Origin of the sequence: Facklamia hominis CCUG 36813 (assembly GCF_000301035.1) — a bacterium.
Lineage (GTDB): Bacteria > Bacillota > Bacilli > Lactobacillales > Aerococcaceae > Facklamia > Facklamia hominis.
This window is the reverse complement of the sequence record NZ_JH932292.1, coordinates 904,353-962,023: the sequence shown is the minus strand read 5'-3', so window position 1 is coordinate 962,023 and position 57,671 is coordinate 904,353. Positions and strand designations below refer to the sequence as shown.

General features: G+C 40.3%; 52 protein-coding genes (2 of these 52 cut by a window edge). 40 read left to right on the top strand and 12 right to left on the bottom strand.

Annotated features, from left to right (window positions below; genetic code table 11):
• The 12 genes from HMPREF9706_RS04390 to HMPREF9706_RS04335 form a co-directional block, all read left to right on the top strand.
• A protein-coding gene (locus HMPREF9706_RS04390) for a hypothetical protein (protein WP_006908182.1) crosses the window boundary here: on the top strand, positions 1-86 show its 3' portion. 430 nt of this gene lie to the left of the window's left edge; 86 of the gene's 516 nt are visible here — the last part of the coding sequence; its start codon lies beyond the left edge, outside the window; it ends in the stop codon at positions 84-86.
• A 17-nt stretch (positions 87-103) separates the two neighbouring features.
• Positions 104-820 carry a glycoside hydrolase family 73 protein gene (locus HMPREF9706_RS04385; RefSeq protein WP_006908181.1) on the top strand — a complete coding sequence of 239 codons (717 nt, stop codon included), beginning with the start codon at positions 104-106 and terminating at the stop codon, positions 818-820.
• Between the two features lie 105 nt (positions 821-925).
• The gene (locus HMPREF9706_RS04380) at positions 926-2,059 is read left to right on the top strand and encodes an ATP-grasp domain-containing protein (RefSeq protein ID WP_006908180.1); all 1,134 of its coding nucleotides are present in this window, start codon (positions 926-928) and stop codon (positions 2,057-2,059) included.
• A gap of 162 nt (positions 2,060-2,221) precedes the next feature.
• Entirely contained in the window at positions 2,222-4,519 is a 2,298-nt protein-coding gene (gene pcrA, locus HMPREF9706_RS04375; RefSeq protein ID WP_006908179.1) for a DNA helicase PcrA, read from the top strand.
• Between the two features lie 2 nt (positions 4,520-4,521).
• Entirely contained in the window at positions 4,522-6,549 is a 2,028-nt protein-coding gene (gene ligA / locus HMPREF9706_RS04370) for an NAD-dependent DNA ligase LigA (protein WP_006908178.1), read from the top strand.
• Positions 6,530-7,807, top strand: coding sequence for a CamS family sex pheromone protein (locus tag HMPREF9706_RS04365; protein ID WP_006908177.1), 1,278 nt, complete (start codon positions 6,530-6,532; stop codon positions 7,805-7,807). Before ligA ends, HMPREF9706_RS04365 begins: the two co-directional genes overlap by 20 nt.
• Before the next feature lie 15 nt (positions 7,808-7,822).
• On the top strand, positions 7,823-8,122 hold the full coding sequence (gene gatC, locus HMPREF9706_RS04360) for an Asp-tRNA(Asn)/Glu-tRNA(Gln) amidotransferase subunit GatC (protein WP_006908176.1): 300 nt from the start codon (positions 7,823-7,825) through the stop codon (positions 8,120-8,122).
• A 1-nt stretch (position 8,123) separates the two neighbouring features.
• Positions 8,124-9,587, top strand: a complete 1,464-nt coding sequence (gene gatA / locus HMPREF9706_RS04355) for an Asp-tRNA(Asn)/Glu-tRNA(Gln) amidotransferase subunit GatA (protein WP_006908175.1) — start codon at positions 8,124-8,126, stop codon at positions 9,585-9,587.
• Between the two features lie 10 nt (positions 9,588-9,597).
• The gene (gene gatB / locus HMPREF9706_RS04350) at positions 9,598-11,028 is read left to right on the top strand and encodes an Asp-tRNA(Asn)/Glu-tRNA(Gln) amidotransferase subunit GatB (protein ID WP_006908174.1); all 1,431 of its coding nucleotides are present in this window, start codon (positions 9,598-9,600) and stop codon (positions 11,026-11,028) included.
• Between the two features lie 315 nt (positions 11,029-11,343).
• Positions 11,344-12,417 carry an LPXTG cell wall anchor domain-containing protein gene (locus tag HMPREF9706_RS04345; RefSeq protein ID WP_006908173.1) on the top strand — a complete coding sequence of 358 codons (1,074 nt, stop codon included), beginning with the start codon at positions 11,344-11,346 and terminating at the stop codon, positions 12,415-12,417.
• Between the two features lie 197 nt (positions 12,418-12,614).
• Positions 12,615-13,637 (top strand): glycosyltransferase family 4 protein, encoded by a 1,023-nt coding sequence (locus HMPREF9706_RS04340; protein ID WP_006908172.1) that lies wholly within the window; start codon positions 12,615-12,617, stop codon positions 13,635-13,637.
• 153 nt (positions 13,638-13,790) lie between these two features.
• Entirely contained in the window at positions 13,791-14,669 is an 879-nt protein-coding gene (locus HMPREF9706_RS04335; protein WP_006908171.1) for a YitT family protein, read from the top strand.
• A 67-nt stretch (positions 14,670-14,736) separates the two neighbouring features.
• On the opposite strand, the gene recQ is transcribed toward HMPREF9706_RS04335, so the two are convergent.
• Entirely contained in the window at positions 14,737-16,905 is a 2,169-nt protein-coding gene (gene recQ, locus HMPREF9706_RS04330; protein ID WP_006908170.1) for a DNA helicase RecQ, read from the bottom strand.
• A 138-nt stretch (positions 16,906-17,043) separates the two neighbouring features.
• Between recQ and gpmA the strand changes: the two genes are divergently transcribed.
• Entirely contained in the window at positions 17,044-17,733 is a 690-nt protein-coding gene (gpmA, locus tag HMPREF9706_RS04325; protein WP_006908169.1) for a 2,3-diphosphoglycerate-dependent phosphoglycerate mutase, read from the top strand.
• 186 nt (positions 17,734-17,919) lie between these two features.
• On the opposite strand, the gene HMPREF9706_RS04320 is transcribed toward gpmA, so the two are convergent.
• The 4 genes from HMPREF9706_RS04320 to HMPREF9706_RS04305 all read right to left on the bottom strand — a co-directional run bounded on the left by HMPREF9706_RS04320 (position 17,920) and on the right by HMPREF9706_RS04305 (position 21,431).
• Positions 17,920-18,642: an LrgB family protein gene (locus HMPREF9706_RS04320; RefSeq protein WP_006908168.1), complete on the bottom strand. Its 723-nt coding sequence runs from the start codon at positions 18,640-18,642 to the stop codon at positions 17,920-17,922.
• Positions 18,620-19,009: a CidA/LrgA family protein gene (locus HMPREF9706_RS04315; RefSeq protein ID WP_006908167.1), complete on the bottom strand. Its 390-nt coding sequence runs from the start codon at positions 19,007-19,009 to the stop codon at positions 18,620-18,622. The genes HMPREF9706_RS04320 and HMPREF9706_RS04315 overlap by 23 nt, the downstream gene beginning before the upstream one ends.
• A gap of 260 nt (positions 19,010-19,269) precedes the next feature.
• A complete protein-coding gene (gene uvrC, locus HMPREF9706_RS04310) occupies positions 19,270-21,081 on the bottom strand; it encodes an excinuclease ABC subunit UvrC (protein ID WP_006908166.1) in 1,812 nt (603 codons plus the stop codon).
• Positions 21,082-21,101: 20 nt separating this feature from the next.
• Positions 21,102-21,431: a hypothetical protein gene (locus tag HMPREF9706_RS04305; protein ID WP_006908165.1), complete on the bottom strand. Its 330-nt coding sequence runs from the start codon at positions 21,429-21,431 to the stop codon at positions 21,102-21,104.
• A gap of 154 nt (positions 21,432-21,585) precedes the next feature.
• Here HMPREF9706_RS04305 and HMPREF9706_RS04300 point away from each other — a divergent pair, with 154 nt between their 5' ends.
• The 6 genes from HMPREF9706_RS04300 (at position 21,586) to map (ending at position 27,740) form a co-directional block, all read left to right on the top strand.
• Positions 21,586-23,292, top strand: coding sequence for a M3 family oligoendopeptidase (locus HMPREF9706_RS04300; RefSeq protein ID WP_006908164.1), 1,707 nt, complete (start codon positions 21,586-21,588; stop codon positions 23,290-23,292).
• 31 nt (positions 23,293-23,323) lie between these two features.
• Positions 23,324-24,328: a Gfo/Idh/MocA family oxidoreductase gene (locus HMPREF9706_RS04295; protein ID WP_006908163.1), complete on the top strand. Its 1,005-nt coding sequence runs from the start codon at positions 23,324-23,326 to the stop codon at positions 24,326-24,328.
• A 63-nt stretch (positions 24,329-24,391) separates the two neighbouring features.
• Entirely contained in the window at positions 24,392-25,681 is a 1,290-nt protein-coding gene (locus HMPREF9706_RS04290) for a DEAD/DEAH box helicase (protein ID WP_006908162.1), read from the top strand.
• A 100-nt stretch (positions 25,682-25,781) separates the two neighbouring features.
• Positions 25,782-26,021 (top strand): GlsB/YeaQ/YmgE family stress response membrane protein, encoded by a 240-nt coding sequence (locus HMPREF9706_RS04285; protein ID WP_006908161.1) that lies wholly within the window; start codon positions 25,782-25,784, stop codon positions 26,019-26,021.
• Between the two features lie 165 nt (positions 26,022-26,186).
• The gene (locus HMPREF9706_RS04280) at positions 26,187-26,972 is read left to right on the top strand and encodes an acyl-ACP thioesterase domain-containing protein (protein ID WP_006908160.1); all 786 of its coding nucleotides are present in this window, start codon (positions 26,187-26,189) and stop codon (positions 26,970-26,972) included.
• A 15-nt stretch (positions 26,973-26,987) separates the two neighbouring features.
• Positions 26,988-27,740, top strand: coding sequence for a type I methionyl aminopeptidase (map, locus tag HMPREF9706_RS04275; protein ID WP_006908159.1), 753 nt, complete (start codon positions 26,988-26,990; stop codon positions 27,738-27,740).
• 105 nt (positions 27,741-27,845) lie between these two features.
• Here the strand turns inward: map and HMPREF9706_RS04270 are convergent, their stop codons facing one another.
• The 3 genes from HMPREF9706_RS04270 to HMPREF9706_RS04260 are packed head-to-tail and all read right to left on the bottom strand — an operon-like array spanning position 27,846 to position 29,738.
• Positions 27,846-28,967: a glycosyltransferase family 4 protein gene (locus tag HMPREF9706_RS04270; RefSeq protein WP_006908158.1), complete on the bottom strand. Its 1,122-nt coding sequence runs from the start codon at positions 28,965-28,967 to the stop codon at positions 27,846-27,848.
• 1 nt (position 28,968) lies between these two features.
• A complete protein-coding gene (locus HMPREF9706_RS04265) occupies positions 28,969-29,241 on the bottom strand; it encodes a DUF5320 domain-containing protein (protein WP_006908157.1) in 273 nt (90 codons plus the stop codon).
• Positions 29,242-29,282: 41 nt separating this feature from the next.
• Positions 29,283-29,738, bottom strand: a complete 456-nt coding sequence (locus HMPREF9706_RS04260) for a flavodoxin (protein WP_006908156.1) — start codon at positions 29,736-29,738, stop codon at positions 29,283-29,285.
• A gap of 158 nt (positions 29,739-29,896) precedes the next feature.
• Between HMPREF9706_RS04260 and galE the strand changes: the two genes are divergently transcribed.
• From galE to HMPREF9706_RS04220, 8 genes are all read left to right on the top strand, one after another.
• Positions 29,897-30,919 (top strand): UDP-glucose 4-epimerase GalE, encoded by a 1,023-nt coding sequence (gene galE, locus HMPREF9706_RS04255; RefSeq protein WP_006908155.1) that lies wholly within the window; start codon positions 29,897-29,899, stop codon positions 30,917-30,919.
• 32 nt (positions 30,920-30,951) lie between these two features.
• Positions 30,952-32,121, top strand: a complete 1,170-nt coding sequence (locus HMPREF9706_RS04250; RefSeq protein ID WP_040444588.1) for a glycosyltransferase — start codon at positions 30,952-30,954, stop codon at positions 32,119-32,121.
• A 6-nt stretch (positions 32,122-32,127) separates the two neighbouring features.
• Positions 32,128-33,543, top strand: a complete 1,416-nt coding sequence (locus tag HMPREF9706_RS04245) for a lipopolysaccharide biosynthesis protein (protein ID WP_006908153.1) — start codon at positions 32,128-32,130, stop codon at positions 33,541-33,543.
• 11 nt (positions 33,544-33,554) lie between these two features.
• Positions 33,555-34,880: an O-antigen ligase family protein gene (locus tag HMPREF9706_RS04240; RefSeq protein ID WP_006908152.1), complete on the top strand. Its 1,326-nt coding sequence runs from the start codon at positions 33,555-33,557 to the stop codon at positions 34,878-34,880.
• Positions 34,881-34,891: 11 nt separating this feature from the next.
• Entirely contained in the window at positions 34,892-35,956 is a 1,065-nt protein-coding gene (locus HMPREF9706_RS04235; protein WP_006908151.1) for a YveK family protein, read from the top strand.
• 16 nt (positions 35,957-35,972) lie between these two features.
• Positions 35,973-36,728 (top strand): glycosyltransferase family 2 protein, encoded by a 756-nt coding sequence (locus HMPREF9706_RS04230; protein ID WP_006908150.1) that lies wholly within the window; start codon positions 35,973-35,975, stop codon positions 36,726-36,728.
• Between the two features lie 57 nt (positions 36,729-36,785).
• Positions 36,786-38,108 carry a nucleotide sugar dehydrogenase gene (locus HMPREF9706_RS04225; RefSeq protein ID WP_006908149.1) on the top strand — a complete coding sequence of 441 codons (1,323 nt, stop codon included), beginning with the start codon at positions 36,786-36,788 and terminating at the stop codon, positions 38,106-38,108.
• 116 nt (positions 38,109-38,224) lie between these two features.
• Positions 38,225-38,944, top strand: a complete 720-nt coding sequence (locus HMPREF9706_RS04220) for a M15 family metallopeptidase (protein ID WP_231285836.1) — start codon at positions 38,225-38,227, stop codon at positions 38,942-38,944.
• Between the two features lie 179 nt (positions 38,945-39,123).
• Here HMPREF9706_RS04220 and HMPREF9706_RS04215 read toward each other — a convergent pair whose 3' ends face one another.
• Together HMPREF9706_RS04215 and HMPREF9706_RS04210 are read right to left on the bottom strand one after the other, a co-directional pair.
• Complete coding sequence (locus HMPREF9706_RS04215; RefSeq protein ID WP_006908147.1) at positions 39,124-39,693, bottom strand: chromate transporter; 570 nt, start codon at positions 39,691-39,693, stop codon at positions 39,124-39,126.
• Positions 39,690-40,250, bottom strand: a complete 561-nt coding sequence (locus HMPREF9706_RS04210) for a chromate transporter (RefSeq protein WP_006908146.1) — start codon at positions 40,248-40,250, stop codon at positions 39,690-39,692. Before HMPREF9706_RS04210 ends, HMPREF9706_RS04215 begins: the two co-directional genes overlap by 4 nt.
• 354 nt (positions 40,251-40,604) lie before the next feature.
• Between HMPREF9706_RS04210 and HMPREF9706_RS04205 the strand changes: the two genes are divergently transcribed.
• The 8 genes from HMPREF9706_RS04205 to HMPREF9706_RS04170 all read left to right on the top strand — a co-directional run bounded on the left by HMPREF9706_RS04205 (position 40,605) and on the right by HMPREF9706_RS04170 (position 48,990).
• Positions 40,605-42,278, top strand: coding sequence for a formate--tetrahydrofolate ligase (locus HMPREF9706_RS04205; RefSeq protein ID WP_006908145.1), 1,674 nt, complete (start codon positions 40,605-40,607; stop codon positions 42,276-42,278).
• A gap of 94 nt (positions 42,279-42,372) precedes the next feature.
• Complete coding sequence (locus HMPREF9706_RS04200; RefSeq protein ID WP_006908144.1) at positions 42,373-43,227, top strand: bifunctional 5,10-methylenetetrahydrofolate dehydrogenase/5,10-methenyltetrahydrofolate cyclohydrolase; 855 nt, start codon at positions 42,373-42,375, stop codon at positions 43,225-43,227.
• An 11-nt stretch (positions 43,228-43,238) separates the two neighbouring features.
• Positions 43,239-43,862, top strand: a complete 624-nt coding sequence (locus tag HMPREF9706_RS04195) for a cyclodeaminase/cyclohydrolase family protein (RefSeq protein WP_006908143.1) — start codon at positions 43,239-43,241, stop codon at positions 43,860-43,862.
• Positions 43,863-43,880: 18 nt separating this feature from the next.
• The gene (gene gcvT / locus HMPREF9706_RS04190; protein WP_006908142.1) at positions 43,881-45,023 is read left to right on the top strand and encodes a glycine cleavage system aminomethyltransferase GcvT; all 1,143 of its coding nucleotides are present in this window, start codon (positions 43,881-43,883) and stop codon (positions 45,021-45,023) included.
• A gap of 78 nt (positions 45,024-45,101) precedes the next feature.
• Positions 45,102-45,461 carry a glycine cleavage system protein GcvH gene (gene gcvH, locus HMPREF9706_RS04185; protein ID WP_006908141.1) on the top strand — a complete coding sequence of 120 codons (360 nt, stop codon included), beginning with the start codon at positions 45,102-45,104 and terminating at the stop codon, positions 45,459-45,461.
• Between the two features lie 102 nt (positions 45,462-45,563).
• On the top strand, positions 45,564-46,913 hold the full coding sequence (gene gcvPA / locus HMPREF9706_RS04180; protein ID WP_006908140.1) for an aminomethyl-transferring glycine dehydrogenase subunit GcvPA: 1,350 nt from the start codon (positions 45,564-45,566) through the stop codon (positions 46,911-46,913).
• Entirely contained in the window at positions 46,913-48,418 is a 1,506-nt protein-coding gene (gcvPB, locus tag HMPREF9706_RS04175; RefSeq protein WP_006908139.1) for an aminomethyl-transferring glycine dehydrogenase subunit GcvPB, read from the top strand. The genes gcvPA and gcvPB overlap by 1 nt, the downstream gene beginning before the upstream one ends.
• A gap of 131 nt (positions 48,419-48,549) precedes the next feature.
• Positions 48,550-48,990 (top strand): Fur family transcriptional regulator, encoded by a 441-nt coding sequence (locus HMPREF9706_RS04170; protein WP_006908138.1) that lies wholly within the window; start codon positions 48,550-48,552, stop codon positions 48,988-48,990.
• Between the two features lie 129 nt (positions 48,991-49,119).
• Here HMPREF9706_RS04170 and trpS read toward each other — a convergent pair whose 3' ends face one another.
• Positions 49,120-50,109, bottom strand: coding sequence for a tryptophan--tRNA ligase (trpS, locus tag HMPREF9706_RS04165; protein WP_006908137.1), 990 nt, complete (start codon positions 50,107-50,109; stop codon positions 49,120-49,122).
• A gap of 297 nt (positions 50,110-50,406) precedes the next feature.
• Between trpS and spxA the strand changes: the two genes are divergently transcribed.
• The 5 genes from spxA to HMPREF9706_RS04140 all read left to right on the top strand — a co-directional run bounded on the left by spxA (position 50,407) and on the right by HMPREF9706_RS04140 (position 56,197).
• Positions 50,407-50,805 carry a transcriptional regulator SpxA gene (gene spxA / locus HMPREF9706_RS04160; protein WP_006908136.1) on the top strand — a complete coding sequence of 133 codons (399 nt, stop codon included), beginning with the start codon at positions 50,407-50,409 and terminating at the stop codon, positions 50,803-50,805.
• A gap of 180 nt (positions 50,806-50,985) precedes the next feature.
• Positions 50,986-51,714, top strand: coding sequence for an adaptor protein MecA (locus HMPREF9706_RS04155; RefSeq protein WP_231285890.1), 729 nt, complete (start codon positions 50,986-50,988; stop codon positions 51,712-51,714).
• Positions 51,715-51,915: 201 nt separating this feature from the next.
• On the top strand, positions 51,916-53,010 hold the full coding sequence (locus HMPREF9706_RS04150) for an IS30 family transposase (RefSeq protein WP_006908134.1): 1,095 nt from the start codon (positions 51,916-51,918) through the stop codon (positions 53,008-53,010).
• A gap of 693 nt (positions 53,011-53,703) precedes the next feature.
• Positions 53,704-54,273, top strand: coding sequence for a sugar O-acetyltransferase (locus HMPREF9706_RS04145; protein WP_040444585.1), 570 nt, complete (start codon positions 53,704-53,706; stop codon positions 54,271-54,273).
• Positions 54,274-54,745: 472 nt separating this feature from the next.
• On the top strand, positions 54,746-56,197 hold the full coding sequence (locus HMPREF9706_RS04140; RefSeq protein ID WP_006908131.1) for an alanine/glycine:cation symporter family protein: 1,452 nt from the start codon (positions 54,746-54,748) through the stop codon (positions 56,195-56,197).
• A gap of 242 nt (positions 56,198-56,439) precedes the next feature.
• Here HMPREF9706_RS04140 and nhaC read toward each other — a convergent pair whose 3' ends face one another.
• Positions 56,440-57,671: the 3' portion of a Na+/H+ antiporter NhaC gene (nhaC, locus tag HMPREF9706_RS04135; RefSeq protein WP_006908130.1), read on the bottom strand. 202 nt of this gene lie beyond the right edge of the window; only the last 1,232 of its 1,434 coding nucleotides appear in the window; its start codon lies off the right edge, out of view; the stop codon is at positions 56,440-56,442.

The window sequence follows — 57,671 nt, the reverse complement described above, 5'->3', positions numbered from 1 at the left end:
TTGTCCGATCACAAATTGAAACGGATGAGGTAAAATTACTACAATGGTTTGATGATCAGACTGGCCAATTGAAGGATGGAAAATAAGAGAGCGTGGTGAAAGCTTGGCCAAGAAAAAGAGTCAGCGACCTAAAAAAACAAAAAAGAGCGTTCGCCGTTCTCCAAAATGGCGGCGAATTAAAAGACAATGGAAACACTTTTCAGCTAATTTTTTCCAAAAAATGGGATGTATAGTTGTTTTCCTATTTATTCTATTTGCCTTGTTATTTGCTCTGGTTTTTCGCTATTTGAATCATTCGATAGAATTAAATGAAGAAGAGACGGCTAGGCAAGAAGAGTTAGCTCAGAAGAAAGACTTTGTAAAACGTTTGGTTCCAACTGCTCAATCTTTGCAGCGGGAATATGGGGTCTTGGCATCGGTCTCATTAGCTCAAGCGATGCTAGAGTCCGATTTTGGCCGGAGTCAATTAGCAAGTCAGGATTATAATTTATATGGTGTTAAAACGGACCCATCTGATCCTAATAAGGCACTCTATCCGACGCTAGAGTTTCAGAATGGGGAATGGGTTGAGATTATGGATGCTTTCAAGCACTATAATTCTTGGGAAGAGTCGATGCGTGAGCATGCTCGCTTGATCGTGAATGGAACTTCCTGGAATCCTCAACAATATGCATCGGTTTTAGCAGGACAGAATTATCAAGAACAAGCACGGGGCCTCCAATCATCTGGTTATGCGACGGATCCGGATTATGCTGATAAGATTATCCGAATGATTGAAGACTGGCAGCTGAATCAATATGACCAACCTATGACCCATTAATAGATTATTTGTCAATTCATGACTGTTTAAGCATGTGGTAAGAAAGATTACAAAGGATGAAAGTCTTCCGATGATAATATGGGGACTTGAAGTGAGGAGAGTTTTATGGTGCATCGATTTTATCCAGGGACTTGCATTGGAATTATTGGATCTGGGCATTCATCGGCCTTGTTAGCTCAAGAGGCAGGCCGACTTGGCTATCATGTGGGATCTTTGGTGACCCAAGCTTGGAATGGTGTGAGACAATTTGCTTCTTGGCAAAAGGTGGTTGATTCCTATTCGACGGAAGAACTTTTAGCCTTTGGTGAACAGGTGGATCTTGTCTATATCGAGCCGGGTCTATTGTCCAATCGGGATTTTCGCCTTTTATCTCAGGTGACTTATCTACCTTTAAAGGATGATTTAATTGCTATATCGACTGATCGATTAATTGAGAAGGCTTATCTGGATTCCAATAAACATCTCGTGCCACCTTTTTCGATGGTGACCAACTTGGAAGACATTCTAGAAGCGGTTGAATATATTGGTTATCCCTGTGTGTTAAAATCTGCCCAACGTAATCTTGGGATCAAAAGTGATCAAGTTATTTTATTTAATGAAGAGGATTTGACGCAAGTTACTAAGTTGTTAGATCAAGGAACTTGTATCCTAGAAGCTTGGATTCCTGTCGAAAAGAAGGTCACACTGACGATTGTTCAGAATGAAGCTGGACAACAGATGGTTTATCCTGGTTTTGAAGTAGTGGATAAAGGGGATTTGATTGGACGGCAAGTTCGCTATCCGGCCACGGTGAGTGAATCGGTTCAAGATGAGATCGAACGCATTGGCCGATCGATTGCACAATCATTAGCAGTTGTTGGAGCGATCAACATTGAATATTTTATGACATCCGCAGGGGTGATTTATGTTAATCATGCCTCTCTAGGTCTTAAAGCAGCAGGCATGTTTACTCATAAAGTCATGTCAATGCCAATGGACGAGGCTACTTGCAGGGCTTTGGTGGGCTTGCCGCTTTGTAAGTTAGAGTCTCAAGTACCAGCAGCTATCGCTTTGCCGATCGCCGCCTTAAATATCGAAAAGGTCATGATTCAGTATATGACCCGAACGGATTGGGACTTTGTATTTTTGAATCAGCCCCAAAAGTCCGTTAACTTACTCGAAGGATTAGTGGTCGTGACTGGGGAAGATTTATCTGACTGTGACCAACAGATTACAATTACGAATCTTTATCATGCATAGCTTTGATTTAAAGTGAGACTCATTATAACCTGGTCTTGTCAAAGGGACCAGGTTTTTTAATGGTTATGGATAAGGTCGGAGGACTTTTTCTTTAACATATCCGGAGGGGAACATTTTTGTTATAATAGAACCGATGCCGTATGAATAGAAGGGAGTGGTTAAGTGACATTAAAGGAAGCATTACAAGGATTGAACGATAAACAACGTGAGGCCGTATTAACCACACAAGGGCCAGTGCTTATTGCTGCTGGAGCAGGATCTGGGAAGACCAGAGTTTTGACGCATCGAATCGCGTACTTAATTGAAGAGTTAGGGGTGAAGCCCTGGCATATTTTGGCTATTACCTTTACGAATAAAGCCGCTAATGAGATGAAGGAGCGACTTCATCAATTAGTGGGTGAGGCTAGCACTTCAATTTGGGTATCTACCTTCCACGCTTTATGTGTTCGGATATTACGTCAACAAGCTCATTTACTAGGATATACGAATAATTTTTCGATTGTGGATCAATCGGAACAAAAGACCTTAATGAAACGGGTCTTAAAAGAGTTAAACCTTAGCAGTCAGTTCTTCCCAGAAAAAGAAATGCTGTACCTGATTGATCAAGCTAAGAATCAAGGGTTGACTCCGGAACAAGTTAAAGCGGATGCCAAGTATCCACAAGCCATTAAGCAAGCTGAGATCTATCATTGTTATCAAAAGAATTTGAAAGCAGCCAATGCGATGGACTTTAATGACTTAATCTTGAATACGGTGCAGTTATTCGAAGAGCAACCTTATGTGCGGCAATTCTATCAGAATAAATTTGATTATATACATGTTGATGAGTATCAAGATACCAATCAGACGCAATATCAATTGGTCCAGCTTTTAGTGAATGAAGCTCAAAATATTTGTGTCGTAGGTGATGCCGACCAATCCATTTATGGCTGGCGTGGAGCAGATATGACCAATATTTTGAATTTTGAACAGGATTTCCCTCGGGCAAAATCAATTTTGTTGGAGCAAAATTATCGTTCGACGCCCACCATTCTTAAGGCAGCTAACAGTGTGATTAAGAATAATGTGAATCGTAAAGCCAAGGAATTGTGGTCGAATAAGGAAGCTGGAGATAAGATTGTCTATTATGAAGCAGATTCAGATTTGGAAGAGGCAGGCTTTGTGATTCAAGAGATCCTGACCGAGAAGGACTTGCACCGACGCCAGAATTCAGATTTTGCGGTTCTTTACCGTACGCAGGCTCAATCCCGATCTTTGGAAGATCAGTTTTTGAAGGCTAACATCCCCTACCAGGTGGTAGGAGGGGTACGCTTCTATGCTCGAAAAGAAATTCAAGATGTTTTGGCTTACCTGCGGTTAGTAGATAATCCTAAGGACGATTTAAGTTTTAATCGAATTATTAATGAACCTAAGCGAGGAATTGGGGCCAGCAGTGTTAGTAAATTGCAAGATTTTGCGGCGAGCTTGAATTTATCGAATTTCCAAGCGGCTCAACAAGTCAACGCGTCGAATCTATCTGCTTCGGTTAAGAAAAAATTTCAGGATTTCAGTGTGATGATCGACCGTCTACATGAACAGGCAAAGTATCTTTCAATGACTGAATTATTAGAAGAAGTTTTAGAAGTGACGGGATATCGTCAAGCTCTTCTGGATCAGAATGACCTAGAAAGCCAGGCAAGACTTGAAAATATTGATGAACTAAAATCGGTCACGCAAGAATTTGACCAAAGCGACCTCAAGGATTTGGGAGAAACAGACCCGGATTTAGTTCAAGCAGGCAGTGAAGAGGACTTGTCGGGCTTAACGCTGTTCCTAGGGCAGGTCTCTTTATCTACAGACCAAGAAAGCCAAAGGGATTCGGATGAATCGGTTGTAACTTTGATGACGCTCCATGCCGCCAAGGGACTCGAATTTCCAGTGGTTTTTGTGGTTGGAATGGAAGAAGGAATCTTTCCAAGTTATCGAGCCTTTGAGAATCTCGACGAGATGGAAGAAGAGCGTCGCCTCGCCTATGTTGGTATGACTCGAGCCGAGGAGAAGCTTTACTTGAGTGCTTGCAGGCGCCGGATGCTCTATGGCCGTCTTCAACAAAACAAGTTGTCACGCTTCGTGGACGAAGTGGATGCGGATCTTGTGGAATCGAAAACTAGGAATTTTGTAAGTAGCCGGATTCATCATTCCGCTAATGATGGCCAAAAAGCGAGCCAACGGGTGAAATTGAGTGCAAGACGACCGGTTGCCAAAACTCAAAAAAGGTCAAGACTAGCCCAAAATCCGATTATCGATTGGCAAGTGGGTGATAAGGTAGATCACCGAGTCTGGGGTGTAGGAACGGTCATCCAGGTTAGTCCTAGTAAGTCAGATACGACCTTACATATTGCCTTTCCTGATCAGGGGATTAAGCAACTACTTGCCAGTTTGGCACCTATTGAAAAGCATCAAGATGAAGGTGAAAAATAGCTATGACTTTAGAACAACGATTAAATCAACTCAAAGAAGATCTGAATCGCTATGCCTACCATTATTATGTGTTGGATGAGTCACTAATTTCTGATGCGGAATATGATCAGCTTTATCAAGAACTATTAGCCATCGAAAAAGACCATCCCGAGTGGGTGACCATGGATTCGCCCAGTCAACGAGTAGGAGATCAACTACTGGATGGTTTTCAAAAAGTTGAGCATGCGACTCCCTTATACTCCCTGACGAATGCTTTTAATCGGGAAGATCTAGCATCCTTTATTCAACGGGTGGAAAATCAGACGACAGACTCGGTGACCTATTTATGTGAATGTAAGATTGACGGATTAGCCGTGGCCTTGACTTATGAAAACGGACAATTTGTCCGTGGTGCCAGCCGGGGAGATGGCCAAGTGGGTGAAGATATCACCCAAAACCTGCGCACCATCTCGGCGATTCCTCTCAAATTAAGAAAAGCTGTTTCTGGAGAGTTTCGCGGCGAAGCCTATCTACCTAAAGAACGCTTCCTAGCCTTGAATAAGGAGCGCGAAGAAGCAGGGAAGATTCCCCTAGCTAATCCGCGCAATGCAGCAGCGGGCGCCTTGAGACAGTTGGATCCTAAGGTGGCTAGACACCGTCAGCTTTCGGTTTTTATGTATGGGGTAGCAGATCCTGAAAGTCTGGCTATTCAAACCCAGGCGGGTTTATTTGAGACTTTGGAAGAGTTAGGGCTGCGTAATAACCATTTGCGCCGTGAATGTCATAATTTGGACCAAGTCTGGTCCTATATTCAAGAAATTGGACAAAAGCGCCATGATTTACCCTATGAGATTGATGGGGTGGTAGTCAAAGTGAATCAAATGGCCACCCAGTCTAAATTGGGCTATACGGTAAAAGCACCTCGTTGGGCGATTGCTTATAAGTTTCCAGCAGAAGTGGCTCAAACAACGATCCTAGCGGTTGAATGGACGGTTGGACGAACAGGGGTGGTCACACCTACTGCAGTCATGGAGCCAGTTCAATTAGCAGGGACAACTGTTCAACGTGCCAGCCTTCATAACATCGATTTGATCCAAGCGCTTGATATTCGCTTGAAGGATCAAGTATTGATTCATAAGGCAGGGGATATCATCCCAGAAATATCAAAAGTGCTATTGGATCAGCGACCGAGCGACTCAAAACCTTTAGAGATTCCAAATCACTGTCCAGATTGTCAAAGCTCCTTAGAGCGTCCGGATGGTGAAGTTGCACTAAGATGCATGAATCCGAACTGTCCCGCTCAAGTCTTGGCCTTAGCAACGCATTTTGTTTCCAGACAAGCGATGAATATTGAGGGCCTGGGTGAAAAGGTAGTTGCTGTCCTATTGGAAAAGGGATTGATACATAATGTGGCCGACCTATACTATTTAGATGAAGCTGATTTCTTAACATTGGATAAAGTCAAAGAAAAATCTGCTCAAAATTATACTCGAGCGATTCAAGCTTCTAAGTCAAACTCTTTGGAACGCTTAATCTTTGCTTTAGGTATTCGGCATGTTGGAGCCAAAGTCGCACAAGTATTGGCGCGATCCTTCAAGACAATGGAAGCCTTTATGGCGGCTAGCTTGGAAGAATTAACTAGCATTGAGGGGGTTGGACCAATGATCGCTTCCTCAATCCATCATTATTTTGGACAAGAAGATTCCCAAAAATTACTAGCATCTTTGAAGCAGGCGGGGGTCAATATGACCTATCTAGACCAATCGGCTGAGTTTGCTCAAGTGGACAAAGAATTTTGGCAAGGGAAACGCATTGTCTTAACGGGTTCTTTGAGTTACTATAGTCGAAAGGAAGCCAAAGACTTGATCGAACACTTAGGCGGTCAAGTCACTAGTTCTGTCTCTAAGCAGACAGACTGCGTTATCTATGGGGATTCTCCTGGGTCTAAGTATGATAAGGCCTTGCAATTGGGAGTGGATACTATGGATGAAGCGCACTTTATCGCAAAATTAGCAGAAAGTGGAGTAAACTATGAAGAAGAAAGCCAATAAATATTTGACCTTGTTGGTCCTGGTCTCGCTTTTATCAGGATGTTTGAATAATCTTGATCAGGAAGAAAAAACGAGTGCCAATCAACCCGCTAATAAAGTAACAGCTCAAGTGACTTCCAGTCGTTTGAGCCCGGATCATTACCGCGCTGTCATTACAGATGGCCAGTATCATTTAGGAACGGCCGCTTCAGTGGACTATAATCTCTCTTCAACGGGTAATGCCTTTGCCTTTGAGGATGGGCTCTTAAGATTGTCACAAGAAGTCTTTCCGACGGACCAGTACTATCTTCAAGAGGGGCAGTTAATTGATGCGGACACCCTAACTTCATGGGTTAGTCGTGAATCAGATGAAAATCCGGACGGACTTAATCCTGCAGCTGTTGGACCAGATAAGGAAGAAACCACTACTACTCAAGAATCTCAGGAATCGACCGAGGTTTCGGTTAATGAAGCTGGAGAGGAAGTTATTGTTGATCAGAATGGTAATCCGGTAGAAGCTGGGGAAAAAGAAGCAGGAGCCGTTGATGAAGGATCTCCTCAAGTGGAATCGACGCCCATTTATCTTTCGCAAATTATGGAAAAAAACATTCTGGTTGAGGGAGAGGATGGTTATCAATTGGCCGGTATTGTGCTAGGCCTGTCGATGAATTCAACCTATGAATATACGGATCCAGCCGGTGTAGTCTACAAACAAGAGATCTCCGTAGGAGAAATGCGAGAACGCGGTCGTGCCTATGCTAATATTATTGTGGGTCGTTTGCGGGCAACTGAAGAATTGCGATCGATTCCGATTGTCGTCGGTATTTATCGACAGGCTCCTGCAGACGAGATTGTTGGGGGTACTTATATCTCAGACGGTATATCCCGTGAGGGTAATGCGGTATCCGATTGGAGTGACCGCAATGAGTATCGTCTTTCCCTTCCTTTATTGGACGGTGGGGTTGAAGGAGAGCAGTATGCATACTTTGACAACTTCTCCAAGGGGGTTCGAGATCTTTTCCCTAATTTGAATGGTGTCTCAGCCAAGGTTCTTTATGTTGATGATCAATTAAAAACTTTGGATATCGAGATTGTGACCCAATTCTATCAACAGACCGAGATTGCAGCTTTAACACAGCATGTCTATGACATGGCCCGAAGGTATCTACCGACCGATGTTGAAACTGAGATTAAGATCTCATCCAATGTGGGAACAGAAGCTTATGTTGGCAAAAAGGCCCAGCAGGCAGATTATCAGTCTTATATCTTTAGACAATAATAAGGGAGGAAACGCATGATAACACGTGAAGAATTAGAACATGTGGCTCAATTAGCTAAGTTGAGCTTTGATGAACAAGAACTTGATGAATTGACACCAAGAATGCAAAGTTTGGTGGATATGGTAGAGCACTTGGTTGAAGTAGATACGGAAGCTGTCGAATCGACCTATCATGGCAATCAACGGATGAATGTCTACCGTGAAGATCAGCCGGTCGAAAATGATCATTATCAAGCCTTACTGGATAATGCCCCTACTAGCAAAGACGGGTATATTCAAGTGCCAGCGATTTTAGATGATGGGGAGGGAGCTTAGAATGACGACTTATCCAACAACGATTACAGGATTGAAGGCTGGATTGAAGGCCGGCGATTTTACAGCGGTGGAGCTAATCCAACATACTTATCAAGCGATCGAAGCTAAAGAAGACCAAGTTCAATCCTTTATTAATTATCAAAATCATAAAGAAGCTGCCTTAGAAGCTGCTAAAGCAGCGGATGAGCGTGGTTATGGAGAAGATAGTCCTATCTTAAATGGGATTCCCTTAGCGATTAAGGATAATATTGTAACCCAAGGATTTGCAACGACTGCTGCTTCAAAAATGCTCGAAGATTTTATTCCAACTTACGATGCGCATGTAATTACCAAGCTTAAGGAAGCCGGAGCAATTATTGTGGGTAAGGTGAACCTAGATGAATTTGCGATGGGAGGATCCACGGAGAATTCTTACTTTAAGACCAGTCGTAATCCTTGGGATTTAGAACGTGTACCAGGAGGATCGTCGGGTGGATCTGCTTCCGCGGTTGCTGCTAGACAAGTGCCCGCTTCATTAGGATCGGATACAGGTGGTTCGGTGAGACAACCGGCTGCTTATACAGGGATCGTTGGTATGAAGCCGTCCTATGGTCGCGTTTCTCGTTATGGTCTGATTGCTTTTGCGTCGAGTCTCGACCAAATTGGCCCGATGACTTTGACGGTGGAAGATAATGCCCTTCTATTACAGGTTATTGCGGGACTTGATGCGCATGACTCCACCACCTTAGATGATGACAATTTGGATTTTTCGGCTAAAATTGGTCAATCCATTAAGGGATTGAAGATTGCTTATCCGAAGGAATACTTATCCGATGCGATTCAACCAGAGGTTCGTCAGGCTATGGATAAAGCTGCAGACTACTTTAAGTCACAGGGTGCGATTGTGGAAGAGGTCTCACTGCCTCACTCGCAATATGGTATTAATGCCTATTATATTATCTCTTCAGCGGAAGCCTCATCGAACCTACAACGTTTTGATGGAATTCGCTATGGTTATCGTGCAGAAGATGTTCACAATCTAGAAGATATCTATGTCAAGTCACGTTCTCAAGGCTTTGGGGCGGAAGTTAAACGTCGGATCATGTTGGGGACTTTCTCCTTATCGGCCGGAGCCTATGATGCCTTCTATGGCAAGGCGGCCAAGGTTCGGACTTTAATTCGCCAAGATTTTGAACGCGTCTTTGAAGAGTATGATTTAATCATGGGACCAGTCACCACCTCCACGGCCTATAAGATTGGTGAACGCCAATCGGATCCGTTGGAAATGTATGTGGCAGACTTATTAACGGTTCCGATTAATTTAGCAGGAATTCCAAGTCTAGCGATTCCAGCTGGTTTTGATGAAGGGGGACTCCCAATTGGGATGGCCCTTACCGGACCAAACTTGAGCGAAGCCCTACTCTATCAAGTAGCTTACGCCTTTGAACAAGGGCATGACTATCTTGACCTAGAACCCAAATTATAGGAGGTAACTGATGAACTTTGAAACAGTTATTGGACTCGAAGTCCACGTTGAATTAAAAACTAAGTCCAAAATCTTTTCCTCATCCCCAGTCCTCTTTGGAAGCCAACCCAATGCGAATACGAATGAAAAAGATTGGGGCTATCCGGGAGCCTTACCTACTTTGAATCGTCAAGTGGTGGAATTCGGGATGAAAGCTGCGATGGCGCTTAATTGTGAGGTGGCTGAGTGGATGAAGTTCGATCGAAAGAATTACTTCTATCCAGATAATCCAGCTGCTTATCAAATCTCTCAACTCGATCAACCGATCGGACAACATGGGCACATCGATATTGAAGTAGATGGAGAGAAACGTCGGATTGGTATTGAACGAATTCATTTAGAAGAAGATGCGGGTAAGAATACTCACGCAGATGATGGTTATTCCTATGTTGACTTGAATCGTCAAGGAACGCCATTGATTGAGATTGTCTCAGAAGCAGACATGCGGTCGCCAGAAGAGGCGTATGCCTACTTGGAAGCTCTTAGAGAACGGATCATGTATACTGGAGTCTCAGATGTGAAGATGGAAGAAGGATCTTTGCGCTGTGATGCTAACATCTCTATCCGCCCATATGGTCAGGAAGCCTTTGGAACGAAGACCGAGTTGAAGAACCTGAACTCCTTTAACTATGTTCGTCGAGGGCTTGCCCATGAAGAAGAACGTCAAGCACAAGTCCTTCGTTCTGGTGGGAAGATTCTCCAAGAGACTCGTCGCTTCGATGAGAAGACAGGTAAAACGATCTTGATGCGGGTTAAAGAAGGGGCTGCGGACTATCGTTACTTCCCAGAACCCGATATTCCACCCGTGACCATCTCGCAAGAATGGATGGACCAAGTTCGTGCTTCCATGCCTGAAATGCCGGAAGAGCGTCGTCTACGTTATACCAAGGACTACGATCTGCCAGAGTATGATGCGATGGTCTTGACCCTACAGAAGGATCTATCCGACTTCTTTGATGCGACTGTTGCCGAGGGAGCCGATCCTAAGCAAGCCTCCAACTGGTTAATGGGGGAAGTCTCTGCCTACTTGAATGCTCAACAAGTTAGCTTAAAAGAGACCGGTCTGAACCCTCATAATCTAGCTCAAATGATTCGATTGATCGATAATGGCACTATTTCTTCCAAGATTGCTAAACAGGTCTTTAAGGACTTGGCCCAAAACGGCGGAGACGCGGAAGTGATCGTGGAAGAAAAGGGTCTAGCTCAGATCTCTGACCCATCTGTTCTTAAACCAATGATTGATACGATTATTGAAGGGGATCCAAAGTCTGTGGAAGATTACAAGAATGGTAAGGACCGTGCCTTAGGCTTCTTTGTGGGACAAGTCATGAAGCAAACGCGAGGCAAGGCTAACCCACAGGTCGTTAATCAATTAATTTTAGATAAGTTACAATCCATGTAAGCAATCGCTGAGATTGTATGAAAAGGGGTTACTGATGTTATGGATCAGCAACCCCTTTGTAATATAAGTGTTAAATAAAAGATCTTTACCTTTTCTTTAATAATTGATACCATGATAACTGTCGATGGACAAGATTCTTAGTCAATCTATATATGGAATCAAAGAATTTGAAGATTTAAAGAATTTCTAAAGATTTCTTTAGGAAGTTTAGAAATTTGCTTGACACTTTAAAAAATCTTTGGTACTATACAATTGAGGTTGAGATAAGACCTCTTGATACGTCGAATAATTTAAAATAAAAAGGAGATTTTTACTATGAAAAAATCATTAGTTAAATTAGTAGCAACTTCAGCTGTAGCTTTAACATTAGTTGGATCTGCTTCAGCATTAGCAGCTCCTAAAAATGTTTTGAATGGTGCACCAGTATTCTCTACTAAAGAATCAGCTCAATACTGGATTGATAACAATAAAGCTGCAAACGAAGTTTTAGCTGTTGTTGAAGAAGATGGACAATTCTATGTAGTTGATAATACACCAGCTACAACAGTAGCACCAACAACTGAAGAAAAATCTAAGGAATCTACAACTACTACAACAATTGCTCCTACTAAAGCAGAAGATCCATTTGGAACTGAAGCTAAATTAGATAAGGGTGCTCAAAAGAATGCATTTGAAAATGTTGGTCGTCACTTTAAGACATTAGCAGAAGCTGTTGAAGCTTATCCAAATGCTTTCGTTATGTATGAACCATCAACAAATGATTATGTAGTTTATACAGATGTTCAAGGTCAAAAAACTTTTGTATTTAATTCTTCTGAAGATGCTGTAAATGCTTTCCCAAATAAAAAAGCAATGTACGAAAATGGAAAATACTATGTATTTACCGATCAAGCTCCTCGTCTTCAATATGAATTTAAAACATTAGCAGAAGCAGTTGATGCTTTTGGAGAAGATGCTAACCCAATGTTTAAAGATGGTAAGTATATTGTTTATACAAATAAATTACCAAAATTAACACATGTTTTTGATTCTTATGAAGATGCAATGAAAGCTTTCCCAGGTTCATTCCCTATGTATGAAAATGGAAAATACTATGTATTTACTACTTACGAAAAAATTGCAGGAACTAAAGGATCTGTAGTAGAAAATGTAGAAGGTAAATTACAAGACACTAATCAAAAATTAGAAAAACAAGGTCAAAAAGAAGTAGCAACTGAAACAGAATCTACTAACAAACCAGCTGACAAACCAGCAGCTAAACCAGCTAAGAAAGATGAAAAGAAAGCTGAATTACCTCAAACAGGTGAAGCTTCTACTTTCGCAATCGCTGGAGCAGCAGTATTATCTGCATTAGCAGGATTAGGATTTGTAGCTAAAAAAGAAAACTAATTCGTTTAGTTTATAATATTTAGGATCAAACCTGAAGGTTTGGTCCTTTTTTGTTATTTGAAGATAATTATGTTTTTATGAATAGCTTATAAATAGAGTCGCTGAAAGAAGCATCTTTCTAGCGACTCTTTATTTTTATCGATCAAAGCGAGTGTATGTTATAATAAGATATCTACTTAGGATAAAGGAGTTTTTGTATGCTTACGGTTGCTCATTTTTCGAAGGCGGATTCAGTCAAGGGTCAAGGAGTAGGATCTGCTTATCTCGAATTAATTCGACTCCAGAAGACACGACTTAAGGAACAATTGATGATTCAAATTAATGACTACGCCCCCTCGGATATTTCTCATTACCATACAATTAACCCGCAATATTTTTTGACTAGTTTTTCCAAGAAGCGGGGGGTGAAGGTGGGCTATGTCCATTTTTTGCCGGATACCTTGGCAGGGTCGATTAAGTTGTTGGGGCCTTTACAAAAATTAATGGAGCGATATGTGATCGCCTTTTATAAGCAGATGGATCAGTTGGTTGTAGTCAACCCGAGCTTTATACCAGAGATTGCAGCTTATGGCATTGATCCTAATAAGGTGACTTATATTCCTAATTTTGTCTCTGACCAGGAATTTTTTCCCAAGGATGAAGCAGCTAAGAAAGCTTTCAGATTGGAACAGGATATTGATCAGGACCAATTTGTGGTTCTTGGAGTAGGGCAGATACAAAAGCGCAAGGGGATTGATGACTTTATCCGCTTGGCACAAATGAACCCAGATAAGCTCTTTGTTTGGGTGGGTGGTTTTTCATTTGGGCGGATTACCGATGGCTATGAAGACTACAAAAAAATTTATGATAATCCACCTGCAAACGTGCGATTTACAGGGATTGTGGATCGTCCATTAATGAATGATTGGTATAATTTAGCGGACGTTTTTCTTTTGCCATCTTACAACGAGCTATTTCCGATGTCGATTTTAGAAGCTTTTTCAGCGCATACTCCAGTTTTAGTGCGCGATCTCGATCTTTATCGAGATGTGATTGATGGCTATTATCTGGCAGCCAATGATGTGTCATCTTGGACGGATTGTTTGAATCGTTTGGCGAGTGATACTAGCTTTTATCAGGAACAATTGAACCGTGCCAAGCAAGGAGCGGATTATTACCATCCAGACCGGATAGCTAAGATCTGGTTGGACTACTATCGATCTTTAGTAAAAAATAAATAAGTCAATAACAGCCCTTAAAAATAAGAAGTCTATCTAAACGCTGTCATTTTGAAAGCCTTTTATTAGAAAATCCTTATTTTTAAGGGCTAGTTTATGATTGGAAGAATTTGATATAATGTAAGCGTTAATATTATTGATCTGGGGGTATTGCCAATGAAGAAGGTAGCCATTTCCTTATTTATGACCTTACTAGGAACAGCCTTAGTCGCCTTTTCGATTAATTTCGTTTCCTTGCCAAACGAATTAGGGGATGGGGGAATTACGGGGCTGACTTTATTTTTTCACTATGTATTTAATATGAATATTCCGATTACAGCTTTCATATTGAATGTGATCGTCCTAGTGGTTGGTTGGAAATTGTTGGATACTAAGACGATTCTCTATACCTTAGTTTCCATTGGGGCCTTATCCTTCTTCTTAGCTTATATTAAGCCGCCCGTATTCCTACCAGAGAATAAGCTCATTGCACCAATTGTGACAGGAGTGATTATGGGTTCTGGCTTGGGGATTGTCATTCGCGGAGGTGGTTCGACGGGGGGAACCGATGTCATTGCGCTGATCATCAATAAATATTTTGGGATTTCAGTTTCCAATGCACTCTTGATGTGTGATGGGATCATTGTGTTCTTACTTTTTATTGCGATTGGGATCGAACGTGGAGTCATCACGATTATTGGGATTTTGATTTGTAGTCGTATTTTGAATTTCTGGATTACAGGTTATAATCCAAAACATGCCATTATGATTATCACTGACCATTATGAAGAGGTAGGACAAGCCGTTATGAGTCAAGTGAAGCGTGGTGTGACGATTCTTAATGGTAAGGGCTTCTATTCTAGGAATGATAAGCAAATCCTCTATATCGTTGTTTCGATGCGGCAATTATTTGCGGTTGAAAAAATCATTCACCAAATTGACCCCAAGGCTTTTGTGGCAGTGAATGCTGTTCAACAGGTAGATGGGGAAGGTTTTACTTTTAATCGAGAAGAGAACGATGCCATTATGGAGGCGATGATTAAGGAAGATGCCTAATTGAGCTTTTATGGGTGAATAAAAGACAGGTTTTGAGGATAAAAGATCTTCAAAACCTGTCTTTTTGTCATTGGCTAAGTTGAATGAGACGCAGATCAAGGGGGTCCAATTGAGAGCTGTCTCCATTTTTTAGTGCTTGCTGGACCTGGGGGCTCAATTTTAAGTGAAGTTCTTGTAGGTAACCAGCCTGTTTACACCGTTCGAGTTGCTGAAGGACTTGCTCGGGGCGTAGGTGGCGCTTATGAGCGATCGCCTGGACGGAAAGACCTTGGCCGAGCAGTTGTCCACAAAGGAAGTGACTAGGCATTCGGTCGGGATAGTCTTCCAGGATCATTGGATTAAGAACGACCTTTTGGATGGAGACGGAGTCTGTATCAATGGGAACTTGCTCATTTTGATAATAATGGGTGATTGGAGCTTGATTTTTAAGGAGATTGGCTTGTCGTTGATCTAAGGACAGTCCCTTATCCTGATAATAAGTCTGAATGATATCAAGAAAAGCTTGGCCATATTTATCTGCTTTTACAGGACCAACCCCATTTATCCGTTGAAATTCTTGATCGTTAAGAGGTAATTGGTTGGTCATATCAACCAGACTGGCATTATTGAAAATAATGTAGGCAGGTAGATTCTCTTCCTGTGCTAACTTTAGACGTAAGTCTTTAAGCAGTTGATAGAGATCTGGATAGAGAACAGCGTCCTGGCTAGAAGTGTGATTGTAGCGGAGTCGATTAGATGTGACCATGAGATTCTCACGAATAGCTAGCCGGTCTTTCCCTTGTAATAATCGCAGGGCCTTAGGGCTGATTTCTAATCCATGATGACGGTTGACTAAGAGATAGTTACTGGCGATCACTTGACTAATGAGATGCTTGATTGTAGTCAAGCTCAGGTCTTTTAAGAGACCGTAGGTTGAGAGTTGATCAAAATGATGTTGGCGAATCTTTTGATTTTGGCTCCCTTTGAGGACTTCCGCTAAAAGGGTCATGCCATAAGGGGCCTTCATGCGGATTAGGCAAGACAGAATCATTTGCCCCTCGCGAGTCATGTCTCTTACCTTAAATTCACCCAGACAGTAGGAGCAGTTACCACAGTGATCAGGGGCTTCTTGACCAAAATAGGAAAGCAGATATTGACGTAGGCAGCCAGAATGTCTGGCGTAGCGAATCATCGCTTCCAAACGGTCTTTCGCATATTGGTCTTGGCTTTCTTCAATAAAATATTTGGCGGTTAGGATATCCCGGCTGGCAAAGAAAAGAACCGCTTGAGAGGCTAAGCCATCGCGTCCAGCCCGCCCGATTTCTTGGTAGTAGTTTTCAATATCTTTGGGCATATTATAGTGAACTACCAATCGGACATCGCTTTTATCGATGCCCATACCAAAAGCATTAGTGGCGACCATTATTTGGATGCGATCAAAAAGAAAGTCATCTTGGGCTTTTTGCCGTTCTTGGTGACTCAGTCCAGCGTGATAGCAAGCAGCTTGATAACCGGCCTTTTGTAGGGCTATTCCCAACTGATCGACTCCTTTACGAGAAGAGCAGTAGATGATACAGGGCTCTTTACTCGGTAAGAGATCTTTAAGTGCAGTAAATTTATCGGCTGGTTCTTGGATGGATAACTGAATATTGGGTCGATCGAATGACGAGATAAAGACTAGGGGATCTCTTAAATCGAGCTGTTGACAGATATCTTGGCGTACCAGTTCGGAGGCCGTAGCGGTAAAAGCTGAAAGACTAGGACGATGATCAAGCGCTTGGACAAAGTCCCGAATCTGACGATAGGAAGGCCGAAAATCATGCCCCCATTGAGAAACGCAGTGCGCTTCGTCAACGGCAACCAGCTGGGGTTGAACTTGGTTCATTAAAGCGATAAATCCTGGTTGTAAGAGACGCTCAGGGGCCACATAGAGGAGTTTAACTTGTTTTTGATGAACGGCTGTTAGAATTTCTTGATAGTTATGACTATCTAAGGATGAATTCAGATAGGCGGCTGGTATCTGTTGGGCTCTTAGGGAGTCGACTTGGTCCTTCATGAGTGAGATTAAGGGGGAGATAACGATTGTTAAACCTGGCAACAGGATGGCGGGCAATTGGTAACATAAGGATTTACCGCCTCCTGTAGGTAGAATCGCTAAGGTGTCTTTTTTGTGTAAGATGGCTTGGATAATCGCTTCTTGGGGTTCTCGAAAGGATGAATAACCAAAGTAATGACTTAGAGCTTGGTGAATCTGCATAAATGACCTCCTAATACATTTAGTCTTAGTTTACCATGGATAAGGTAGAAATATTAGATGATTTATGGGAAAGGGCTAACGATTAAGCGCTTGCTTATGGTATAATAAAACTGAAAATACGGGATAGAGGGTGATTTAATGAAATTAATTCTTGTACGTCATGGACAGAGTGAGTGGAATCAGCTTAATCAATTTACAGGTTGGGAAGATGTTGGCTTAACCGAAAAAGGTATTAATGAAGCCAAATCAGCAGGTCATAAACTGAAGGAAGCTGGCATTGATTTTGATTTAGCCTATACATCGCGTTTGAAACGTGCGATTAAGACTTTATATTACATTCTTGATGAAACCGACCGGCTATGGGTAGACGTAACCAAGACTTGGCGGCTAAATGAGCGTCATTATGGAGCTTTACAAGGTTTAAATAAGAAGGAAACGGCAGAAAAATATGGGGATGAACAGGTGCATATCTGGCGTCGTTCCTATGATGTTTGCCCGCCTGCAATGTCTGCGGATCAAGCAGCTAAGTTTTTAGTAGATCCGCGTTATGCGAATTTGGCTAAGGACCGGATTCCATTAACAGAAAATTTAAAAATTACCCTTGAACGAGTGATGCCTTTTTATGAAGATCATATCGTGCCCGCCTTATTGGATGATAAGAATGTTTTGGTGGCGGCTCATGGTAATTCCCTTCGTGCCTTAATTAAAAAAATTGAAGGCATTGCAGATGATGAGATTACTTCCTTAGAGATAGCGACCGGTGTTCCAATTGTGTATGAATTTGATACAGATTTGAAAGTGATCGACAAAAAGATACTGGATGCATAAAGTGTTCACTGATGAGAGTGAATCTCTTATTGGCAAAGAAAATCGCTCGGCGTGATTATATCATGCCGGGCGATTTTTGATTATATCGTCGAATAAATGTTTTATAAGGGGACTTACCAAGGAAAAATAGATGAGATTCGTGGTTGAGACGCGAGAAAGTCTCAAGCTTTTTACTTGGATAACTATTTAGACAAAGAAATTACAGAGAATTTGATTGACAGCTGGAGTGAGTAGAATTACGGTGATGCCGGTTGTAATTAAGGCGACTGAAGACATGGCTCCTTGGACTTGTCCCATTTTGATAGCTTGTGAGGTTCCCATGGCATGGGCGCTAGTTCCTAACATGACGCCTTGGGCCACTTCATGATGGATGCCGCAAAGGGGAATGAGCTTAGGGCCTAGAATGGCTCCTAGGGTTCCTGTCGCAATCACCAAGGCAATCGTAAGCGAGACGATTCCCCCCAGGGAATCGGTGGCGCTAATCGCAATGGCAGTGGTAATCGATTTAGGATAGACTGTGGCGACCATTTGAAGGTTGAATCGTAATAAAAAGGCTAAGGCAATGACCATGGAAGTATGGATTAAGGTGCCACTCAAGCAGCCCATTAGAATGGGAACCAGGTATGTTTTGAGATAGTCAAAATTCTTTTCGAGTCCAATGGCTAAAGCGACAGTTGCCGGGGTGATCAACCAGGAGAAGAGTTGAGCTCCCTGATTGTAGTGGTCGTAAGTGATCCCTGTCGTCATTAAAAGTAGGATAATTCCTCCGATAGAAAAGACTAGCGGATTAAATAGTACAATCGGATATCGCTGATGGAGCCGATCTCCTAATAAAAACATCCCTACCGTAAGTGTGATACCAAATAAGGGGGTATTTAGGAAAGGACTATTCAATAGGGGCGTTAACATAAGGGGCTTCTCCTTTCTGACTTCTGATGATTGACTGTTGAACCATTTTTCCGGTGACAATCATGGTAATGACAGTGGTGACAAGGACTAATAGGATTAATTGCCACCAGATCCTAGCTAATAAGGGAAACTGAGTCATTAAGGCGACTCCTCCTGGGACGAAGAGGATGGCCATATGGTTAGTTAGCCAGGATCCCACTTGCTCTACCTTTTCCATCGAAAGGATTGAATAATGGAGACATAAAAAAAGAAGCACCATGCCGATCACGCTGGCAGGGAGACTGATTAAAGGTCGAATTAATAGCGAGATAATTTCGCCAACAATCGAAAAGAAAAATAACCAAAATAATTGTTTGAATAAATTCACAGTACACACGCCTTTCATAGCTGCTAATATTACACCTTTTTAAAAAAGGGAACAATCCCTATTTTTGATGAGACCGATTTCGTAATAAAAATGTCATAAATAGAGAGTGGGCCAAAAAGCATTTTGGGCTGCCGTAATAAGTGAGCGCGTGAGGGGCTTTAAAAGCACCGGCGAGCGAGCGTATATTGTTCAGGTCCAGCTTTTAGAAGCAAATTTAAAGAAGAGTACGGCTTTGAGGGATCCTAAAAGCTGTACTCTCTTTATTTATTTAAATCGTCCAGAATGCGTTGAGCGACAGGGCGGGGAATGCCTAAGCGTGTGATTTCTTCGAGCGTTGCTTTCTGGATGTTTTTTAAGGATTTAAATTGTTTGAGTAGTTTGGTTCTTGTTTTGGGGCCCACGCCAGGGATTTGATCTAAGCGTGAGGCATATTGAGCCTTGGACCGGACCTGGCGGTGGTAGGAGATCGCATAGCGGTGAACCTCTTCTTGGATTCGTTGCAGAAGATGGAAGGCCTGGCTTCGTTGGTCCATGTCGACAATCTCTTCACGGTAGCCATCTAAGAGCGATGCGGTTCTGTGATGGTCATCTTTAATCATACCAGCTACGGGGATAGCTAGCCCTAATTCATTTTCGATAACATCTCGGGCAGCTCGTACTTGGACAATCCCGCCATCCATCAGGATCAAGTCCGGCAAGGCTTTTTCCTCGCGTAGCAGCCGAGTATAGCGGCGTCTGATGACTTCTTGGGTATTTGCGAACTCATTGGCGCCTTGACTGGCTTTGATCTTAAATTTACGATAGCTCTTTCGATCAGGGACACCATCCTTGTAGACGACCATACCGGAGACGCTAGAGGTTCCTTGAATATTGGAGTGGTCGAAGGATTCAATATGGCTGGCTTGAGGGATGTCTAGATAATTTGCTAATTCTTGACTGGCACCGATTGTTTTTTGATTACGCATTTCGCTGAGTCTAAATGATTCATCTAGGGCTAGCTTGGCGTTCTTCTCACAGAGTTCGAGCATGGCGCGTTTTTTGCCGCGTAAGGGAGTGGATACCGGAATATTGAATAGTTCCGATAGACTGTCTTGATCCACTGTACTTGGCACTAGGATAGCCTTAGGCATGAGTTGATTTTGTTCACTATAAAATCGAGCGATATAAGTCGTGAGTTCTTCTTCGGGTGCTTGCTCACCATAGAGTGGATAGAGTGCGGCCTTGCGTTTTAGAATAGACCCTTGTCGTAAGAGAAAGACTTGAATGGAAAGCCAACCACGATCGTAATAATAATTGAAGACGTCCATGTTATTATAGGATTGACTCATGACCGACTGACGCTCCACAGTGGTCTCAATATAATTAATTAAGTCACGATAAGAAGCGGCTTGTTCAAAGTCTAGTTTCTCTGCAGCTTCTTGCATCCGCTTTTTGAGGTCGTGCTTAATCGTGCCGACCTCACCGTTAAAGAATTGTTTGATGTGGTCAATTTGTTGTTGATACTCTTCCTTTGAGACTGGGTGGTCGCAACAGCCAATGCATTGGCCTAAGTGGTAATAAAAACAAGCACGTTTTTCCTGTTTACTACAGCGTCTTAGGGGATAGACTTTCTGGAGGAGGTGTTGTGTTTGGGTTGCCGCGTAGACATTTGGGAAAGGCCCGAAATAAATCCCTCCATCTTTTAAGACCTGATTCGTGATAATCAATTGTGGGTCCTTTTCATGGGTGATTTTGAGGTAAGGATACATGGTTCCTTCTTTAAGCTTAATATTATACTGTGGCTTATATTGTTGGATGAGGTTAATTTCTAAAATAAGTGCTTCCTTATTAGAATTGGTTACAATAAACTCGAAATGGTGAATATCAGCCACTAGCTTGGTTGTTTTGGTGTCGTGAGCCCCTCTAAAATAGGATCTGACTCGGTTTCGTAGGTTTTTAGCCTTGCCGACATAGATGATTTCGTCTTGGGCATTATGCATCAGATAACATCCTGGAAGGGTGGGCAAGAGTGCCAGCTTGTTTTCTATTTGTGCTCGGATTTGAGCTTTGCTTTCAAAGGATTGATGGGCCATGATAATCCCTCCTTCTTGAATTAGTCATAGGTCCGTCGTTTGGGATAGGCTTGAGACCGGTCCTGAGGTGTTGGAGCGGCTTGTTCGACAAGATAGCGTTGAACAATAAATTGTTTGCGTTGGTTATAGTGCCCATAAATAACGATGATGTCACCAATATGAACCCTTAATATGAAATTAAGAGCCCGGTAAGCAATGAGGCAATTGATGTCTTGATGAACGAGGTCTGTTGGATTAAGTGGATGGTCGATGAGCTTTAATTTAAAGATCACTAAGCTGGGGTCCTGGGCTTGAACAAGCTTATAATTGACGACTTGTCCTTTATATTGAATCTTTTTCTGAGTATCCATGATCACCCCTCCTGACTGAATCATTGTAATTTTTGAGATACTTTCATTATAACAAAACTGTCAAATAAAATATTTTTTAAGCAATAGGATTTCTTGCCTCTTTCTTTGGTGCCTGTGCTATACTAGAGTTACTAAGATAAAGGGAAGTGGAAGTATGAAATTTGCCTCATTTAAGTATGAACGTCCTCAATTAGACCAAGTTAAAGAACAATTCTATCAAGCTATTCATCAAATTAAAGAAGCGACTTCGCTTGAAGCATTGAAGGAAGCGATCCAAGCCGTTCGCCAAATTCAAAATAATTTAGCGACCCAAGGAACACTTTGTTCGATTCGTCATTCAATCGATACCAAGGATGATTTTTATAGTCAGGAGACAGACTTTTGGGATGAACATTATCCATTGATTGCTAATTGGGAAAAAGACTATTATCAAGCTGTTTTAGAAAATGAGCTTAGCCAGTCTTTAAAAGGGGACTTTTTACCTGAGCCCTTCTTTGCGATTGCAGAAAATCAGCTACGGACAAATTCAGAAGCGGTTATTCCTCTTTTACAAGAAGAAAATCGCTTGGTTTCAGAATATGGGAAGCTAAAAGCCTCTGCCGAAATTGAATTTAAAGGTCAAGTCTATAATTTATCCTCAATCGGAGCCTTTACGCAATCGGCTGATCGTTTGGAACGTAAAGAAGCCTTTGAAAAGATATCGGCATGGTATCAAAAACACCAAGACGATTTTGATCGAATTTATGACCAAATGGTCAAAGTTCGTCATGAGATTGCTAAGAAGCTTGGCTTTAAGGATTTTGTGGAATTAGGTTATGCTCGGATGCTACGCCTAGATTATGATCGCCAGGATGTAGAACGTTACCGTCAAGAAGTGATTAAATATGTTGTGCCGCTTGCTGAGAAATTAGTTCAAGCACAAAAGGAACGGTTGAACTTAGATCATTTGGCTTACTATGATTTAGGCCTGATGTTTCCTAAGGGAAATGCCAATCCAAGTGGAACGAGTCAAGAGATTGTCGATAAAGCCCAGACCATGTATCATGAACTCTCTAAAGAAACGGGTGAATATTTTGACTTTATGCGATCGGGTGATCTATTAGACCTTGAAAGTAAGCCGGGTAAGGATACAGGCGGGTATTGTACGCACTTGCCTAATTATAAAGCCCCCTTCATCTTTGCTAACTTTAATGGCACCTCTCACGATGTGGAAGTCTTAACCCATGAGGCAGGGCATGGTTTCCAAGTTTATTCGTCTATGTGGATTGAAACTCCAGAGGTGGTCTGGCCAACCTACGAGACTTGTGAAATTCACTCGATGTCGATGGAATTTTTAACTTGGCCTTGGATGGAAAACTTCTTCCAAGAGTCAACCGCTAAGTTTAAATATCAACATTTAGCGGGTGCTTTGATGTTTATTCCTTATGGCTGCTTAGTGGATCACTTCCAACATGAAGTGTATGAGCATCCAGAATGGACACCACAAGAGCGACGTCAAGCCTTCCGTCGTTTAGAAAAAATCTATAACCCTTGGATTGATTATGAAGGTAATGATTTTTATGAGCAAGGTGGATTGTGGTTTAAACAATTACATATCTTTACCATGCCTTTCTATTATATTGATTATACCTTGGCTCAAGTATGCGCCTTCCAATTCTGGAAGCGAGATCATGTAGACCATGATTCGAAGACTTGGGAAGATTATGTACGCATCTGCCGTCTTGGGGGTACCAAGACCTTTACCCAAGTCGTTGCAGCGGCTAATCTCAAATCGCCTTTTGAGCCTGGGAACCTTGAAGAAACGGTTGCCTCGATCGATCAGTATCTATCTGCTGTCGATCCCCAAGCCTTACTAAAATAAAACTTTATCGAAGGAATAGAAAGGAGTTCCTATGCTGAATTACGCTACGCTTGGAAGTTCGTGGATCACTGAGCAGATGATTCAAGCGGCTACCTATACCCAACAATACCATTTAAAAGCAGTCTATTCCCGACACCTTGATAAAGCCAAACAACTCGCCCAAAAAACGGGAGCTGACTACTATACCGATAATTTTAATAATCTATTATTTGATCCAGAGATCGATCTGGTTTATATTGCTTCTCCTAACTCCCTACATGCCCAACAAGCTCTAGAGATCGTTGAACATAAAAAACATGTGATCGTGGAAAAGCCTCTTTTCGAGACTTCTGCTCAATGGCATCAAGTCTTTGAGGCTGCCGATCGCAATCATGTCTTTGTTTTTGAAGCGGCTTTACACTATCATAGTCGTAATTATGGTCGAATTCGTCCGCTGTTAAAGCAAAAGATAAAGGAATTGGATCAACCCTTAATGGGAGCTAATTTCAATATAGGGCAGTATTCTAGCCGTTATGATACCTATCGAGAGGCAGTGGCTAATGACTGGCCGGTACCTAATGCTTTTTCTTCAGAGTATGCTGGGGGGAGCTTGATGGACCTTGGGACCTATCCCTTGTATATCGCTTTAGACCTTTATGGGATGCCTCAATCCGTTAGCTATCGAGCTCAAAAAGATGATCAGGGAGTAGACTTATCAGGGCATGCATTATTAACCTATCCTCAATTTCAAGTCGGGATTTTTCTATCAAAAACGGTTCATTCCAACTTGTCTTCAGAGATTTATCTTGGGCAAGAGACAGTGGTCATTGAGGATATTTCTCGCCTTACCAAGGTTAAGTTGGTCAATCGATCGGAAGAAAAGGTGCAATTAGTCGATTATATTCCGGCGAATCCTATGTTTGATGAATTATTGAGCTTTGCGGAAATGATCCAAGCTCAGCCGAGCATTCATAATCAAGTACGTTATGAGAATTGGCGGCAACTTTCTTTACAGGTTATCCAGGTGATGGAAGCCTTGAGGCAGTCTGCAAAATAGAAGAAGTTAAGGGCGGTGCTGGAAACACGGCCCTTGTTTTAATTAAAAGAATAAGGAGTTATTATGATTGAAAAATTACCTCTGACGCTGCAAAAGCGTTGGCAAGAAAAAGAATTTCAAGCAGCTAGCCAGGTGCAAGAAGAAGTGATCCCTGAATTATTAGCTAATCATTCGGTATTAGCTATTTCCCCTACTGGAACTGGGAAGACTTTGGCATATCTTTTACCCATATTAAGTTTAACTCAACCGAATCGTCAGCTTCAGTCCCTGGTGTTTGTACCTTCACAGGAATTGGCACGACAGATATATGAGGTGGCACAGGAATGGGGTCAAGGATTGGGTCTTACCATTCAGTGCCTGATTGGAGGAGCTAATAAGAGAAATCAAATACAAGCTTTAAAGGAAAAGCCAGAAGTAATTATTGCCACTCCTGGCCGTTTCGCAGAATTATTAAATGAATCCGCCAAACTCAAGGTCCATCAAGTTCAACGTGTGATCTACGATGAAGCCGACTACCTTTTCCAAGCTGATAGCCAATTGGATCAGGATCTTGCCTTGATTAATCATCGTTTGATGCGAGATGTGGCTAAGTCCTATTTTTCTGCGAGTTATCACCAAGATCTTAAGGATTACCTAGCTGATCAAGCTTTGGATCGACGCTTTGAGTTAACTCAGCCAGTGTCTACCATTCAACATATTTACTTGACTTGCCAAAATCGTCGTAAGGTTGCTATGTTGAAGCATCTAGCTTTTGTTGAAGGGATGCAAGCCATTGTTTTTTTTGATCAGATTAATGATTTAGAGATTGCGGCAGCAAAATTGACCTATGAAGGGATACCTGTTGTGGCTCTTCATAGCCAACTTTCTAAGATAGAACGCCAGCGTGCACTTGAATTATTTAGTCAGGGGCAAGCAATCTATTTATTAACCACTGACTTAGCTGCTAGGGGCATTGATTTGCCGGAGATTCCCTATGTGATTCAGTATGATCGTGTGTCAGAAGCCGATACTTATACCCACCGAGCTGGACGAACCGGACGGATGGGCCGAGCCGGGACGGTTATATCCTTATTGAATCAACAAGAGGCGCTCGACTTAAAACGTATTCTTGATGGGCAGGGGATTGATCTTAACGAACGTTTTCTCTATCAAAGTCAACTTTTGGCTGATAAGCCAGAAAAAAAAGAGGGGTCAGTTGCTAATAAACCAGCTAACAAGTCATCTAAAAAATCATCTAAGCGATCTTCAAAAAAACGAACTTCTAAAAAAAACGGGCAGTCAGTTAAGAAGAAGTCAAATAAAAAACGACACGCCGTGCAAAAGAATAAGGGCAAGCATCGTAATAAGACTTAGTCTGCTGAGGAAAAATCCAAGGGACTATGAGCATATAAGTCGCTTTTTAGAAACTTTTAAGTTACAATAGAGTTACAAAGTGAAAAGAGGAGGAAAAATTATGATTAAATTAATTGTAGGCGGTATTATCGGCTGGTTAGCAGGAATGATTATGGGGCGCGATATCCCAGGCGGCATTATTGGTAATATTGTAGCGGGAATGTTAGGATCATGGATTGGTGATCAATTCTTCCACTTTGGCCCCATCATGGGAGGAATTGCTGTTTTTCCAGCATTATTAGGATCAATAATCTTGATTATTGTGGTCTCGGCGATTATGAAGAACAGCAAAAAAGCCTAATTGAATCAGATTTAGAGGCTGTGACGACTGTGTCACAGTCTTTTTTTATTTAATGAGACTACATTTGGAGTAGGCTGCTAAGTTAATTTAAAGGGATTTCTTAGGGCGCTTTTTATATTGAAGCGGTTCAGTTTTTGCTATACTAGGAGATAAAGGAGGAGTGGAATGCTTGAAAAAATATTTTCATACCGATTAGCTATCAATCCAATTGAGCAGAAAAATGAAAGTCAGACATTGACCCTCATTATTCAGCACTTGTTGGAAGTTGCTCAGTTTCATGATCAACAGATTCAAGAAAAAGGTGGGCTTGATTTATTAGTAGAGGATCAATCTTGGGTGATCACTCAAAATCGTGGGGAATTATTGAAGAGGATGGATTTCAAGCTGCCATCTTTGATAAAGACCTCGATAGTGCAGGCGAACCGTTTTTTTGTGACACGCTACTTTGAATGGATTCAAGAGGAACAAGTATGCATGCAAGCTTTCATTCAATTCGCTATATTAAATCTTAGGAATCGTCAGATGGAACGGGTCCCACATCAAATCATCCAAGAAAATAATTTGCTGGTTGAGGGGGTGACCGCTCGGTTCGAAAAAATTTCTTTCAAAGACGACTGGAAATGTTATAGTCGAGTTGATCAAGCTATTTTAGATTCAGCGATTGATCATAATCAACATGTGAATAATCTGGTATATTTAGAGTGGGTCTGGGAGCGACTGCCAGAATTTATCTTAAAGCACTACACTTTACAATCATTTGCGGTAAAATATCATAAGGAGCTTTATCCAGGAGATGCCGTTCAGCTTGAAAGTTGGATCGATCATCGAATAGAGACATTAGCGATCGATTCGAAGACTTATCAAACAGTGACTTATCATCGGGTTTATCGACAGTCTGAAATCGTCTGTCAAATTAAGCTCAACTGGCAAATAAATCCAGAGATTGTATAGAAAGAAGGATTAAATGTGATTAGTTTAAAATCAGAACGTGAAATTAGAGCGATGCAAGCTTCAGGTGAAATTTTATCAAACATCCATGTAGCTTTAAGAGATTACATTAAAGAGGGAGTAACGACGCGGGAGATTGACCAATTTGTTCAAAAGCGGATTGAAGAAGCGGGAGCGGTAGCTGCTCAAATTGGTTATGAAGGCTATCAATTCGCAACCTGTACTTCTGTCAATGATGAAATTTGTCATGGTTTCCCCTCTAAATACCGTTTAAAATCAGGGGATATCGTCAAAGTAGATTTTTGTGTTGATCTAGAAGGAGCCATTTCAGATTCTTGTTGGTGCTATGCTATTGGAGATATTTCCCCGGAACATCAGCGTTTAATGGCGGTTACTAAAAAGGCACTTTATTTGGGAATTGAACAAGCTGTGGTGGGAAATCGTATTGGAGATATTGGCCATGCTATTCAGTCCTATGTTGAAGCGGAAGGCTTTGGGGTCGTTCGAGATTTCGTGGGGCATGGTATTGGTCCATCAATCCACGAAGATCCGATGATTCCGCATTATGGACAAGCCGGCAAGGGGTTGCGCTTGAAGGAAGGAATGGCGATTACCATTGAACCGATGGTGACAACCGGTACTTGGCGGATGAAGATGGATGATAATGGTTGGACTGCAAGGACGCAAGATGGTGGTTACTGCGCTCAATATGAACATTCCTTGATTGTGACCGCAGATGGTCCCCTGTTGACGACCCTACAGGCAGATTAGAGATTGTTAAGTAGCGATTATTAAAAGAGAACCTGCTTTTCCTATGGAAGAACAGGTTCTCTTGTTTTATGATTCTAAGAATAGGCTTGAGCCACCTAGCTGGGTTTAAGAATGTAAGATGTGGTTATAGACTTCTTGATAGCGAGAGGCTACTTGATCCCATTGAAAGATTTGGCTTGCTGAGAGGGCGTTTTGGCTTAAGCGGTCATAGTGCTGAAGGATATATTCTAATCCTTGATGGAAGCCAATGGCATCATCGCGCTGAATACTTGCACCTACTTGATGGTCTGGGAAGAAGGAGTCAAAGCCTTCTCCGCGTGTATAGATAACGGGGAGACCCTGGCTCATTGCCTCAGGATAGACGAGGCCGAAAGTCTCGGGATAGGATAATAGCGCAAAGATGTCCATTTGTCGGTAGAGATCGCGCATGGCTTCTTTGTTTAATGGGCCATGGTAAGTGACAAAGGGATAATGACTTAGTTGCTTTTCGATGGTCTTATCCCAGGCGGGTCCAACAATATGGAGTTCTATAGGGCCTAGCAGTTGACTGGATTGATGAATCATGCGTGCCAAGGGGACAAAGCGTTTTAGGGTCATTAATTTGCCGGTTGAGACAATGCGAAGCGGTCGATGTACTTCCTTTATTTTGTCTAGGTAAATTTCTTGGTGCCAGAAATCCTCGATGCCATTGGTAATCACCTGAGTTTTGGCATCAAATTCTTGAAGCAAGTCTTTTGGGATAAATTGGTCAAAGACTCGGTGGTAGGAATTTTCTGAGATAAAGATGATTTGACGAGCATCTTGGAGAATCCTAAGCCCCATGGGACGTAACCAAAAAAGCTTATTAAAAAAGGTGTGGATATCTGCGTTTCGAACGGCAACAATATAAGGAACACCATATTCTTGGTAGATTTGATGTGCCAACCATCCATTGGAAAAGAGCGAATGGGCGTGGACCACATCATAGGCTGAGAAAGAGTAGCGGCTTTTCAAATCTTGCCAAATTCTTGGATGTTTAAGATGAAAGAAATAGCGTTGCCACTGGTCAAAACAAGGAACAACTTGGGTATATTCGCCGCTAGCTGCAAGTTTACTTTGAGGGTAGCTATGGGAAATAGGGACATAGACTGATAAATCATGACCTTGTTCTATTTGTCGGTCATAAAGTTGTTTGAACAAACCTGACGTTGAGAAATAAGAATTGATATGAAGAATTTTTAAGGACATGTTATTCGACACTTTCATCAAGTTGCTTTTCAAGTTTTTGAATGCGTGATTCAAGTTGTTGGACTTGCTGTTGAAGATCATTGTTAGAGCTGTTTGGACTATCATTGGTGGTAATACCAAATAATGAGATGATTAGATAAGTAACGATAAATAAGATAAAAATCCCACCGATTAAGAATGGCCAGCCAGTCCGATCAACGTGGCGGTTAATTTCATTGAGTTGTTTTTTGATTTCTTCTTCAATGGTACGATTAATTTCATTAGGGTGACTCACTCAGTTTTCTCCTTTCGCAAAGACGGTAGCCGAGGCTATGTCTATTCGTTTTGGGTTAGCTTTTCCGCAATGCCGTCAGCTAGGGCGTGTAATTTGATGATGTCTTCAGTTTCAGCATTGAGCTCAATCTTGCAAGAGACGCCGCCTTGAGTGGCGCCTGTTTTTAAAAATTGTTCTTCTAAAGTATCGATCGCTCCACAAAAGACAGGGTAGAAAGAATCGCCTGATCCAAAGACACCAAAGACTTTCCCACTTAGGTCTAATTGACCTAAATCATCATAGAAATCCAACATTTCGTCGGGAAGTGTTCCATCAACGCCGTAAGTGTAAGAACCAACTAAAACGGCATCATAGTTTAGAAAATCTTCCGCTTCTGCTTGCATGACTTCTTGCACGTCAGTTTGGATTTGGTGACTTTCAAGGCGATCAGCCATGATATCAGCCATTTCTTCAGTGTTTCCGGTTAAACTAGTAAAAATAATTAAAGCTTTAGACATAAGTACTCTCCTTTTTTGATAACTCATTCAAAAGTATTATAACAAAAAAGATACTTAATGTAATATTCTTTTAATCACATCGACGGATTGCGATATCAGCCTGCTTTATAAATGTGTTATAATAAGTAAACATAAAAAGTGGGAAAAGGAGAATCAAGATGGCTATATTGGTAACTGGAGCAACGGGTTATATTGGCTCTCATACAGTTGTAGAATTGCTCAATGAAGGGCAAGAGGTTGTGTTAGTAGATAATTTTTATAATTCGAAGCCTGAAGTTTTGAACCGTTTAAAAACGATCACTGGACAAGATTTATGTTTTTATGAAGCGGATATTCTAGATAAAACAGCCATGCGTCAAATTTTTAATGAACAAGATATTGATTTAGTCATTCATTTTGCGGCCTATAAGGCGGTTGGCGAATCTGTTGCTAAGCCTTTAGCCTACTACCATAATAATGTGGGTGGCACCATCGCTTTATTAGAAGTAATGCAAGAAGTCGGTGTTAAGCATATTATTTTCTCGTCTTCTGCCACGGTCTATGGTGAATCGAATCCAGTTCCTTTTAAAGAGTCAATGCCAACTTTTACAGCTACTAATCCATATGGTTATTCTAAAGTAGTGATTGAACATATATTGGAGGACCTTGTAGTGGCAGATCCAACTTGGTCAGTAACGCTTTTACGGTACTTCAATCCGATTGGAGCGCATCCTTCGGGATTAATTGGTGAAGAGCCCCAAGGAATTCCAAATAATATTATGCCTTACTTGACCCAAGTGGCAATCGGCAAGCTACCAGAGTTAAAGGTTTTTGGCGATCAATACCCAACGCCAGATGGAACTGGCGTGCGAGACTATATTCACGTGGTAGATTTAGCTTTAGGGCACGTTAAAGCGGTTGCGGATAATCTTAAATCGGAAGGTGTTAAGATTTATAATTTAGGAACGGGTAAGGGCTATTCTGTCTTAGATTTGGTGAAGGCCTTTGAAGAAGCTTCACAGGTCAAGATTCCTTATTCGATTGTTGATCCTCGACCAGGAGATATTGCGGCTTCCTATGCAGATCCTAGTCTTGCTAAAGAAAAATTAGCCTGGCAAGCTCAGTATGACCTAGTCGATATGTGTCGAGACTCTTGGAATTGGCAACACAAGAATCCTAAGGGTTATCTGCAAGAAAAATAACGATTTATTTGATGCATTCAAAGGAGGGGTAGATGATGCAAGAAAAAAGAATACTCCATATTATGTCCTCTTTTGGAGGGGGAATTTCGACCTTTATCGCCAATCTAGCTAGCCAGGCTCAATCACAGCGACTTATTTTTGATGTTGTGACCTATCATGTAGTGCCAGAATATTTTAAAAAGATGATTGAAGCCAGTGGTGGCCGCGTTTATTATATGGTGAATCCCAAGATCGAAGGTTGGAAGGCCTTTAAGAAATCTTTTGTAAATGTGTTGCAAGCTAGGGCTTATCAAGCAATTTATTGTCATATCTCGGGCTATCGGGCTTTAGCCTACTATTATCTTGTTAAACGAACTAAGCCGATTTTAGTGGAAGATTTTTATATTCATGCGCATTATTTATTTGATCCTAATGATAAAGGTTTGAAAAATCGTTTAATTCAAAGGATTGATCCTTATATTAATCGAAGCTTGTCGCGGATCCCGGTTGGGTGCTCGAGCCAGGCGGTTCAGTCCTTATTTGGCTTAAAAGCCGAAGTGCCTTTTGTGGTGATTCCTAACTCTATTAATCCTCAAAATTTTTTCTTAGATGATACGACGATCCAAGCACATTATCAAACACAGCATCAAGGACTTGAACCTGGGACACTGGTAGTCGGTCAAGTGGGGCGACTAGAGCCAATTAAGAATCATCGGTTTAGCTTGCAGATCGTTAAGGAAAGCCAAGAAGGTCAGCATCCAATTCATTTATTGATTGCTGGTCAAGGAGCTAGCCAGTCTAGTCTTGAACAAAGGGTTGAGAAGATGGGGCTGGACTCGATGGTGCAGTTTATGGGGCGCTTGAGTCCCATTTCGGGCTTTTTAGCGGGGCTTGATGCAGTTATACTCCCTTCAATCGCAGAAGGCTTTGGGACCATTGTGGTTGAAGCGCAAGCAAGTGGTATTCCTGTACTGATTTCGGATGCGGTCACTTTAGAGACCGACCTTGGCTTAGGCTTGATTCAACAGTGTGAGTTGTCACAGGGACCTCGAGCGTGGTATGATGCTTTGGTTCAATTAATTGGTCGCCAAAAGAAACGTCCCTCTGTGAGTGATCGTCAGGAAGCTATTGAAGCGCACGCTTTTTCAAACGCTGCGGCTGTAGCGATTTATCGAAGAATGATTGACCACCAATTGAATGAATATTATTTAGAGGAGAGGTAAATCCTTATGCAATATTTTTTAAAGCGTCTACTGGGTTTCTCGTTGGGACCTGTTATTGGAGCTTTGATTTCGATTATACAGATTCCAATTTTGACGCGGTTGATGATGCCTGATCAATATGGGGTATCGGGACTATTTCGATCTTTGTTGCTCTATGTTCCAAACATTTTATACTTAGGATTGGATCAAGCTTTTGCCAGAGAGTATCATCAAACAAACGATAAAAAACAACTTTTTCAAACAGCGGTTTGCATACCGCTGTTATTGGCTTTAATCCTTGCTGGTGGAATGTTTATTTTTCGTGGGGCGATTGCGCAATGGCTTTTTTCTAGTGATTCTTATGGCTATGTGATCAGTCTTTCTTGTGTTTTATTACTATCCGTCATACTAGAGCGCTTTGTTCTTTTAGCGATTCGGATGGAGGAGAAGGCTAAGGAGTACTCCTTTTTTTCAATTCTATTAAAGTTATTGATTTTTGTGCTATCACTGGTCTTTATTTTTATGGGCTTGCGTGATTTTCGTGTGATTGTCTATGGCATCATCGGGGGCCAGATGATCGGTGATTTAATCTTGTTCTATCGTTATAAAGATTTGTTGCAGATATCCTACTTTGAATGGGATCAAGACCTTCTAAAAAGGCTTTTATTATTTGGTTTGCCCTTAATGTTGGCAATGTCCTTGAATTCGATTCTGAATATGGTTGATAATGTCTTACTGAATTCTTTATCGACTAAGCAAGAGTTAGGGATTTACACTGCGGGCATGGGAATTGTGAATGTGATCGGTATTCTAAAGACTGCCTTTGCGACATTTTGGACGCCTACGGCTTATCGCTGGTTTGAAGAAGGTAAATCGATTAAACATTTTAAGTTTATTTCAGATGCCCTTTTACTTTTATTATCCGGTATGTTTTTTGCCATTTTAATTTTTAGACCAGTGATCATGTTGTTGCTAGGGGCTCATTACCGTCCCGCTCAAGCAATTTTAGGTTTACTGTGTTTTCCTCATATTATGTATACATTATCTGAAACAACCACCTTAGGAATTGTGTTTTCTCGAAAAACTTATTTTAATATTTTTGTTTCAATTCTAGCTTTAATTCCAAGTATCGGACTCAACTTTTTATTGACGCCGTCATTGGGTGCTTTAGGCGCAGCCTTTGCGTCTTGCGGAGCTTATATCATGTTTTATATGGCTAGAACCTATTTTTCTAAGCAGACTGGTTTTTATTTTAGTCAACGAAAACATGTCTTGGCTATTTTGCTGATGTTTTTAGCAGCTTTAGTTAATGCTTTTATCAATTCGAATGAACGATTTATCTATTATTTCTTTTTAGCCGTGGCATGCTTGTTTGTACAATGGCCAACCATAAGAACCGCTTATTCAATCTGGAAAAATAGCGATGATTGGGACTTTAATTAAGGAGGGGACCAATGGTTTTATATTGTGCATTACTGATGGTCAGTGTTTTAATGGGATCACAAATTTTAGCCATTCCAACACCACTTGCTCAGATTACCCTCTATCGATTATTAGCTTTAGGGGTCGTACCTATTTTAATTTTACAAGTATGGACAGAGAACCCGTCAATTAAGTTTTTACCCCGTTCTATAGCTAGTCGAGTTTTATTAATTTATTTAATATGGTGGTTACTAGCTGCATTGTCTGGTTTTTGGGCTGTGGATGGTAAGGATTGGTTTCAGGTTATTTTTTTGATGACACTGGGTATTTTTAGTGTTTTAGCTTTTTATTTATGGGTGGACACTTGGACTAAGTGGCAGCAGATTCTCCAAGCTGCTTGGTGGAGTATGACGGCGCTGGTTATTTGGGGCTACTTTGAGATAATCACGAATACCTATTTATTAGCAGATCTAACAAAACTCGATAAATATCGGACCTTTGCTAGGCAACCAATGACTCGTATCCCCATTACAATTTTTGCCAATCAGAATGATTATGCAACTTTATTATTAGCTTATTTGGTCGTATGTGCTTGTTTGTACTTTATCAAATCAGGGTTCATTCAACGGATCATTTATTTACTAATGTATCTATTGGCGACTTATTTGATCTATCGAACAGATTCCCGCATGTCTTTGATCTGTACGCTGGCTTTTAGTCTATGGTGGGCAATGCGTTCATTGAAGTGGGATTTTACTAAGCGACAAATTGTACAGGGATTGCTTGGTGTAGGTCTTACAATAGGGATGCTTCTCCTGGTTCCCAAGATTAGAGAAAAAGTGGCGTCTATTATTTACTTATCTGGGCCTAGCGCTCATTTATCGGGAGACGCTAAGCGAATGAACATCTGGCGTAACGGCTTATTATTTTTAGGTCAAACTTATGGTTTTGGTGTTGGAGCAGGAAATATCGAGGTTTGGGCTAAAAATAGTGGCTTTTGGCCAACTAATGAAATCACCAATATGCATAATTGGTGGCTTGAAATTTTGGTGTCGACTGGGGTCGTACCTTTTATCTTATATGTCTGGGGTTATTTTTCTTTAACACGGCGTTTAAGCTTCTTTGCTTCACTAAGAAAGCATCGAATCCAAGCGGACGTAGCGTATTGTTTGGTGGGCTTCTTGTTGGTTTTTATCTTAGGATCAATCACGTCAGCGAATAACATGTTGATTGAATGGCATTGGGTATTTTTTGCATTAATTATCGCCTTTGTTAAAATTATTGATCAAGATGTACAACTTGAGGCAGCGGCTAGCTTAAACCTAGCTAATATTGGAAAGAGCCAACAGCTTTATTAAGGAGGGAAATCATGAGTATTGTAACTATCATTAAAGAATTTTGGCGTTTTACATTAAATAATTTATGGCGGATTTTGTTGGGAGCCCTAGTTTGTTCACTGATAAGTATTGGTGGGCGTTATGCAATTCATCATTTTTTATATCGGGAGACGGATGAGGCTTATCGTCATTTGAGTCAAGTCTATCAACAGGAACCCGCCTCTTTTCAAATGATTGTGACTATGGAGGATGGATCTATTTTTACGACAGCTACAATTTTTGATGAGTATTTTTCCACACCTGAAATGGTGAAAAAGGTTGAAGCTCAAACTGGCGTAAAGTTTGCTCAATGGTTGGAAGATGAGAAAGCTCTTGAAATGTTCAAGACGAATGAATTTAGAGGAGGGCTTGCCGGAGTACGTGATCAGTCGTCGAATGTGATTACCCTGCGTTTTTTAGTAGCAGATAAGAGTGAAGACAACCTCAAGATTGCTAAAGCTTATTGTGACTTAGTTGAGGAAGAATCCCTACCCTTTTTAGGGACGAATAAGGTAACGGTTATCCAAGAGCCTGCTCAAGGCGAAATGATTGCGACGGATCTAGTGGAAGAAGTTCCTACTGAAAAGACTTTGACCCCTTATCAGTCAAGGAATGCAAAGGGCAATATCGTTTATGGCGTATTAGGTTTTATATTGGGTGCAATGGCAAGCTTTGCTATTTTGTTCCTCGGCCGTTTCTTTAATAAAAAGATCGCTTACGCTTTTGAGTATAGTTGGGATCTAATGGATCAGCATTATATTTATGATCGTCACCAATCTCCCGGTGTATTACAAGGCTTAATTCAAAGCCCTCATCAATTAAAACGCTGGGTGCTTGCTCAAACAAGTAATGGGGTACAAACCGTGGAGCTGGTCAGTGAAGTATTGCCTGAAAGTGCTCAGTTATATCATGATCTCAGCCAATCACAACCTGAACAAATATTGGATGAGATGGTGATCTTAATATATGCCAATCTTACGGAGAAGGAATGGCTCAAACAGCAGATGGCTTTGGCTCGTTTATCTGCAAAACGCTTGAAGATCATTCAGATTATATAAGGAGTGACATGAAGGTATGGATAATCAATTAGTTTCCATCGTTATGCCAGTTTTTAATGCCCAAGATTTTTTGCAGGAAAGTATTGAGTCTGTCAGGAATCAAAGCTATCCTGACTGGGAACTTCTTGCGATAGATGATTGCAGTCAAGATGACTCTTTAAAGATCTTGCAAGAAGCGGCTTTGCAAGATGCTCGCATTAAGGTGATTCAATTGGATCAAAATCAAGGGGCGGCCGTTGCTCGAAACACGGGTTTGCAAAGGGCCAAAGGCCGTTATTTGGCTTTTATTGATTCGGATGATCGTTGGCACTTTGACAAATTAGAGCGACAGTTAGATTTTATGATTTCGAATCAATATGCTTTTTCTTATACTAATTTTTCTTTTATGGATGAGTCAGGCCAAACGATGAAATCAAGGGTTGATCTTCCTAAAAAGTTAGATTATCACGGTTTATTAAAGGAAACGGCGATTGCCTGTTCAACAGTTATGCTTGATCGAAAAATAATCAAAGATTTTCAAATGCCGTTAGTGCGTAAGGGGCAGGATACAGCCACCTGGCTCATGTTGATGAGAACGCGTAAGGTTTCCGCTTATGGCTTAGATGTAGTGTTGAATGATTATCGACAAGTTAAGGGCTCTATATCTTCGAATAAATGGCAAGCTTTAAAGCGTACCTGGCATACCTATCGTCATTTGGAACAGCTTCCACTTATACCTTGTTGTTACTATTTTTGTCAATATGTCCTTCATGCAATTTTACGAAGGATCTAGCCTATTTTATTTTGGAATCGTATAATAAGATTAACGCTATAAAGACAGGAGAAAATTATGAACTTATATGAAGATTTATTAAAACGTCAGGCTAAACTTGCTGTCGTTGGATTAGGTTATGTAGGAATGCCAATTGCGATTGAATTTGCTAAGCATGTGGATACGATTGGTTATGATAACAATCAACATAAGATTGATCAATATTTAAAGGGAATTGATCCTACTTTAGAAGTCGGTGATCAAGCCGTTCAGGATTCGGATTTGGTTTTTACTGCGGATGCAAGTCGGTTGAAGGAAGCTAATTTTATCATTGTGGCGGTTCCAACACCGATACGGCAAGATAAGACACCCGATTTGGATCCGGTGATTTCTGCCACTCGAACTGTTGGAGAAAATTTAGCAAAGGGAAGTATTATTTCTTATGAATCAACGGTATATCCTGGTGTAACCGAAGATATTTGTATTGCGGAACTAGAGCGGACTTCTGGTTTGAAGCATGGTCAAGACTTCTGGGTGGGCTATTCACCTGAGCGGATTAATCCGGGAGATAAGGTACATACATTAACGACCATTCGAAAAATTGTGTCGGCGACTAGCGAAGAGGCTCTTGATATTATTGCGAAAGTCTATGAATTAGTGATTGAAGCGGGCGTTCACCGTGCACCTAGTATTAAGGTAGCGGAAGCTGCCAAAGTTGTTGAAAATAGTCAACGAGATATAAATATTGCCTTTATGAATGAGCTGGCTTTGGTTTTTGATCGTATGGGAATTGATTCTTTAGATGTCATTGAAGCTATGAATACGAAATGGAATGCTCTTGGATTTATGCCGGGATTAGTTGGTGGCCACTGTATCGGAGTGGATCCCTATTATTTCGTATATGAAGCGGAGAATTTAGGTTATCATAGTCAGATTGTTTTGTCGGGCCGTCAGATTAATGATCAGATGGGGGAATTCATTGGTGATAAGGCGGTCAACCTAATGGTTAAAGCGGGGAAGGTCGTTCCTAAAGCGAAAGTGGCTATTCTCGGCTTAACTTTTAAAGAACATACTCCTGATACGCGTAATTCTAAAGTTAAAGACATTATTGACTATTTGAAATCATTTGGCGTTGACCCGATTATTGTCGATCCCTGGGCAGATATTGAAGAAGCTCAAAGAGAGTATGGGGTTGAATTAGCAAGTATGGATCAAGTCACTGATTGCGATGCACTTATTTTTGCGGTAGCACATAAAGAATTTGCTTCCTTGACCAATGAGCAAATTGAAGCTTTCTATAAATCGAGTCTTCCAAATGAGGAACGGGTTCTCCTGGATGTTAAGTCGGTCTTGGATGCCGATCATTTTAAGAAGGCGGGCTATGCCTTCTGGCGTTTATAATGGCTTGGATGAAGGGAACTTGGGGATCAACGGTGGCCCTAGGATTTTGCCTATTTTGTGTGACCATTTGTAGTCCCTTGAGAATTAGTGGTCAAACCCAAAGGAGTGGAGTTTCATTGGCTGATTTTTCTTCGAGTGAAAGAGCAGCTTACAAGGACCGCCTTCCGGTTGAAGCTGATCCAAGCGACCCTTTTTTGGTTTTAGTTAATCCCAGTCATGCATTAGCAAAAGGGGCTGATTTTGACCTGGTAGATACGCCATGGGGGACTAAAATGAATAGAGAGGCTTACCGTGCTCTGCAGTCTTGGTTGGATCAAGCGAAGGAAGCTGGATATCGATTTGAAGTCATTTCTGCCTATCGATCGCCGGATAACCAAGCCGTAAATCGCCAGTTAGCCTATGACCGTTATATATCGCAGGGGTATACCCAACAGCAAGCTAGAGCTTGGGTTAATTCTTTTTATGCCCCTAGTCAAGCTTCGGAACATTCGACAGGACTGGCCGTTGATCTACTTGATCAAGAATGGTTAGCTCAAGGGGGCGATCTAGTGCCTGATTATGGTAATACCTTAGCGGGCCAGTGGTTAGCCAGTCATGCAGCAGAATTTGGTTTTATTCTACGTTATCCTAAGGATAAGATCGCTATTACTTCTTACGCCTATGAACCTTGGCATTTTCGTTATGTTGGAAAAATTCATGCGGAATTTATGATGCGAGAAGATTTGACGCTTGAAGAATACCGAGTGTTACTTGAAGATCGTCAAGCTCAAGTGGACCTTGATCGTCTGGAGGATAACTTTACTCGGCAAAAAGAAGGCTTAAAAAATCTTCACTAATGTTTAAAATAAAAGGAATAGTGTTAAGGATTAGCTAAAATAATTTCAAATAATCCTGTTAAGCAGGCTAAAAAATGTCCCCAAAAATTGGACTAAAAAACCAATTTTTGGGGACATTTTATTTTTATGAGATAATTTTCCCTTTAGAAAGTAGATGGACGTTAAAAGGAATTCTTTATTTATTCAATGCAAGCTAATAAAACGTGACCGAACAGATAGAGAAGGCCGCTGATACTCATAACCAAAATAGGGTTGAGTCGGTATTTTATTAATAAGAAGAGGGCTAGAATAAATAGAATCAATAAGGGAAAATTCATGGACAATAATTGAAAGGGTCCTGGAGTTCCTAGACTATTCATTAATATTGAGACGCCTGAAGCAGCGATCATAGCGATGACACTTGGACGAAGGATTAATAGTACGTCTTGCATAAGTTCTAATTGTTTGTAGTGATCATAGACTTTAGCAAGAATGGTCACGATGATAATTGAAGGAAGACTGCAGCCTAAGGTTGCTACCATAGAACCTGGTAAGCCACCGAGTTGCTGACCGACGAAAGTAGCAGCGTTAATAGCGATAGGTCCAGGTGTCATTTGTGAAATGGTGATTAGATTTGAGAACTCATTAGTACTAATCCAGCCATGGTGGTTGACAACGAGGTCTTCAATAATTGGAAGTGCCGCATAGCCTCCACCAAAGGATAAGGCACCAATCTGGATGAAGGCTAAGAATAATTGCCAATAGATCAAATCGTTCGACCTCCCTTTAAATAAGAGTAGATGACACCTAGGAGAATACTTGTGAATATAATCATTACAATGCTCATGTCGAAGAATAAGATACTCACAAAGCTAACAATTAAAAGGATCATCAGTCCCTTTTGATTTAGCTGGAGCAGGTTTTTGATCATCTCATAGACGACGGATAAAATAACTGCTGCAACGCCTACCTGCATACCTGTTAGTAAAATTTGGATCCATTGAATCTGAATAAATGCTTGGTAAAAGTGAGAAATGATGGAAATAATCATGAAAGGGGGCAGAACCGTAGCTAATACAGTCAGGCTAATTCCTAGCCAGCCTGCTAGTTGGTAGCCGATAATGATAGCTGCATTGACTGCGATTGCTCCAGGAGAAGATTGAGCAATGGAGACTAAGTCTAGCATTTCTTCTTCCTCAAACCAATGATAATTATCTACGAAATCCTTCTTCATTAAAGAAACAATCACATATCCTCCACCAAAGGTGAAGGCGGATAAAAGAAAAGTTGTATAAAATAGCTTCCAATAGAATTTAAAATTTTTCATAATGACACCTCTTAGTTATTATAAGTTAAGCATACTGTTAGTCAAAGTATTTTACCAATCTTGATAATTATTTGAGTGATAGTTAAGTCTTTTTTTGTTTAAAAGAAAAATGTATTTATATTAAAACAGCTTGAAAAACTTTGTGAAAAAAATTCAATCTCTTTGATAAGGCATTGTTTTCAAGATTGAAAGAAAACTATTTCAGTTGAAAACGTGGTTTGTGAAGGAATTCTAATAAATGCCAGGGTTTATTTTAAAAAAATGATATAAATTAAACCCCTTTTTTAAAATTTATGATATGATAGAGATGCATAGGTAATCTATGTGATTTATCTAAAGGGGGAAATAGATTTAATGAAGACAGATATTGAAATCGCTCAAGAAGCCACTTTGCAACCTATCCAAGATATTGTTGCAAAATTAGATATCCCAAGCGATATTTTGGAACCTTATGGTACCAATAAAGCTAAGTTAGACTTTACCAAGTTAGATATGGATCACAAGAATTTAGGTAAGTTAATTCTTGTAACAGCAATTACACCAACACCTGCTGGTGAAGGTAAAACAACTACATCAATTGGTTTAGCCGATGGTTTATCTAAAATTGGTAAAAAAGTTGCAGTTGCTTTGCGTGAACCATCTTTAGGCCCTGTATTTGGAATCAAGGGTGGAGCAGCTGGTGGGGGCTACGCTCAAGTAGTTCCAATGGAAGATATCAACCTTCACTTTACTGGTGACTTCCATGCAATTAGTGCGGCTACTAACTTAATTGCTGCTTTGTTAGATAACCATATTCACCATGGTAATGCTTTGGACATCGATGTTAACCGTGTCGTTTGGAGACGTGTAGTTGACATGAATGACCGTCAACTACGTAATGTAGTCGATGGTTTAGGACGTCGTGCCGATGGCGTGCCTCGTGAAGATGGATTTGATATTACAGTAGCTTCTGAAGTTATGGCTGCTTTCTGCTTATCTAATTCCCTAGCAGATTTAAAAGAAAAATTAGGTAAGATGATTGTTGCATATACACGTAAAGACAATTCACCTGTAACTGTTAATGATATTAAAGCGGCAGGTGCAACGACAGCTCTTCTTAAAGATGCTATCAAACCTAATGTTGTTCAAACCTTGGAAGGAACACCAGCCTTTGTACACGGTGGACCATTCGCGAACATTGCTCACGGATGTAATTCAATCATCGCTACAAAATTAGCAATGAATTATGCTGATTATACGATCACAGAAGGTGGATTCGGAGCGGACTTAGGAGCTGAGAAGTTCTTAGATATTGTTTGCCGTCAAGCAGAAATCAAACCTAACGCAGTTGTGATTGTTGCAACAATTCGTGCACTTAAGATGCATGGTGGTGTGGCTAAGAAAGACTTAGGCAATGGTGAAAATGTTGAAGCGCTTCGTAAAGGTATGCCTAACTTATTACGCCACATTGATAATATTCAAAATGTCTTTGGATTACCTGCAGTAGTGGCAATTAATAAATTCCCAACTGACACAGAAGCTGAAGTTAAGGCTCTTGAAGAAGAATGTGAAAAAGTTGGCGTGAAAGTGGTTCTAGCTGATCACTTTGCTAATGGTGGTGAAGGTGCGAAAGAATTAGCTGAAGCAGTGGTTGAAGCTGCGGATAAAGAAAGCAACTTCAAGTATGCTTATGATGTGAATGCAAGCATCGAAGAAAAAATCGAAGCATTGGTTACTAAGATTTATCGTGGTAAAGGGGTAGAATTCACACCAGCAGCTAAGAAGAAGATCAAACAATTTACTGAACAAGGATTTGGAAACTTACCAATTTGTATGGCTAAGACACAATACTCCTTCTCAGATGATCAAACAGCACTAGGTGCACCAGAAGACTTCTCAATTACCATTCGTGATTTAACAGTATCCGCCGGTGCAGGCTTCATTGTTGCTTTAACAGGTGACATTATGAAGATGCCAGGTTTACCAAAAGAACCTGCTTCAAACCGTATTGATGTGGATGATAAAGGTAACATTACCGGTTTGTTCTAGTCTTTTATTAGTTAATTGTTAACCGATTGAAAGCATAAAACCGGGCGAGTATACATGGCTCGTTCGGTTTTTTTAAATAAAAAAGGAGGCAATTATGGCAAAAATTTTAGATGGTAAAGAAGTAGGTAAATTTTTACGTGAAAAGACCAAAAAGGAAGCTGAAGCATTACGCGAGAAAGGGATTGTTCCTAAGCTAGTTGTCTTACGTGTTGATGAAAATCCATCTTCCATGGCGTATGAAAAAAATGCCTTAAAGGTGATGGAAAAATGTGGTATCGAAGCAGAAGCACGGACAGAATTAGGTGCTAAGACAACCGAAGATGTTCTTAAAATTATCGATGAGTTAAATGAAGATAAATCGGTCTCCGGTGTTATTATTATGCAACCATTCCCAGAAGGTATCGAACGTGCGGATGTTGCTGAACGTTTGCACCCATTCAAAGATGTGGACGCTTTGAATCCAGTTAACCTTGGTAAATTGGTTAATAACGATCCAACCGCAATGGCTCCTTCCACTGCACAGGCTTGTATCGAAATCTTAGATTATTATGATTATGAATTAGAAGGTGCAGAAGTTTGTGTAGTTGGGTCTTCGCCAGTAGTAGGTAAACCACTCGCAATCATGTTATCTAACCGTAATGCGACGGTTTCAAATACTCATGTCTATACTAAAGATAATACGATCCACTCTACATTAGCAGATATTCTAGTTTCTGCCACAGGTGCATTGGGACTTGTTGGTGCAAATTACATCAAAGAAGGTGCCACTGTCATTGATGTGGGCTATGGCTTTAAAGACGGAAAGGCAACAGGAGATGTACGTTTTGAAGAAGTGGAACCAAAAGCTTCTGCAATTACACCTGTACCAGGAGGCGTTGGTTCTGTAACGACAGCAGTCTTAGCTTCTCAAGTTGTCAAGGGTGCTAAGTTATTAAATCACGTTGATTAAGGGTTGAAACCATGAAAGAATTAAAGATTACAGAATTTGTTAACCAACTTGCCTCTGATCAACCAACACCAGGTGGTGGGGCAGCTGCTGGTGTTTCAGCTTCAATGGGGATCGGCGCTATTTTAATGGCCATGATCTTTTCTAAAACTAAGAAAATGTCTGAAGCAGAGCATCAATATTTGTTGGATCGAATTGAAGAGTTTGAATCGATCAAATTGAAGTTTTTAGAAATCATTGATCGTGATGCGAGTGAATTCGAACCCCTTTCGAGAGCTTATGGTATGCCTCGTGAAACAGATAGTGAAAAGGAAGCTAGACAAGCAGCCATTCAAGAGGGATTAATCATTGCTTCGCAGCCTCCACTAGATTTAATCAAAGAAACTGAAAAGGTTCTGAAAGATTTTGACGCCATTTTACCTTTGATTAAAAAGATGATTATCTCAGATGTGGGCGTAGGCTTACAGTTGTTACGGTCGGCCCTTCATTCTTCACGGCTGAATCTCTATATAAATGGTAGCTCAATTACAGATGAAGCCATTAAGGCAGAGTATATTGCTTTGGCTGATGAAAAGATACCCGCTTTATCCGATCAAATTGATCGCTATTATGATCAAGTTAAAGACGTTTTAAAATAAAGAATAGGAGCATTTTTTATGACACAAGTACAATTAACGGAAGATGGATTAAAGAAAACCCCAATGTATGACTATTACATTGAAAAAGGATGCAAAATCACAGACTTTGGTGGATGGGGATTGCCTATCCAAATCACTAAGATCGCTGATGAACATAAAGCAGTTCGTGAAGCTGTTGGTCTATTTGATGCTTCCCATATGGGTGAAGTTCGTGTTAAATCTGGTAAGATGAACGCTTATGACTGGTGGAATGGTTTAATTACTAATGATGTTCATAAGGCAACTTACAATGGAAAAGCTCAATATACAGCTGTATGTAAAGAAGATGGCGGTATGTTAGATGATATGATCTATTACCGCAAGAATGACGATGAATTTGTGGCAACTCCTAACGGATCTAACCGCGAAAAGATTGTTAAATGGATGAATGATCATAACCAAGACGGTCAAGTAGAAATCACGGATGAAACTTATGACTGGGGATTAATCGCTGTTCAAGGACCTAATGCTGAAGAATTGTTATCTCGTTTAACCGATACTAACCTTTCAGAAATCGAATATTATGCCTATAAAGCAGATCAAAAAGTAGGCGGCCATGAACGTGTACAAATTTCTCGTACAGGCTATACTGGGGAAGCAGGATTCGAATTATACATCCCAGCTGAACACATGGTAGATATCTGGAAACAACTTGTTAAAGAAGGTCAAGATCTAGGCGTTGTTGAATGTGCATTGGGTGCTCGCGATACTTTACGTTTAGAAGCTGGATTGCCATTATATGGTAACGACTTTGATGAGTCAGTGAACCCAATTGCTGGAGGAATTGCTTTTGCTGTTCCAAAAGCTAAAGAAGCAGACTATATTGGTAAAGAAGCAATTGCTAAATACCGTGCTCAAGAAACAGCTGACAAAGAAGCTTCACGTGGATTCAAGATTGATGGCAAACAAATTGCTCGCCACGGTATGGAAGTTCGTAATACAGATGGCGAAGTGATCGGTGTTGTTACTTCTGGAACTAAATCACCAACGTTAGGATACCCTCTAGGATTTGTTCGTGTAAACGCAACATATAAAGTGGGCGATAAAGTAGTGATTGAAGTTCGTGGTAAAGAGGTTGAAGCAGAGCTAACTAAGAAAGATTGGCTAAGCGAATCAAAATAAATTCTGTAAAGACTTTCATTTACTCAAGAAATTTGTTAGAATTAACTTATAGAATAATTTGAAAAGGGGATTTTTAGAATGTCAGAAGTATTTTTCACAGAAGAACACGATTATATCGAAGTATTAGCAGCTAACAAAGCTCGCGTTGGTTTAACTGCTTTTGCTGCAGAACAATTAGGTGACGTAGTTCACGTTGAATTACCAGAAGTTGACGATGAATTCGATGCAGACGAAGAAATCGCTACAGTTGAATCTGTAAAATCTGTATCTGAAGTTGCACTTCCATTTGGTGGAAAGATCGTTGCAATCAATGAAGAATTAGAAGATGCACCTGAACTTGTAAACGAAGACCCACGCGGTAAAGGTTGGTTCTTTGAAATCGAAACTAGCGAAGATATTGACACTTCTGCTTTATTAGCTGAAGAACCTGCTGAATAATTTTCAGATAAGTTATTGATAAGAGTGACTTTCTAGTCACTCTTATCTTTAGCTGAATTTTGAGATCGATTTCAAGAGAATATAATCAAAAAGGAGCAAATTATGGCGAATTTTAGATATTTACCAAATACTGACCAAGACCGCCAAGCAATGTTAGATAAGATTGGCGTTAAAGACATTATGGATATCTTCAGCGATATTCCAAAAAATGTGCTTCGTGAAGGCAAGATGAACTTACCTGAACCTCTTTCTGAAATGGAGATTGTTAAAGAATTAGGGAAAATGGCTGCTAAGAATACGACTGCAAGCCAAGTTCCTTATTTCTTAGGAGCAGGTGTCTATGATCACCACGTTCCATCTATTGTTAACCATATTATTATGCGTCAAGAATTCTTGACAGCTTATGTGCCTTATCAACCTGAAGTTTCTCAAGGGGAACTTCAAGCCTTGTTTGAATGGCAAACAATGATTAGTGAGTTAACCGGAATGGACTTAGCTAACTGTGGTCTTTATGATGGCTACAACGCTGTAGCAGAAGCAACTAACCTTGCTTTTGGTCATGTTAAAAAATCAAGTCGCGTTTTAGTATCTAAAGCATTACACCCACAAGCGATCGAGACTGTTCAAACTTATGGTTTCGGTAAGGGTTATAGCGTGGATGAAGTTGCTTTAGATAATGAAGTGACTGATTTAGAAGATTTAAAGGCTAAACTAGACAAAGATGTTGCTGCAGTGGTTGTTCAATATCCTAATTTCTTCGGATCCATTGAAGATCTTAAAGCGATCAAGGCTTTACTTGAAGGTAGCAAGACTTTACTTATTGTTTCTGCTAATCCATTAGCCTTAGGTAAATTAGAAGCACCTGGTAAATTCGGTGCGGATATTGTAGTCGGCGATGTGCAACCATTTGGTATCCCAATGTCATTTGGTGGACCTCACTGTGGTTACTTTGCTGTAACAGATAAATTAATGCGTAAGGTTCCTTCTCGGATTGTTGGTGAAACGGTAGATGCTGAAGGCAAACGTGGTTTCGTAATGACCTTATCAACTCGTGAACAACACATCCGCCGTGAAAAAGCTACTTCAAACTATTCATCTAACCAAGCGTTGTTTGCTTTAGCTTCTGCGATTGCGATGACTGCTTATGGTAAAGAAGGCGTTCAAGAGTTAGCACAAGCTAATATTAATAATGCACATTATTTAGCAAAACAATTGAAAGACAATGGTTTTGAATTGTTGAATAAGAAACCATTCTTTAATGAATTTACCATCAAATTATCAAAAGATATTGCTCAAGTAAATAAAGACTTATTAGAAAAAGGCTTTATGGGTGGATTTGATGCATCGAAAGCAATGGGAGTAGACCATGCTTACTTATTATGTGCCACTGAAAAACGCAGCAAGTCTGAAATTGATGAGTTTGTTAAAGCCTTAGTGGAGGTGGCTAAATAATGAATTTACAAAATTATGATAAATTAATTTTTGAAATTTCTCAAAAAGGTCATACAGGCTATGATTTACCAAAATCTGATGTTGAAAATTATGATCTTGGTGCAGAGTTAGGTGAATATAGTCGTAAAGAGCCTGCTCGTTTGCCAGAAGTTTCTGAACTTCAAATTGTTCGTCACTATACGGCATTATCTAACCGTAACTTTGGGGTTGAATCAGGTCCATATCCATTGGGATCATGTACGATGAAATACAATCCAAAAATTAACGAAAACATGGCTGCTTTGGATGGATTTGCTAATATTCACCCAGCTCAAGCTCCAGAAACTGCACAAGGTGCTTTGCAATTAATGTATGAATTGCAAGAATCATTGAAGGAAATTACACAATTTGATGCTGTAACTTTACAACCTGCTGCAGGGGCACAAGGTGAGTTAGCTGCAATCTTTACTTTCAAAGCTTACTTCCGTGCTAAGGGTGAATTAGACCAACGTCGTGTTATTTTAATTCCTGACTCTGCTCACGGAACAAACCCTGCTACAGCGATTGTTGCTGGATTTGAAACGGTAGAGTTACCCTCTACACCGGAAGGTATCATTGATGTGGAAGCTGTTCGTGCAGCTGTAGGTCCTGATACAGCGGGTATCATGATTACAAACCCATCGACAGCCGGATTGTTCGAAAAAGATGCAAAAGAAATTGTAGACATTGTTCATGAAGCTGGGGGACTAGCTTACTATGACGGTGCTAACTTAAATGCCATTATGGGGATCACCTCTCCTGGAGCTATGGGATTTGATGCTTGCCACTTGAATCTACATAAGACCTTTACTGGCCCTCACGGTGGTGGTGGACCTGGTTCTGGACCAATTGGTGTTAACGAAAAATTGGCTCCATTTATCCCTGGACCAAACGTGGTTAAAAATGGGGATAAATACGAATTTGCTACTCCAGAACAATCTTATGGTCGTGTGAAAGGCTTCTTCGGTAACTTTGGTGTCAATGTACGTGCTTATACTTATATCCGTGCAATGGGTGCAGAAGGATTGCGTCGTGCTTCAGAAGATGCAGTTCTTAATGCAAACTACTTAAGAGCTAGCTTGAACCACTTGTATGATTGCCCATTTGACAAATATGATAAATTCAACAAGAATGACTTTGTCTTCGATTTAACTCGTCAAAAGAAAGACTACAATGTGAATGCTAAAGATGTTGGTAAGCGTCTATTAGATTATGGTGTCCACGCACCAACGACTTACTTCCCATTAATTGTTCACGAATGTTTAATGGTTGAACCAACTGAAACTGAATCTAAGCGTGATTTAGACTTTGTAATTGATGTATTTACGAAGATTGCTAAGGAAGCTGAAGAAACACCTGAATTGGTTCAAGAAGCGCCTCATAATACACCTGTTCGTCGACTTGATGAAGCAGGAGCTTCACGTAAGCCAGTCTTAAAATATCGTTTTGAAGATCATGAATCAAATCCTGAAGGATTACAAGAGTAGTAATGATCAACGCACCTTTTGAGGTGCGTTTTTTTATTTCTCTGATATTTATTTGTTTAGGAAAGCCTAAAAGGTATTTAATTTTTTTGGGATTAGTGCTATAATCAAAACGGAAAGAGGTGAACTGGGGCATGAACAATCAACTTGTCGAAGAACGAGTTAGTCGTATCCTAGAAGATTTAAGAAGTTCTAATCAAAGAATTACCCCCCAAAAAAGGGCTATCCTTGCTTATTTAATGACGCATCCTAGTCATCCGAGCGCTGAACAAATTTATGAGTCACTAAAGCCTCAGTTTGATCGGATGAGCTTAGCGACAGTGTATAATAATTTAAATACCTTTGTGAATGCGGGTTATGTTCTAGAATTAAATGTTCAAGGGCAAACAAAATTGTATGATTTTAATCATGGAAGACATGCACATGTTATTTGTAAGGATTGTGGTCATGTTGAAGATTTATATTTAAATGAAATAGATCAGATGGTTCAAGCAGCTAATAAGGCGAGCGACTATGATATAAGTGATGTTGAAGTGACTTTTTATGGTCGATGTAATCATTGTAAGAAGAACTAATGAAGTAGCGTATGACAAAGAAGATACTCTATTAGTTATATCAGAAAGGCCCTGTAGGAAGTTCATCCTACAGGGCCTTTCTGTTTAGAGATTAAGTTGATTTTCCAAATTTCGAGGTTTACTAAAAAATTATCGGTAAGCAATCCCCATTTTATCTTCCATGATTGCTAATGTTTGATTGGCTAATTCATTGGCTTTTATGGCTCCTTGAGAGAGGATATCAAAGAGTTCGTCAGAGGTCATAAGGGCTTGGTAACGTTCTTGGATTGGCTGTAAAGTAGCTACAAGTAAATCAGCTAAATCCTGTTTAAAAGGTCCATAGCCTTTACCTTGATAATTTGCTTCTATTGACTCTAATGATTGACCACTTAAGCTTGAATAGATTGCCATCAGATTTGCCAGACCTGCTTGGTTTTCAGGGTCATATTTTACTTGACCTAGTGAATCAGTCACCGCTGATTTTATTTTTTTGATCATTTGTTTAGGATCATCTAGCAGTGAGATATAGCCTTTAGGATTACTGTCTGATTTAGACATTTTTGAGGAAGGGTCTTGTAGACTCATTACGCGACTGCCTGCTTTTGGATAGACCCCTTCAGGCTTCACCAAGCAGTTTTCACCAAAACGATTGTTAAAACGATCGACGAAGTTACGGGTTAATTCCAAGTGTTGTCGTTGGTCATCTCCAACGGGCACATATTTGGCTTGGTAGAGAATAATATCACTGACCATCAAGGCTGGGTAGCATAAAAGACCGGCCCCTACAGATTGTTGTTTTTGAGCTTTATCTTTAAATTGAGTCATTCGTTCCAATTCGCCTAGACCAGTTAGACAAGTAACTAACCAAGAGGCTTTAGTATGAGCAGGGACATCCGATTGGACGAAAATGGTAGCTTTTTGGGGATCAATACCAATAGCAAGATATAAGGCAGCGAGTTGTTTGGTCCGCTGTCTAAGTGTTTCAGGATCTTGGTTAACGGTAATGGCGTGTTGATTAACAACACAGTAAATGGCGTCATATTGGTCTTGTAGATCTACAAAAGATTTCATTGCGCCTATATAATTACCCAGAGTTGGAATTCCTGAAGGTTGAACCCCAGAAAAAATACGTTCTTTCATGTGGATACCTCTTTCTTACATACTTCTTATCATAATCTTATTATAAGCTATTTTTAGTAGAATAGCTAAAAGAAAAAACGTTTGATCATGAAGATTCTATGAAATTTACACTTAAAATCAAATGATCATTGTAATTTAATGATTTTTATTGTAATATTTAGACATAGGAAGACTAATTTAGAATCGTTATCTTATTTTTGGTCTTCTGAAGCGTTGTGTTTAACTTAACAACTTAAATATATACGTGACCGAAATTCGTGAGCGAAACATGTTCATTAAAAGAAAGGAAGTTATTCCATGGTAACATTGTATGTCACTCCCAGTTGTACGTCATGTAGAAAGGCCCGTGCGTGGTTAGAAGAGCACGGTATTCCATTTGAAGAACGTAATATTTTTACAGAACCTATAACTCGTGATGAATTAAAGAATATTCTAAGAATGACCGAGGAAGGGACGGAAGATATTGTTTCTACTCGTTCCAAGGCTTATTCAAACTTAGATGTCAAAATTTCTGAGCTTCCCTTGAACCAATTTTATTCATTGATTCAAGAAAACCCAGGCTTACTTAGACGCCCAATTATTATTGATGATAAACGTCTTCAAATTGGTTATAATGACGACGAAATTCGTCGGTTTTTACCGCGAGAAGTTAGGGCACGTGAATTAGAAAGAGCACGAGCCTTAGTCAATGAATAATTATGCATCCATAATATGTAGAAGAACAAGTGACTGTCGTTGCTTGTTTTTTTTACTCATTAGGCCTGAGCTTGAAAACAGGGTTAAATTTTGCTATGATAACAACACTTTAGTGATTTTATTGGTAAGTGATTCAAATAATAGTATAATGAAAGTAAGTGGAGGTGACACATTTTGGAAATGGAACATATCAATGATAATCTGATTAAGGTGATTATCAAGACAGAGGATTTATTAGATAGAGGGATTAACTTTTTAGATTTAATTGGAGATCAAGCTCAAATTGAAAAGTTCTTTTATTCCATCCTTGAGGAAGTTGATGTGGATCGACACTTTAATGATAGTGATGCGGTAACTTTCCAAGTGATTCCTAATAGTCAAGGCTTGGAATTATATATAAGTCGGGCGAATGTGGAAGACTTAGATAAGGTATGGGATGATGAACTAAGTCGTCGTCTAAGAGCAAGGCAAGAACGTCTTCATAAGGAAGGGCAAGAGGAAACGGAAGATCTAATGGAAGCTCCAAACTCTTATGTGGACAAAAGAATTCTTCAACAAATTCTAGAAGCTATTCCAAGTAAGTCGGCTAATGAGTCGGATGAAGTGACTCCCGAAGATGAGACGATTGAATATGAAGTGGTTCAATTTTCATCCTTAGAGGACTTCTTAAAATTGGCTAGAGAGCTCCCTCTTACCGAAGTTGAAAGTGATCTGTATCATATGGGTGATAATTATTACCTTGTTCTATATGGTTTAGAAGAATTTGTAAAAGATGAAAGTCAAGCGAATCGGCTTTTGAATTTATTTGAATATGGAGAGGCCGTCTATGTGACTATAGCGGTTCTGCAAGAACATGGTCAGATGATTCGCTCAGAAGATGCTTTGGCCTTCTTTGGTAAACAGCTATAGAACAATATCTAATTTAATCGATTAGCAAAAACCCAGATTTTTCTGGGTTTTTTTGTACTTGTTTTTATATTAGGGTAGTTATTAAAATGTTTTTTAGGCGGATTTTATAATCAACTTAGCCACCATAAAAAATAAAAAAGCCATGTAAATTCATGTTATATTTTAGCTACCACACAAAAAATATAAGGAGAATGAATTTACATGACGCAAACACACTCTACCACATCTGATCGGAAATCAAAACACTTATCGTTCAAAGAACGGAGCCAAATTGAGCTTTTGAAAGAACAAGACCATTCTAATCGAGCCATTGCTCGCATACTCGGACGGTCGCCACAGACAATCCATAACGAAATTAAACGCGGTACCATTAAACAAATCCGACAACAAAAGCAAAACGGCAAGGTTTATAAATGGTACTATTCTAAGTATGTCGCTGAAGTCGGCCAAGAAAATTATGAGCATCAGCGTCAAAATTGTGGGCGCAAACCTCTCTGGTCCTACTCAAGTGACTTTATCGATTGGGCCGATCAGCGGATGTTAGAAGATAAATGGTCGCCTGATGTCGTCGTCCACCGAGCCAAAGAAGTCCTTGATATCGACCCTCGACTCATTCCTTGTACCACCACCCTCTATTATTGGATTGATTGTCAGATTATGAAGACGCGAAATATTGATTTATTTGAAAAACTTCGTCGTAATACCAAAGCGAGAGTACCGAAGACCCGCCCCCATAAGAAAGTCTTGGGAACTTCCATCGACGAGCGCCCTGAGGAAATCAATAAGCGGAATACTTTTGGCCACTGGGAAATTGATACGGTCATTGGCAAGAAAGGTAAAGATGAACCCGTCTTGTTAACCTTAGCTGAACGATTCAGTCGATTTGAAGTCATTCTAAAGATAAAGAATAAGACTGCACAAGCGGTGGAGGTCGCCCTAAGAAAGTTACAAGGACTCGCAGGCGATCATTTATCGTTACTCTTCAAGAGTATGACAGCTGATAATGGCTTAGAGTTTGCGACGTTAAGTCAAGCGGTGGCTGAACAAATAGCGGTCTACTTTGCCCATCCTTATGCTTCTTGGGAAAGAGGGACCAGTGAAAATCAACATGGATTCATTCGACGCTTCTTACCCAAAGAAACATCAATGAAAGATATAACAGAAGCGGATTGTCTCCGAATCCAACAATGGATGAACAACTATCCGCGCAAAATTTTAGACTATGAGACCCCTTATGAAGTCTTTGTACGCTGTTTACATAAAGAAAGACGATCTCTAGCACTCGTTCCGGCTTGACAACGAGCCTCCCTCTGCATGGTTTTCGTGTTAGGGGGTTGACTCAAAACCTGTGAGCCAAACTACCATGCCTCAGCTCATTGTCAAGCCGTCACTAAAAGAGTGGAATAGCTTTAGATAGAACGTTAACCAGGTGGCTAACTTATACTTGAAATTTACGAAAATGTTTTTTAAGAAATCATGCACTGATAAATTGAAAAACATATTGATAAGCGCTTATAGACTGTTAAACTTAGTTTAGTGACGTTTTCATCATATTTTTGTAAATTGAGGGGTGTTTGATGATTTTTATATAAGTGGTACCATTGAATGATCTAGTATCAATTCTCCAATATAGGATCGATTCTATGGTAGTTGAGACGATCTTAGAAGAGAAATCTAGACTCATACCAATGATTGCTTTTTAATTTAGCTATTTAGTTAATTGGATAAGTAGTTAGCAAATAGATTGTTACTCAGCTATTAGACGAACGAAGCTTTATAAGTATGAAAACGATGGGGATCAAAAGATATACTAGGCCCAGCTTACGATGGTCTATTTGTGAGGGCTATATCTTAGCAGATTGATGATATATTGCTAGGATACGTATTAGATTGTGCAGGATTCATTAACCAATTAGGTCATGGTGAATAAACGAAGATCCAGTATTAATATATTTTTTTATTTTATATTTTAAGAATTTATTTGTAGAAATGAGGAATAACCAGGTGGATGATTTTTTTAATGATGGTCGTTTATATGACCCCGGTCAAACAGATATTATCAAACAACAGAGGCAGTACAATCAATTACTATATCAATTGAATCAAACGCCGGCTGAAGATTTAACTCGAAGAACGGCTTTGTGTGAGAAGCTATTTGGATCCTTTGGTCAAGAATCTTATATTGAATTACCAGTTCATGCAAGCTGGGGGAAACATACCTATTTTGGGAAAGGAGTATATTGTAATTTTAATCTGACTTTGGTGGATGATGCGATGATTACGATTGGCGATGATACCATGATTGGACCCAATGTGACAATAGTAACTGCTTCACACCCTATTGATCCAAGACAAAGAAGGAAAAAGTTGCAATATAATCAACCGGTTAAAATCGGGAAGAATGTGTGGTTAGGGGCGAATGTCACGATATTAAATGGTGTTTCCATTGGAGATAATTCAGTGGTTGGTGCGGGTAGCCTAGTGACCAGGGATATTCCAACTAATGTCTTAGCTTATGGGTCACCTTGTCGTGTGATTCGTTCAATTTTAGAGGAATAAAGGAGAAGAAAATGCGACCTTTTATGGTATCTATTTTCTTGAATATAGGTGGGTTATCTCATATTAGACTTGATGAGTCGATTGGGAGAGGGGTCAAGTTAGAAACTTGCTTTTTCCGTCATTTTTCAAGATAGCGATATGGTAAAAAGAGCGAGCGTTTTTAATTTGACGATGCAAGATTAGCGATTTATTTTAATGGATGCAGGAACTTCAGAGGTGTTGGCATTGGTATAAAAATCGTTAAATAAATGTGTCTAAAGCTGTTAGTAAAGTAGATTTAGTCACATATTTTTGGTTAACATGAGTATGTAGCAAACAAGATTGGCTGTGAAAGCAGAATAAAATGAAAAAAAGTCTTTTCTTGATAAAGATTTTCCGCTATGATTAGAAAGTCTTATAGCTAACTCATAAAATTAATGGACTTTTAATAATGAGGTCAAACGACTAACCTGTTTAAGAAAGGATGACTCAGATGTCAGGATTATTTAATCAAATAGCAGGCCTACTGTGGGGCTTGCCAATTATCTTTTTAATATTGGGGGTGAGTGTCTATTATACGGTAATTATGAAATTTCCTCAGTTCACTCAACTTAAGGAGATGTTTCGATTATTGAAAGAGCGAGGCGAATCTGAGGAGGGATTGTCACCATTCCAGTCATTTATTTTTACAGCCGCTCGAACGATTGGTGTGGGTAATATTGCGGGAATGGCCATGGGAATCTACTTTGGAGGGCCAGGTGCAATATTTTGGTTGTGGGTATTAGCCTTGTTTGGATCATCCATAGCTATTTTAGAAGGAACTCTTGGTCAAACATATAAACAAGTTATTCATAATGAATACAAGAGTGGGCCGGCTAACTATATGGCTAAAGGCTTCAAATCGAAAAGGCTTGGTAAAGGGTTCGCCATTGCTTATTCGCTGATTACTGCCATATCATTGACCTTTTTGATGTCAGGGGTTCAAGCCTTTTATATCGTTCAAGGTTTGCATGATGCTTTTAATCTTCCTGTGATTATATTGGCAATCGCTTTTACTTTGTTATTAGGTATTGTGATTTTTGGCGGATTAAAGCGAATTGGTCATACTAGTCAAAAATTGTCACCGATTGCTGGTTTGGTTTATGTTACTTTATCTTTGATTGTGATTGTAGTGAATTACCAAAAAATGCCTGAAGTAATCTCTTTAATTTTCCAATCAGCCTTTGGCCAGCAAGCAGTTTTTGGTGCGGTAGTAGCTAGTGCACTGCAGTGGGGTATTCGTCGTGGAGTCCATGCTAATGAGATTGGAATTGGTACCTCTGCTATTACATCGGCAACTGCTCAGGTAAGTCATCCAGCCCAACAAGGATTGTTAGGCGGTTTAAGTGTATATATTGGAACCTTATTTGTTTGTACGACGACGACCTTTATGATTTTGGTGACCGATTCTTATAATGTGATCCATCCGAATGGAACGCTCATACATCAAGGAGTGCCTGGTTTACAAGCGGGAAATCCCTTTGTCGCCCATGCCATCCAATCCGTTATTCCAATCCCAAATATTGGAAACGTGATTGTTGCCTTAGCTATATTAATTTTTGCATTTGTGGCTTTAACAGCTTACTACCTCTATGCAGAAAGTAGTTTAGCTTATATTGTAGGAGATCATCCTAAAGTTTTTGTAGGACTGAAATGTTGTTTCCTTGTATCAATTTTTGTCGGCACCATGGTCGTTTCAGATGTCATTTGGGCAATGGCCGACATTGGTTATGGGCTAATGGCTTGGACGAATGTGATTGCTATATTATTTGTGGGACATCAAGGTGTTCGAATTGTTAAAGATTATACTGATCAACGTGCTCAAGGAATCAAAAAGCCAAGTTTTGTTCCAAAATCTCTAGGCTTAGAACCTCATAAGGGCATTTGGGATCAAGAAGCAGATTGAATTGTTTATACTGAATATTAAAATAACCGCTCAGGTCATTAAAATTAATGACTTGAACGGTTTTATTTATAATAAGTTAAACATTTAAGACTGTCGAATAAGTATTAATCAGTTTATAAGCGAAGCTCTACCATTGTTTTGAGAAACGGACAGATTAAAGGCACTTAGCACCACTTATGACAATAATTAATGATTAGTATAGAGAGCTTTAGAATAATTGCACTATGAAATAGTTAAGATCTCTACATGTTTCCTTCCTCGTTAAGCTTTAACATTTCTTCTTTGGAATAACGTGCAATCCCAAGGCCTGTTAAGCCACATAAAAGGCCAAAAATAGGGCAGAGATAACATAAAAAGGCATAAGGGACATATTGGCTAAATGAGATATTTAGAGTATCCACAATGAAGAGAGCTGTGACGCCATAGGGAATTAAAGTGACACCAAGCGTCCCACAATCTTCACAGATTCGTGAAGCATTCTCAGGTTTAAGACCATTCTTTTTAAAAAGATCAAGGACGGTGGATTGAACCATAATGGCCGCAAACATGTGGGAGCCAGTTAATGCGATGGCAAGATAAGAAACAAAGCTTCCTGTAGCAATCGATGAGAAGGTTGAGTTAATTCTATGTGAAATTTTTCCAACGAGTACATTGAGAATTCGCATTTCACGTAACATTCCTCCCATGCCGGTTGTGAAGATGAGAGCCTGTATGGTTCGAGTCATTGAGTCCATACCACCACGATTTAATAATTTTGATAAAAAGTCATTATTAAAGTCATAATCAAAGCCTGTTAGAGCAGCTTTTAATACCATGCTCGTATCGAATCCTTGATAAAAAATGGCAAATAGGATTCCCAGGGCGCCTCCAATTAGGATTGATTGGGAGGCAGGTCGACGCATGAGTAATAGTGTAATAACGACAATCATAGGAATAAGGGAAATAAGTCCAATATGATAATTTGCTTGTAAACCTGCTTGGATGGTGCTGATTGAATCGGTATTCACATTTGCTGTTCCTGCCCCAAAACCAAGAATTAAAAATAGAATGGCTGAGACAATCAAGGCAGGGACGGTTGTGTATAGCATATGTTTAACATGGGTCATTAGTGGAACACCCATTACAGAGGAGGCAAAATTCGTGGTATCGGAAAGGGGAGACAGTTTATCTCCAAACCATGAACCTGAGATTAAGGCGCCGGCGACCATACCAGGATGAATCCCCATGCCATTTCCAATACCTAAAAGGGCAATGCCCACTGTTCCGATAGTTCCCCATGAAGTCCCGGTGAACATGGAGGTTAATGCACAGATCAAAAGGGTTGCAACAAGAAAATAGGAGGGGTTAATCAAAGATAAACCATAATAGATGATAGTCGGTACAGTTCCAGCAGCGATCCAGGCGGAGATTAAGACGCCAACTCCTAGCATGATGATGACCGCTTGGATTGAGTTGCGGATAGTATCAATGGCAA

What these genes read in the sequence shown, in the direction of transcription:
- galE (WP_006908155.1), top strand. Translation starts at nt 29,897, where the DNA reads ATGGCTATATTGGTAACTGGAGCAACGGGTTATATTGGCTCTCATACA.
- HMPREF9706_RS04150 (WP_006908134.1), top strand. Translation starts at nt 51,916, where the DNA reads ATGACGCAAACACACTCTACCACATCTGATCGGAAATCAAAACACTTA.
- HMPREF9706_RS04240 (WP_006908152.1), top strand. Translation starts at nt 33,555, where the DNA reads ATGGTTTTATATTGTGCATTACTGATGGTCAGTGTTTTAATGGGATCA.
- HMPREF9706_RS04365 (WP_006908177.1), top strand. Translation starts at nt 6,530, where the DNA reads ATGAAGAAGAAAGCCAATAAATATTTGACCTTGTTGGTCCTGGTCTCG.
- gpmA (WP_006908169.1), top strand. Translation starts at nt 17,044, where the DNA reads ATGAAATTAATTCTTGTACGTCATGGACAGAGTGAGTGGAATCAGCTT.
- HMPREF9706_RS04290 (WP_006908162.1), top strand. Translation starts at nt 24,392, where the DNA reads ATGATTGAAAAATTACCTCTGACGCTGCAAAAGCGTTGGCAAGAAAAA.
- gatC (WP_006908176.1), top strand. Translation starts at nt 7,823, where the DNA reads ATGATAACACGTGAAGAATTAGAACATGTGGCTCAATTAGCTAAGTTG.
- HMPREF9706_RS04300 (WP_006908164.1), top strand. Translation starts at nt 21,586, where the DNA reads ATGAAATTTGCCTCATTTAAGTATGAACGTCCTCAATTAGACCAAGTT.
- HMPREF9706_RS04340 (WP_006908172.1), top strand. Translation starts at nt 12,615, where the DNA reads ATGCTTACGGTTGCTCATTTTTCGAAGGCGGATTCAGTCAAGGGTCAA.
- HMPREF9706_RS04335 (WP_006908171.1), top strand. Translation starts at nt 13,791, where the DNA reads ATGAAGAAGGTAGCCATTTCCTTATTTATGACCTTACTAGGAACAGCC.
- HMPREF9706_RS04345 (WP_006908173.1), top strand. Translation starts at nt 11,344, where the DNA reads ATGAAAAAATCATTAGTTAAATTAGTAGCAACTTCAGCTGTAGCTTTA.
- HMPREF9706_RS04285 (WP_006908161.1), top strand. Translation starts at nt 25,782, where the DNA reads ATGATTAAATTAATTGTAGGCGGTATTATCGGCTGGTTAGCAGGAATG.
- HMPREF9706_RS04230 (WP_006908150.1), top strand. Translation starts at nt 35,973, where the DNA reads ATGGATAATCAATTAGTTTCCATCGTTATGCCAGTTTTTAATGCCCAA.
- HMPREF9706_RS04320 (WP_006908168.1), bottom strand. Translation starts at nt 18,642, where the DNA reads ATGTTAACGCCCCTATTGAATAGTCCTTTCCTAAATACCCCCTTATTT.
- HMPREF9706_RS04280 (WP_006908160.1), top strand. Translation starts at nt 26,187, where the DNA reads ATGCTTGAAAAAATATTTTCATACCGATTAGCTATCAATCCAATTGAG.
- HMPREF9706_RS04380 (WP_006908180.1), top strand. Translation starts at nt 926, where the DNA reads ATGGTGCATCGATTTTATCCAGGGACTTGCATTGGAATTATTGGATCT.
- gcvT (WP_006908142.1), top strand. Translation starts at nt 43,881, where the DNA reads ATGACACAAGTACAATTAACGGAAGATGGATTAAAGAAAACCCCAATG.
- HMPREF9706_RS04205 (WP_006908145.1), top strand. Translation starts at nt 40,605, where the DNA reads ATGAAGACAGATATTGAAATCGCTCAAGAAGCCACTTTGCAACCTATC.
- HMPREF9706_RS04235 (WP_006908151.1), top strand. Translation starts at nt 34,892, where the DNA reads ATGAGTATTGTAACTATCATTAAAGAATTTTGGCGTTTTACATTAAAT.
- ligA (WP_006908178.1), top strand. Translation starts at nt 4,522, where the DNA reads ATGACTTTAGAACAACGATTAAATCAACTCAAAGAAGATCTGAATCGC.
- trpS (WP_006908137.1), bottom strand. Translation starts at nt 50,109, where the DNA reads ATGAAAGAACGTATTTTTTCTGGGGTTCAACCTTCAGGAATTCCAACT.
- gcvPB (WP_006908139.1), top strand. Translation starts at nt 46,913, where the DNA reads ATGAATTTACAAAATTATGATAAATTAATTTTTGAAATTTCTCAAAAA.
- spxA (WP_006908136.1), top strand. Translation starts at nt 50,407, where the DNA reads ATGGTAACATTGTATGTCACTCCCAGTTGTACGTCATGTAGAAAGGCC.
- gcvPA (WP_006908140.1), top strand. Translation starts at nt 45,564, where the DNA reads ATGGCGAATTTTAGATATTTACCAAATACTGACCAAGACCGCCAAGCA.
- HMPREF9706_RS04140 (WP_006908131.1), top strand. Translation starts at nt 54,746, where the DNA reads ATGTCAGGATTATTTAATCAAATAGCAGGCCTACTGTGGGGCTTGCCA.
- HMPREF9706_RS04210 (WP_006908146.1), bottom strand. Translation starts at nt 40,250, where the DNA reads ATGAAAAATTTTAAATTCTATTGGAAGCTATTTTATACAACTTTTCTT.
- HMPREF9706_RS04195 (WP_006908143.1), top strand. Translation starts at nt 43,239, where the DNA reads ATGAAAGAATTAAAGATTACAGAATTTGTTAACCAACTTGCCTCTGAT.
- HMPREF9706_RS04295 (WP_006908163.1), top strand. Translation starts at nt 23,324, where the DNA reads ATGCTGAATTACGCTACGCTTGGAAGTTCGTGGATCACTGAGCAGATG.
- gcvH (WP_006908141.1), top strand. Translation starts at nt 45,102, where the DNA reads ATGTCAGAAGTATTTTTCACAGAAGAACACGATTATATCGAAGTATTA.
- gatB (WP_006908174.1), top strand. Translation starts at nt 9,598, where the DNA reads ATGAACTTTGAAACAGTTATTGGACTCGAAGTCCACGTTGAATTAAAA.
- HMPREF9706_RS04200 (WP_006908144.1), top strand. Translation starts at nt 42,373, where the DNA reads ATGGCAAAAATTTTAGATGGTAAAGAAGTAGGTAAATTTTTACGTGAA.
- HMPREF9706_RS04245 (WP_006908153.1), top strand. Translation starts at nt 32,128, where the DNA reads ATGCAATATTTTTTAAAGCGTCTACTGGGTTTCTCGTTGGGACCTGTT.
- recQ (WP_006908170.1), bottom strand. Translation starts at nt 16,905, where the DNA reads ATGCAGATTCACCAAGCTCTAAGTCATTACTTTGGTTATTCATCCTTT.
- HMPREF9706_RS04155 (WP_231285890.1), top strand. Translation starts at nt 50,986, where the DNA reads ATGGAACATATCAATGATAATCTGATTAAGGTGATTATCAAGACAGAG.
- HMPREF9706_RS04260 (WP_006908156.1), bottom strand. Translation starts at nt 29,738, where the DNA reads ATGTCTAAAGCTTTAATTATTTTTACTAGTTTAACCGGAAACACTGAA.
- HMPREF9706_RS04145 (WP_040444585.1), top strand. Translation starts at nt 53,704, where the DNA reads ATGAGGAATAACCAGGTGGATGATTTTTTTAATGATGGTCGTTTATAT.
- gatA (WP_006908175.1), top strand. Translation starts at nt 8,124, where the DNA reads ATGACGACTTATCCAACAACGATTACAGGATTGAAGGCTGGATTGAAG.
- HMPREF9706_RS04270 (WP_006908158.1), bottom strand. Translation starts at nt 28,967, where the DNA reads ATGTCCTTAAAAATTCTTCATATCAATTCTTATTTCTCAACGTCAGGT.
- HMPREF9706_RS04305 (WP_006908165.1), bottom strand. Translation starts at nt 21,431, where the DNA reads ATGGATACTCAGAAAAAGATTCAATATAAAGGACAAGTCGTCAATTAT.
- HMPREF9706_RS04225 (WP_006908149.1), top strand. Translation starts at nt 36,786, where the DNA reads ATGAACTTATATGAAGATTTATTAAAACGTCAGGCTAAACTTGCTGTC.
- uvrC (WP_006908166.1), bottom strand. Translation starts at nt 21,081, where the DNA reads ATGGCCCATCAATCCTTTGAAAGCAAAGCTCAAATCCGAGCACAAATA.
- HMPREF9706_RS04170 (WP_006908138.1), top strand. Translation starts at nt 48,550, where the DNA reads ATGAACAATCAACTTGTCGAAGAACGAGTTAGTCGTATCCTAGAAGAT.
- HMPREF9706_RS04250 (WP_040444588.1), top strand. Translation starts at nt 30,952, where the DNA reads ATGATGCAAGAAAAAAGAATACTCCATATTATGTCCTCTTTTGGAGGG.